The sequence below is a fragment of the Asticcacaulis excentricus genome, assembly GCF_003966695.1.
GTDB classification, from domain to species: Bacteria; Pseudomonadota; Alphaproteobacteria; order Caulobacterales; family Caulobacteraceae; genus Asticcacaulis; species Asticcacaulis excentricus_A.
In genome coordinates, this window is record NZ_AP018827.1 from 852,758 (window position 1) to 910,160 (window position 57,403).

The following is a 57,403-nucleotide window of genomic DNA, read 5'->3' on the forward strand; positions in this document are numbered from 1 at the left end:
GGCGATGGCGATATGGCCATCGGCCTGGTTGACGATACCATAGACGGTCGCCAGCCCCAGACCCGTCCCCTCGCCCAGCGGCTTGGTGGTGAAAAACGGCTCGAACACCTTGGTCATGATCTCTGGGGGGATGCCGGGGCCATTGTCCGACACCTCGATCAGGGCCGCGCCCTGCGCCGGCGCCTCGGCCCAGCCCTGCGCTACGGCCTCGGCCTGAGTGAGCGCCGCCGACCGGATTTTGACGCGCCCGCCACCGGAGGCGTGCACCGCATCGCGCGCATTGACGACCAGGTTCATCACCGCCATCTCCATCTGGCCCTTGTCGGCGTGGATGTCGGGCAGGTCACGGCCATATTCGGTTTCGAGCTTCACATCCTCACGCATCAGACGGCGCAGCAGCACCTCGGATTCGGAGATCAGTTCGCCCAGATTCAGCGTGACGCGCTTGACCGTCTGCTTGCGCGAAAAGGCCAGCAGCTTGCGCACCAGATCCTCGGCGCGCGTCGAAATCTGCCGGATTTCGTTCAGCCCGCCATAGGAGGGGTCGCCCAGTGGGTGGTTGTGCAGCAGGTCTTCGACGCGCAGCTTGAGCCCGGTCAAAAGGTTATTGAGATCGTGCGCCACGCCGCCGGCGAACTGCCCGATGGCCTGCATCTTCTGCACCTGCGCCAGAGACTGCTCCAGTTGCTTCTGCTCGCTGATGTCGAACAGATAGAGCATGAAGCCGCCCGGCGTGTGGGCCAGACGCACCTGAAGCGGCAAGTCTTTGTTCGACAGCAGCTTGACCTCAAAAGCGGTCTTTTTGGCATCGAGCTTGGCCTGCGCCTCTTCGCGCGAGGCGGCGTCGATCAGGTCACCCCACACCTTGCCGGTCAAATCCGCCACCGAGCCGCCCATCAGGCGCGTAAACACCGGATTGACGCGGGTAATTTTCGCCGTCAGCAGGGTGTCGCCTTCCAGCAAGGCCTGACCAAAAGGCGCATCCGACCCGTCAAACGCCGGAGCGACAGAGGGTTGCACCACAATGGCTTCCGCCTCTTCCGCTGTGTCTATGCCCTCGGCAACCGGCAGTTCATGATTGAGCAGAAGCCCGGTCCCCAGCACGCCTTGCGAGGCCGCACGCACCAGCACGCGCTCATCACCCAGACGCGACAACAGCATTTCAAAATCAAAGCTGCCCAGTCGCACCAGCGCGCGGCTATGGCCCTGCGCACGGGCTTCGCGCATGGCGACGAACAGCGCCGCGCTGCCGTCTCCGGCGGGCAGGCGCTTCTCATTGCCGCCCGCGTCGCGCCAGGCGGGGTTGGTGGCGCTCAGACGTCCGTCAAAACTGGCGATCGCCGCCGGTTCGGCCAGCGCCTCGACCAGAGCCGTAACGCCCGGTCCCTGAGCGTCCGCTTCGTCGTCGTGCCCGAAGGCGAACAGCGCCACCGACACCACCGCCCCCATCACGATGACGAGGATGGTCAAAACGACGCCTACCGGCAATTCCCCCGCGATGAACCAGAAGGCGGCACAGGCGCAGACCACGATGATCCCCACCACCGTCAGGGCCAGAGGCGACGCAAAGTCGCGCAACCGCTCCAGCAGGTTTTTGGGCACAGCAGCGGGCGTATGAGCCGATGTTTGGGCGGGCGACGAAGACAAGGCGAAAACCTCTCACCAAAACGAATCGCTGGAGTTTAACCTAATTTGCGAATCCTGCCCGGATTTCGCTCCGGAGCGATGTGCGGAAAAGTGTGAGCGGTTTTTCGAAAAAACATCGCGACAAAACAAAAATTTAGAGCGAAATGGCGACTCCACTCAAAGTCATTTCACTCTAAAACCCCCGTCGCTTGCGCACCATGACGAAGGAGATGATCTTGGCCACGGCCTGAAAATGCGTTTCGGGGATGATCTCATCGACGTCAATGGCGGCATAAAGCGCGCGCGCCAGCGGCGGGTCTTCGACAATAGCGATGTCGTGTTCGCCCGCCACCTCGCGGATTTTCAAGGCCAGTGTATCCACCCCCTTGGCCACGCACAGCGGCGCGGGCGTTTCCTCATCATAGCGTAGGGCCACGGCGTAGTGGGTCGGGTTGGTGATCACCACCGTCGCCTTGGGGACATTGGCCATCATGCGCTGGCGCGACTTTTCCATGCGGATCTGCTTCAGACGGCCCTTGACGTGCGGGTCGCCTTCGGTCTGCTTGTATTCGTCCTTGACCTCGGTCTTGGTCATCTTCATGCGCTGAGAGAAGCGGAACTTCTGGATGAAGTAATCGGCCCCACCTTCCAGCGCCATGAACAGGCACACCGCCACCGCCAGTGAGAAAAACACCTCCTTGGCATAGGGCAGGACCATCAGCGGCGACGCACCAGCCAGCCCCGCCACATCGACCGCCCGCCCCTTGAGGATCATCCAGGTAATCACGCCCACGGCGATCAGCTTGATCACCGTCTTGGCGAACTGGATCAGGGCATCAACACCAAACAGGCGCTTGAAGCCCGCCATGGGGTTGAGCTTGGAAAAGTCGGGCTTGAGCTTTTCGGTGCTGAACATAAGGCCGGTCTGGGCCAGACTGCCTATGGCCCCGGCGGCACCGGCCACCAGCAGGATCAGGGCGATGATCGGCAGGACCTGCCCCATCAGGTGGTTGGCGATGGTCAGACCGCCATCCCCCATCAGCGAGTCGCGCAACAGGTGTGGCGCAGCGACGAATACGCGCAACGTCTCGGTCAGCGACAGGGCTATCTTGTCGCCATAGAGCATGACCAAGGCGCACGCCGCGATCAGCGACAGGGCCTGAGGGACGTCGGCGGATTTGGCAACGTCGCCTTTCTTTCGCGCCTCTTCGAGTTTTCGGGCCGAGGCCTCTTCTGTCTTGTCTTCGCCTTCGTCTGCCACCTAAGCACCTCTTACAAATAGGCGCAGGAATTCCTCATAGTGCTGAAGGAAGACCAGACCGGTGCCGCCCAGACTGAGGGCGAAGATGGCCAGCCCCAGCAGAACGCTGACCGGGGTGACCGCGAAGAAGATGGGAAAGGCCGGCATGATGCGGCCGATAAAACCGGCGGCGACATTGATAATCAGGCCGAAGACCAGGATAGGCGTCGTCATCTGGATGGCCAGCATGAAGGTATCGCCCACCGTGCGGATCATCAGTTGCGTCGCGTCACCCACCATGACCGGGCGCATCGGCGGAAACACCCAGTAGGAGTCCCGCATTCCGGCGATGAACAGGTGGTGCAGATTGGTGGCATAGATCAGCACCAGCCCCAGCATGGCCAGAAAGGTGCCGATCGAGGTTGAGGGCTGGGCCTGCGCCGGATTGGCGGTTTGGGCAAAGGACAGGGTGGTTTGCAGCGACACCACCTCGCCCGCAATGGCCAGTGCCCCCAAAAAAGTGCGCATCAACATCCCCAGCATCAGGCCAATCACCGCCTCATGGAGGATAAGCCCGGCCATGGCCCCCAGCTTGGGTGGCAAGGCGGGCATTTGCGACTGCACCACCGGCACCAGCATCAGGGTGAAGACAAAGGCAAAGGACAGACGCATACGCGGCGGCACGGCCTGATCCCCCAGCCCCGGAATGAGGACCGCCACCGACCCCACGCGCACAAAGATCAGCATGGCGGTAAACACCACCTGCGACGTACCGAAGAAGGAGGTGACTTCGGTCGGGAAATCCGGAGCGGGCGTAACGGGGATCATAACCGCCACCTATGACGCGATTCTTGCCGCTCAGACAGCGCGTCAGATGCCCGCGATCTTGGTAGCGATTTCCTTCATGAAGCCGGACAACAGCGCCCCCATCAGCGGCAGGACGAGCAGCAGGGTCACGAAGACCGCGATGATCTTGGGGGCGTAGATCAGGGTCTGTTCCTGAATCTGGGTCAGGGCCTGAAACAGGCCGATCACCACACCGACGATGAGACCGACGATCAGAACCGGGGCACAGAGCTGAATGGTCAGCCAGATGGCGTCGCGTCCGACGCTGAGAACTTCCGTACCGGTCATGAAAATCGCCCTACACTTAAAGCCACGGACCCCACCGACCCGCTGGGCACATTTTGCCGGGAGTGTGGTTAATTTTTCATTAAGCGTGGCACGGCCATTCCTTTCCAGATTGCCATAAGCAAACAAACTGCTATCTTGCGATGTATTCGGAGACTTTCGGGGGATATCTATGCGTTTTCAGCTTTTGCTTTGCTGCGCGTTCAGCTCGTTTCTGGCCTCATGTAATGCCCCAACCACCTCGGAAGAAGACCCTGTCGCCGAAGCGCCTGCGGCTGAAGCCAGCGCCCCGCCCGCGCCAGCCTTGTATTTCTGGTACACCAAAGACAGTATCACTATAGAAAACAAGGACACGCGCCCTATCGAACTGCAGCGCCTTGTCGTTAACAGGGTTGAAAACGATAGCGATTGCGACATCAAAATATTCAAAAAAATTCCGCCACAGGCTAAGGAAAAAGTCAGCGTTCCCAGTTGCGGAAACTTTACGCATGTTCAGGCGATCACAAATTTGGGGAATGTCGAAGAATCTCCCGACTATCTAATCGCTAACACCACGCTAACGGTCGGAACACGTTTGAATTACAGCAATGACAAATACGAACAGATCATCACCTTTTTTAACAATGGTCCCGATCGGGTTACACTGAACAAGATCGTACTGAACGAACAACAAAACGATCCGAAATGTGCAATAAAAATATTCAAAACAATCGAAGCAAATTCTTACGAAACCGTGGTTGCTGATGATTGCGGCAAAATATCTAAAGCATCTGTTGAAACGGACATCGGCAGCTTCAACAGCGTTTTCAACAATTGATCAGATCGGCATTCTCAGGATTTCCTGATAGGCGCTGATGACCTGATCGCGGATAGCGATGACGCTTTCCAGCGACGCCTCAGCGGTGGCCACAGCGGTCACCGCGTCGATCAACTCAGCCTTGCCCTGCGAATGCGCGATCATCTGCGACTCGGCGTTCTGGGTCGATTTCATCGTCTGTTCCATGGCCCCGTTCAGGACCTTGGAAAAAGCCGCCCCCACATCGTGCGTGCGCGAACCCTCTTCGTGCAGGCCGGAGACCTGTTTCTGAACGGCCCCGTAGGCCTTGGCGACAAGCATGGGGTTCATTTATCGAGCCTCTAACGCTTCAGGATATCGAGCGTCTTCTGCTCCATAGAGCGAGTCGTCTCGATGACATTGAGATTCGCCTCATAGGCCCGCTGCGCGTCGCGCATATCCATGCTCTGAATCAGACTTTTGACATTGGGCCGTTTGACATAGCCATTGGCGTCGGCGGCCGGGTGGCTGGGGTCGTACTCCTCCTCAAACGGCGTCTCATCGGGCCGCACAGCCGCCAGCTTGACGCCCATGGCGCCGTCTATCTTGGTCGCTTCAAACACCGGAATCTGGTTGCGATAAGGGTCACCGCCGGGGGTCTTGGCCAGCGAGTCGGCATTGGCGATGTTTTCCGCGATAATGCGCATGCGCGCCTGCTGCGCCCTGAGCGCGCTGGCGGCGACCGAAAGGGTCGGATGGGTGTCAGTCGTCTTGTTAATCGGCATTGTGTGCGCCCTCTAACCTATCTACCCGGTGCCTTACCTGCCATGCGGATCAGGCCCAGCGACTTCTGGTAAAAGCCCAGAGCCGCCTCATACTGCATCCGGCTTTCGGCCATTTTGAGCATTTGTTCTTCCAGCACGACCGAATTGCCGTCCATGGTGGTTTCGGAATCCGGCGAAACCACCGCCTTGGGCGCAAAGCTTCCGCCGCCTTCGACATTCATGTGCCCGGCATTGGTCACGCTGAGGCCCAGTCCGGTCTGTTCCTGCTGCCCTTTGAGGACGGAGGCAAAATCGAGAGCCTTGAGGTCGCGCGGCTTGAAACCCGGCGTCGAGGCATTGGCCACGTTCTGCGCCACCAGCTTCTGGCGCTGACCCAGCCAGGTCATCTTCTCTTTCAGCGCCCCAAGGAGGCCGATATTTTCCGTGCTCATGCGCGATGCCTTACCTGTCCGCTGCGACTCAGCCTATGCAGAGCGGCAGGCAAAATATGCCCCCTTGTTGGTTAACGAGGCTTTAAGGCCTTGTGCCGCATATCGGGGCGGTGGTCGCGTATGGAGGGGTTGGCCCGATGGATGTCTTTTTAAGTCTGTTGCGGGCGGCCTTTGCGCTGGCCATCGTTCTGGGGCTGGTGCTGGGCCTCGCCTATGCCCTGCGGCGCTATGCACCGCAACTGCTGGCGCGCTTTCAGGGAGAGCGTGGGGAGCGCCGCCTGAGCGTTGTCGAAACCCTCGTCCTCGATCCGGCGCGGCGTCTCGTGCTGGTGCGCGTCGATGATGAGGAGCGCCTGCTGCTGCTGGGCGAAGGGCAGGAACTGATCGAGCCGCGCCAACTGCCCGCGCCCAAGCCGAAACCTGCCCCTGCGCCCACCGTCAATCGGCCGGTGCTGTGATGCGGATGCCCGACCTTTTTCGTCAGTTCGGCAAGCCAATGCGCAAACGCGACTATGCCGTGACCCTGCTGGGCGGCATTCTCGGTTTCGCCCTAATGATCTTCCCCGGCGACGTGCTGGCGCAGTCGGTCAATCTTGATCTGGGGCAAGGCGGCACGCTGACGGCGCGCGTCGTGCAGATGCTGGGGCTTTTGACCGTCCTGTCGCTGGCGCCGTCCATCGTCATCATGACCACCTCCTTCATCCGCATCGTGGTGGTGCTGTCCCTGCTCAGAACGGCGCTGGGCCTGCAACAGAGTCCGCCCAATGCGGTGCTGATCTCGCTGGCCATGTTCCTGTCGGCGGTGGTGATGGCCCCCACCTATCAGGCGGCCTATGACGCCGGCATCCGCCCGCTGATGGATCAGGAGATGGAGATGCCGCAGGCCTTCGACGCGGCCTCCGAACCGGTCAAGACCTTTATGCTGTCTCAGGTCGATGCGGGCGATCTCAACCTGTTTATCCGCCTGTCCAAGGTCGAAAAGCCCAAGGACAATATGGACCTGCCGATCACGGTCATCACGCCGGCCTTTATGATTTCGGAACTGAAGACGGCGTTTATGATCGGCTTCTTCCTCTTCTTGCCGTTTCTGGTGATCGACCTCGTCGTCGCCTCGGTGCTGATGAGCATGGGGATGATGATGCTGCCGCCGGTGGTGGTGTCGTTGCCGTTCAAGCTGATCTTCTTCGTGCTGGTTGATGGCTGGCGGCTGGTGTGCGGTTCATTGGTCGAGAGCTTTACCAAGGCCGGGGGCGCGGGGGGATAGATGAGACTCATCGACGATAAATTCGAGCGACTGGGTCAGGACACCCTTTTCTATCGGCACGGTCGGCATCGACCGGCCTATCGCCTGAAGGACGAGGCGCAAGCCATCGCCATTCGCAAAGCCTTGCTGAGCGGCTATGCCCTCATGCTCATGCAAATCGTGAGCGTGCCGATACTGGTCTTTATGATCTGGATGCTCGACTCCCAAAATCCGCCCTGGTGGATATTACTGACGACCTTGCCGGGATTTGGCTTTACCTTCTCGATGATCCGTAACCGCCTCAATGACCTCCTCAAGGATACGCCCCGGCTGGACACATCTATTGTTGATTGAATGGAGCCAAACTTTTACGGGCGACACGTGCAGCCGTGCAAGTCTTGCACCCAAGTTCTACGCCAGACAGCGGGTTGGAAAGTCATTGCCTGTCTGAGCGGGGCGAACCGTGATAACTTTGTTACGGCCATTTCATTTAAAGTCGTTATAAATGAGGGTAACCGGATCGCGGCGATTGAACGCTGCGGGACTGTTTTTTGCGTTTCGATTAAATTTTTTCGGGAGAATTTCAATGGTTTCAAATGCTCAAACGCGCCGCCAGAGTGTTGTGTGGCTGATGGCCGCGCTTTCGGCCTTCGTTGTCTACATGCTGGCCAGCACCGTGGCTCTGGCTCAGGGCAAGCAGAATTTCACGCTGATCAATCATACCGGCTACACGATTTCCGAAGTTTATGTGTCGCCCAGCAAATCGGATAGCTGGGACGAGGATGTGATGGAAGAGGATGTGCTGCCCAACAATGCCAGGGTGGACATCGCCTTCAGCCGCAAGGAAAAGGCCTGCCTGTGGGACCTCAAGGTCGTCTATGATGATGGTGAGTCGGCGGAATGGGAAAACTTCAACCTGTGCGAAGTCTCAAGCATCGCCATCAGCTATAGCCGCAAGACCGGCGAAACCTGGGCCACCTACGAATAAGCTCCCACAAGGTATCTTCGACAGGCGTCGGTCTCATCGGCCGACGCCTGTCAGATATCGCCTGCCGCCGCTCTCAAGCGCCGCGCGTCAGTCCCTCGACCAGTTGCCGTTTGAAGCCGGGTAAATCTGTCCACTGCGTCGCCACGCGCACGGGACGGCCTTTGGCGGGGTCGATCAGCGTCATCCCGTCATCCGACACGCTGAGCGGCAGGGTCTCCATAACCAGTTTCGACTCGTCAAAGGCCATTTCAACCGCCACAGCATCGAATTGCACCGAGCTTTGCTTCGTCAGGTCGAAATCCTTGGCCATCCATGGCGCGTTGGGCAGCCACACCTTGCTGTTTGCGATACAGGCCACGGCGAAGGGATCACGGCTCTGCCACAACTTTTGCCAGTCGGCGCCATCCAGCGTCACCAGACCGCAGGTATCGAGCGGCGTAATCGCACAACTGAGCCAGTCGGCTTCGAAGATGGTGCGCAGCGCCGCCGGATCGACCTTGACGTTATATTCGGCATCGGCCGGCGCAACGCCCTTATAGCCGATACGCACCGAGCCGAACATGCCGATAAAGCGCGCCTTTTGCGCCAGCTTCGGTTCGCGCCGCAAGGCTTCGGCCAGTTCCGTGGCCGGGCCGACGCTGATGATCGTCACCGGATCGGGTGAGGCCATCACTGTGTCGATCATGGCCTGAGCCGCATCCGTGCGCACCACGCCGCGATAGGAAGCGAGCCGGTAATCTCCGACCCATCCGGCCTGCGCGCCGGTGTCTTCGCCCTTCGGACGGCCCATGGCAATGGCCACGTCACTGCGCCCGGCCAGGGTGAGCAGTTTGGCCGTCAGGCGGGCCTTGTACTGCGGGCTACCTGCATCGGTGGCCACCAGCTTGAGCGCCAGTTCCGGCCGCCGCAGCAGGTAGAGGAGCGCGAAGGTATCGTCCACATCGCCGCCAATGTCAGTGTGAAAAATCACCGACACAGGCTTGCGCGTCCTGGCGGCCACAGGCCCCGCCACCGACAGCGCCACAGACGATAACAGCAGGGTGCGACGGTCGAACATGCAAGGCTCCTTTACGGCAAGCCTATCGTCCGACCGCCCTCACATCAAGGTCAGAACACTTCGACCGAGCGCGTGCCCTTGTCGCTTAGGGCACTGTAGGCCGCTGCCGAGGCGCCGTAGATCAGGGCATAGAAGCCGCCCATCAGCAGACTGCTGACGAGGGTTTGTGCGAAAAAGACAGGCGTCATCAGAGCCGCGACGGAACTCATGTCCGGACGGCTCATCTGGGTGATGGCCTGCGTCCAGCCACCGCTGGTCCCGACCACCAGCGCAAAGACAAGACTATAGACGATGATCATAATGACGATCATCACCAATCCCAGCAGAAGGTAACCGCCCAGCAGTTTCCAGCCCTGCCCCTGGGTCAGCTTGAAGCTGCCGAAAATATTGATCTTCTTTTCGGCAAAAGACTGCACCATAACCAGCGACCAGCGGCTGACGATATATAGAAAGGTGACAATGCCGCCAACGACCAGAACAAAAATCAGAATTCCGGCCAGAATTTCGCTGAACTGGCCCACCATGGAGACAATCCCGATCAGTATGGCCAGCGCAATGCCGAACACGATGTAGAACAGAACGAACGCCAGCGCCCACAAAATGCCGACCAGTATCTGCCGAAACTCATCGCCCCCCAGTTTCAAAAAGGCAAAACCACCGGTACCCGGCCGCAACTGGCTGCGGAAGACGGCGCACTGGATGATAGCGGAAGAGATCAGCCCCAGAACACCGGCAATGAGATAGACCGGCACAAGCGCCCCAAGATGGCCGAACACCTGCATCGGGTCGGCATCGGGCGCAGTCTGATAGTTTTGCAGCGCCGTCAGGGCCGGCCCCGCCACCGCCACTATAAGCAGCGACGACACCACACTGACCACCAGATAGACCAGACCCCAGACCAGCACGGCCAGCGGGCTCTTCTTAATGATTTCAATACCCGCAAAGGCAAAATCAATCGACAGTTTCATAATACCCCCTCCCTTTCAGAGGTTTCAAACCTAACGCAAATGGAGAGGGACGCAAGGCCCCTCTCCAGATCATTAGGGTTTCCGACGGAAACATAATGATCTGGATTATGTTTCGACCCTCGCCGGGCGGCGGCTCCGCCACCTTGGCCGCCGCCTCAATGGCGGCTTGAGCGGAATGATCAGAGATCATTCCGCTCTGAGGACACTTAATCCGCCTTTTTCAGGTCGATGAACGGCGTGGCCGAGCCCGTCACCTGAGGCAGTTTGCCGTCCCACTTTTCGATGGCGCGCAGTTGCACCACGCCGGGGCTGGCGGCGATCGACTGGGCGATCAGGCGGTTGGCCTCGGCCTGACCACGGGCCTCTTCGATCTTCGCGTCGGCCTGCGCCTTGGCCACGGCGACCTGCGCCTGAGCCGCTGCGGCGTCGGCGTCGGCCTTGGTCTTGGCCTGAATCGAGTCGAGGATCACCTGCGGGTAGCGGATGGTGCCGATCCAGTCGAGCTGACTGATATTGACGCCCTGCGGCTCCCACTTGCGATTGACGCGGGCCAGCGCCTTCTGGATCACCTGTTGACGGCCACCGCGATACAGGAACTCGACGCTGACCAGCTCGGTTTCCGCCGCGATGGCGGAGCGCACATCATTGCGGATCGGGCCTTCGAACATCTGATCGAAGGTCAGGCGGTAGCGCTTGTAAAGCTCAGGCGCCTTGCCCGCGTCGATACGCATGACCAGTTGCACGTCCGCCGTCATGGGCAGGGCGTTGTTGTCCGAGAAGTTGATCTCCTCGTTTTCCGGGCCGCGCTCATCCTGTTCGCGCGTATAGGTATAGGTGCGCTGGATGGCCGGGAATTCGACGATACGCTCGCCGATCAGGTTGAGGTGCCAGCCCGACGGCAAAGCGGTCTTGTCCACGCCGGCATTGGGGCCCAGCGTGCGGATCTTCACGCCAACATTGCCGGGCTGGATCGTCTGCCCACACGAGGCCAGACCAAACAGCGCCAGAAGCGCCACGGCGCCCAGCGGCGCATAGACCTTCCAGCGGCCAGAGAGCTTGGGAGCGGTATTGAGACTGTTGAGATTCATGGGTGTCTTCGGCCCGCCGTCATCCGGCGCGGTCCGTCCTTTCCAAAAGTGAGAGGGGGTTCAGAGACAAAAGGATACGCGCCCTGAAAAACGGGTGGCATCGTCTGGGTTTCGGGGGCTTGATCGCAAGTAAAGCAAATATGGGCTGGGCCGAGATTTCGACTAGCAGACGGAGGCTTAAGATTAGTCAAATCGAGCCGTTCCATCTTCATTCAGGGGCCGCGCATCTGTTCAGGGCGGCTATGCTTTTTCGTTTGGCGATCGTAAACCTTTGCGTTCGTTAAACTCCGTTACACCGGAGAATGCAGATATATTACATGGCCACAGCTTCGCCACAAAGCGAATCCGGACAATGATAACGCGGATGTGATCAGGGGAGGCGCGGGTCACACTTTCGCCGCCATTCTCATTCTGGATACAGGGCAAAACGCACCCATCGGACCTTTGGGGACCCTCATGATCAAAACCGTTTCCACGCTGCGCCTGACGGTGGCGGCATTCCTGATGCTGGGTCTGGCCGCCTGCGGTCAGTCCGGGTCGAAGGGCACGATCAAGGTGGATGAACTGAGCGAAGGCAAGGCCGACGCGCCGGTAACGGTGGTCGAATACGCCTCTGTGGCCTGCCCCATCTGCGCGCAGGTCAATGAAAAGATGATGCCCGCCTTCAAAAGCAAATATGTTGAAACGGGCAAGGTGCGCTACGTCTATCGCCCCATGATGACCGGCAATGCGGCGGTCGCGGCCGCCGGGCACATGCTGGCCAACTGCGTGTCGCGCGACAAGGCCCTGACGGTGATCGACTCGATCATGCGGGCTCAGCCGGAAATGGATCAGGGCGGCGCTCCGGAACAATACGCCAATGCCCGCCCGGTCCTGCTGCGCATCGCGCAATCGGCCGGCCTGAGCGAGGCCGATTTCAACCGCTGCGTCACCGATCCGGCAGGGCTGAACACGCTCAATGAGCTGAACCAGCAGGCGCTGAAAGACGGCGTCACCGGCACGCCGACCTTCCTTATCAATGGCAAGACGGTGCAACTCAGCCGCTATGAGATCGACGAGCTGTCGGCGCACATCGACCCGCTGCTGAAGAAGTAGGCTTAGGCGGTCTTCGGGGCGGGTGTCGCCGGGGCCGCAGGTGCCGGTTGCGCGGGCTGCGTGCGGAACTTCTGCTTCATGGCCGCAACCCAGGCGGTGAAGCTATCGGTCTGGGCGGCTGCGGTGGCAAAGTCCGAGGCGCGCAGCGGCCCGTTATCCAGCCCAGCCAGCGCCACGCGCACGGCGTCGCCATTCTGGGCTGTATCGGCGTATTTGCCGAAGCGTTGCGACAGGCGATCCAGCGATTTCTGGTCACTGGCCAGACTATAGGCCACCCCGGCGCGGATCAGATTGGCCTCTTCGCCGATGGCCAGCGCCCCGTCCTTTTTCCAGCGGTCCCCCAGACGCCGCTCCAGCAGCGCCCCGGCCTTGGCCCAGTCCTTTTGCCGCCACAGTATGTCAGCACGTACGTCCAGCGCTTCGGGCGACATATCGTTGCCCAGCACTTCCAGCGCGTGATCGGGGCGGTTCAGTTCGTTCAGCGCCCGTGCCTCCAGCACCCGTCGCTCGGTGAGGACGGGCTTGGGCAGCAGGGTGTTGCGCGTCTTCCACAGGGCCTGAAGCGCCTTTTCCGGCTGACGATTCATCAGATGAATGGCCGCGAGGTCCGCCGCCATCTGAGAGCGAGCAACGCCCTGAAGACGATTATCTATCTGATATTGCAGCAGATCGGCGGCCTGAGACAAAAGATCGACCTCGACCAGACGCTTGACCATGCGGCGCACCATGGCGTCGCCATCGCCACCGACCGGCGTCAGGTCCTTGAAATCGAAATAGAGGCCCAGCGCCTCGACCGGTTGCAGCCCATCGGCCATGCCGTCGAGGAACAGGCTGCGGAAGGCCGTGCTGAGTTTCTCATTAATTTCAACCGCATCGGGCCGGTTAAAGAAGGAGGCCCCGGCCCCACGCAGCACCTCCAACGCTTGACGATAGCGCCCTTGCGTAAGGTAGATATCGGCCATGGTGCGGATGGTTTCCAGTTCCGTCTCGTCACCGCGCCAGCGGAAGCGAAGGGAACTGAGCAGTTGCAGCGTTTCCTCAGGCTTGCCCTCGCCCAGTTCCAGCTTAAGCCGCGCCGCGCGCAACTGCGCCGGGGCATTGATGCGATCCGAGGTCGATTTGGCGATGGCGGCATAGACGCGGTAGGCGCGTGCCTTGTCACCCTGTGCCTCAATGATTTCGGCCTGCACCAGTTGCGCCTCAAGCCGGTCGAGCGGCGGCACGTCCTGACCGGCGGCATAGACGATCAGCTCCCACGCCGCCCTGGTGTCTTTCAGCGCCAGCGCGGCGCGGGCATTGGCCGTGGCGAAGCGCGTGCGCCATTCCGGCGGAAAGCCCTCCATGGCCGACACGCCCTCGGCAAAGGCCTTGCGCGCGTCTTCGTAATGGCGGCCGCGTTCGGCGATATAGCCGCGCCACAGATTGGCCGCCGGATCGTTTTGCAAGGCCGTCGAATCGAGATCGACCTGCGCATCGGACAGGCGGCCCGCCATCACCTTGGCCACCACCTTGAGGCCGCGCACCTGCGGATCGCCAAGGCTGCGCGGATTGTTCTTGGTCAGGAGGTCAAGCACGCCCTGCGCTTCGAAATTCATCCCCTGCCCGATCAGGAAACGCGCCAGATCAAGGCGCGCCGCATAGGGCCCTTCGGCCCCGGCCCCCTGCTCCTCGGCGGCGGCCTCCTGAAGGCGGTTATAGGTCTTGAGGAAGCCCTCTTCCGGCATCTGGCTCCACGACGGGTCCGGCAGGGTCGGGAACAAAGCCGGCTTGAAACCCGCGCGATCGGGCTTTTGCACCCCTTCGCCGTTGGACGACAGCAACAGGCCGCCGGGGCGCGTCACCGCCACGCGGTCGCCTTCGACCGTGACCATAATGTCGGGCGTCATGCGCTCAACCATCACGCCCTGCGCCGTGGCGGCAATCGAGGCCTGAAGCGTCGAACGGTCGTCGCGCACGGCCTTGGCCGGACCGGGGGCCGGAATGACCGCCATGCGGTCACCGACCATCGGATCGCGAATCCACGCCACGCGCTTGGCCCCGGCCAGATTGAGCGTCAGTGTGGGTGAGCCCGTCGTGTCATCCCGCTTGACCGCCACTTCGCTGGCTTCGCCGCTCAGGGCTCGCCCACCGACGCGCACGCGCCAGGTTGCGCCCTCCGTATCGACCGACAAACCCGTCGCCGACGGGGCGACCAGCCGCAGGGCGGTAAAGCCGTCATTCTTGACCCAGTTGGCCTCGGTAACGACACTACCGTCTTTCAGGCCCGCCGGAAGACGGAAATCGACCTCGCGATCAAAGACCATCCACACGGCCTCGCCGCGACGGAAGACGGCGGCTCCGGTGACTTCCGGGAAGGGAAAATCGAGTTGCACGCCGTCCTGCACGCGCACCTGCTTGAGCGCGACAACGGGAGCGGCCGCCTTGACCTTGGTTTCGGTCACCGGGGCGGGCAGCAATTCACCCGCCTTGCGGTCTTCGGCCGCGACGGTTTTCAGGACCTCCGCCGCTTCGCCGTGATCGTCCTTGCTGTCGATCTGCACAAAGACCGCGCCGTCCGAGCGCCCGAATCGCGCCTTGGCCCCCTCATCGAGGGTCAGGACGATCTCGCTGGCGCGCGCATCGCGGCGCAGGTCCACGGCCTTGACGCCGGTGGGCGGATTGACGCGGAAGTCGCCGATGTCGGGCGTTTTGGCCCCCGGCAAGCGGATGACCACCTGTCCCTTGTCGCTGCGCACCGAGGCGCGCGACCCGACGGAGCCATAGAGTTCGACGCGGCTGACACCGCCGTTGCGCCCGACACGCAGGTCGATTTCGCTTTTGGAAGCCAGTGCGGCGGCCACCTGATCGGCCAGAGGCGCGGAGACGGCCAGACCGGCGGCCCCGAACCCGGTCAGGGCGACAGCCGCGGCGGCAAAACGGATATTGCGTACGGTAAACCCGGCAGACGCGGCCTCGCGCGACGGGTAACGCATCTGCGTTTCCGCGTTCAGCGCGGCTTTTAGCCGTGACAGGTCGTGAGGTGGGCGCGTCATGACGCTCGAATCCTTGCCCTGATTGGGCTTAAGGCAGGGTTAACGCCGAGGTAACGAAGGTTGATTTTTGGAGTCAATGATCCGTCAGTTTGTCGGGTAACCGATGGTAAATCGCTGCGCGGAGCGCAAAAAACATATGGGGACACGCTGCATAAGGTTAACGGTCGCACCGAAACGTCCCAAAACCCCCACCACCACATCTCACCTGATTTCGCTACGCTCATCAGGCTCGTGTGGTCCCCCTCCCCAACAGGTTGGGGAGGTATAATATATGGGTGCAGGGGCCGTGCCCCTGCCCGCCGGAGGCAAGTAAAGCCCGCCGGAGGCAAGAGGGTGCCTTTTACTTCTTCGCAGGGGCCGGCGTGGCCGGAGCGGCACCGGCGGCATTGACCTTATCCAGACGGTTTTGCAGGTCATCCGCCTTTTTCATGCGCTGGGCCAGCTTTTCGGTCAGGTCGCGCGCCTTGTCGGGCTGCATCTGAGCCAGCATGGCCGCCAGGTTGCGCTCCTTCATCTTCGACGCGATGGGCAGGCGCACATCGTCCTTGAGCGTTTCCATGACCTTGGCGGCGTCCTTGGGCTTCATGGATTCATAGACCTTGACCATGCGCAGCACATCTTCGTCGCCGGTCTTGTTGGCCTGATCGAGCAGGGCCTGCACCTGGGTCTTGAGGTCGCCCAGTTGCTTGATTCGGCCATCGAGCTTGCTTTCAGCGGCGGCGATCAGTTGCTCCTGCGTCGCCATCTGCTTTTCGCGGGCGTCCAGTTCGGCGCGACGCTGCGCCAGCGCCTGAATGACCTTCAGTTCCGAGGGCGACATGCCGGCCTGCTTGGCGAGGTCATCAACCGAGGTGGCGCAGACCGGGGCGGCCTTGGCAGCGGCGGGCTGAGCGGCATCGAGCACCGACAGGGCCTTGTCATCGCCGGAGACCGAACCGGCGGCGGATTCGGCCGCATCGGTGGCCGTGTCATCCGCTGAGGTCGCCTTTTCAGTCTTGGGCTTGGCCTCCCCCTTCTTGGCGCCACCGTCGGCTTTCGGGGCCTCGGCCCAGGCGGTGGCGCTTTTGAGGAAGGCGGGCATGGCCTCGATGGAACCGACCGCACGGACGGCGATAACGCCGCCGACAGCAACGGCGATCAGCGGCAGGAGGCGAAGATGATTGGCCATTATCTACTTACTCAGGCTTTTGCTTTATCGCGCATTTGAATCCGAAAACCGCTTCACCTTTTGGCTTCGCCGAACTCCGTTTCGGAATGCGCTCGTGTCAACGCAGCCGCCGGAACAGGGGGCGCGCGGGTTTGGGGGCCGCCTCTGCGGCTTGGGGAGCGGGCCTGTCCGGCTCAGCCGCCTGACCCGCGTCAAACAGTTCGTCATCAAGCGCCGACGGCAGCCGCGAACGCGACAGCCGCAAAGAGTCGGGACGAACATTCGGAGCCACAGAAGGGTTGGGCGGCGCGCTTCTGCGGCCTTCGGTACGCAGCGGCGGCGTCTCCGCTGAGGCGCGGCGGGCCGGACGCTGGGGTTCACGGTCCTCAGGATCGGCGAACGCTCTCAACATTTCGTTAATCGCTTCCAGCCCGATGGCGCTAACGGCGGCCTGTTCATCGAGCGGCGGACGCGGCGCGGACGGCGTTTCGGGGCGCTGACCGCGCGACAGGCGGTCATTCATGTCGCGCAGACGCCCCGAAAGCGGCAGGTTGAGGTCTTCATCGGCCTCATCCTCGTCTTCAAAGGCCGGACGTCCGCGGCCGGCATAGGTCTGACGCCCTTCGGCCCCACGCGCCCCGGCCCAACTGTCGCGCTGAGCGCTACGCGCTACCGACAGAGAGGGCCCCGGCTCAGGTTCGACGATGCGCGTCACCGGGGTGACATTCCCCTCTTCGAGGTCACGGCGGGCGCGTTCGGCGCGGTTAATCTGGCTTTCCAGTTTCGACAACAGGTCACGCGCCGCCAGAATGCGCCCGTGCAGCAGTTCCTGCGACTCGTCGGCATTGGCGTGCAGTTCGCGCAAGGAGGCGTGCGCCTTGATGGCCGCCTGATCCAGCTCAGCCACTGCCTTGATGAAGCTCTCCTGCCCGTTACGCAGCGCCTTCAGGCGCGCATTGAGGCGCATGCCGTACCACAGGGCCACCAGCAGCAGGCCCATAAGGACCATATCCATGATCAGTCCGGCGGCGGCGGGCATGGGGGCGGACTACTTCTTCCTGATCTGCGTCAATCGGCGCTTGGTTGAGGCCGCCAGCGGGTGATCGACGCGGACAGCGATATTGTGGCCTTTGCGTCCCATCTTGCCATTGGTCAGCGGAATCGTGCCGCACCGCAGTTCAATGGGAGAATCAGCCGTTGCATTGAGCACGATGGTCTCACCGACCTTCAAGTTCAAGACCTCAGACAGCGGCATCTGCTGTTCGTCGAGTACGGCGCGCACTTCCATCTGAGTCGTCCACAGTTCCGTGGCCAGGTGGCTTTCCCAGATGTTATCGCGGCCGAACTTTTCGCCCATGAACTGCTGAAGCAGCATCTTGCGGATGGGTTCCAGCGTCGCATAGGGCAAGAGAAGCTCCACGCGCCCGCCGCGGTCTTCCATGTCGATGCGCAGCTTGACCAGAATGGCCGCATTGGCCGGGCGCGCAATGGCGGCAAAGCGCGGATTGGTTTCCAGACGGTCGAGATTGAAATTGACCGGCGTCAGCGGCTCAAACGCCATCTTGGCGTCGTGCAGGATGACCTCGACCATGCGCTGCACCAGCACGCGCTCGATCGTCGTGTAGGGGCGGCCTTCGATGCGCAGCGCCGCCGTGCCGCGCCGCCCGCCCAGAAGCACGTCCACAATGGAATAGATCAGGTTGGAATCGACGGTCAAAAGCCCGTAATTGTCCAGTTCCTCGGCACGAAACACCGCCAGAATGGCCGGCAGCGGGATGGAGTTCAGATAATCGCCGAAACGGATGGACGAGATATTATCGAGCGACACTTCGACGTTGTCAGACGTAAAGTTACGCAAGCTCGTCGTCATCAGGCGCACCAGCCGATCGAAGACGATTTCCAGCATCGGCAGGCGTTCATAGGACACCATGGCCGAATTGATGATGGCCCGGATGCCGGACCGCTCATTATAATCGTCGTCGCTGAGGTCAAAACCCAGCAGGCTGTCGATTTCGTCCTGATTGAGGATGCGCTCGGCCCCGGTGGGCGAGGCCATGCGCGAGTCCATGCCTCCGCCGCCGACCATGGCTTCCCATTCGGCCGCCAGATCGCCCGCCCCCCCGTCGCCCCCGCCGCCGGTCGCCGCTTCGGCCTCGGCGGCCAGTTCGGCCTCCCATTGGGCCATTAAGGCTTCCTGATCGACTTCCGCCATTTACGCCTGCTTCCCGACTCTTACCCGAAACCTGCTGTTACCCTGATTCAGGTAATCAGCATCTCCTCAATCAGCACCGCATTGACCTTATGCGGGGCCAGTACCAGATTGACGCGACGCAGAATCTCCAGACGCAACTGATAACTGCCCTGAGAGCCGGTCACGTCCTCCGGGCGCAACTCGCGCAGGAAGCCCTGCAACACGTCATCAATACGCGGCAGGCTCTGGTTGAGCAGTTCGACCGTTTCGTGATCCGCCACTTCAAAGGTCAGTTTCAGCTTGAGATAGGTCGCCTTGCCATTGGTCGTCTGGATATTGGCCAGCGTGTCCGGCAGGGTGAAGTAGGTGATGCCGTCCGGCCCTTCGGCGATCACCGGCTGGGTCTTGGGATCGACCTTTTCGCCGCCACCGCCGTGGCCGCCCTTCTCTTCCTTCTTCTTGCCGTGGCCGTCGTCTTTTTTCTTTTCTTCGCCATGGCCGCCCTTGGCCTCTTCGCCGTGCGCACCGGCTTCGGCGGCGGGCTTGGGCTTCAGGAACAGGAAATAGGCCGCGGCCCCGCCCCCACCGAGCAGCACCACCGCGCCGCCGGCAATGGCGATCAGCATGATCGGCAAGCCTTTTTTCTTTGGGGCTTCGCCCTCTTCGCCTTCGGCACCGTCAACCGGCGGCGCCTCTTCCTTCTTGGGTTTCTCTTTCTTGGCCATTACCCGCCCGACACCATGAGTCCATACAGGCTTTAAGCGTCTCAAAACATGGTTAACGAAGCGTTTGGAAAAACGGTTAGCGCGTTAACTTTTTCACGAGAGAGGGGAATTTGAGCCAACTCCCATGCGAAAAGTCGTTAGTTTGGATGAGATGGCAGGAGGCTAGCGCCGCCCGTATATGAATACGGGCAAGCGACGCCGACGCCCCAGATCGCCAAACTCACGACTTTTCTAAAGTTGGCGGCGCGTTTGGATAAAGTAGGTCACGCCCGTCCAGATCGAGGCCAGAGCGGCGAACCACAGGGCCAGATAGGCGATGGTGAAGAAGGGGTCGTACCAAAGCGGCAGCAGCTTTTCCAAACCGAAGGCGGCCCAGCTTTCGGTGATCAGCAACGCGCCCAGCGACGTCATCTGAATGGCCGTCTTCCACTTCGACAGCAGGGTCACCGGCAGGGACAGGCTGCGCCCGGCTGTGGCTTCGCGCAAGGACGAGACGGCAAATTCACGGAAGAGGATGATGGCGCCGGGCAGGACAAAGATGGGGTCGCCCGTGTGCATGGCGAACAGGCCCAGAAGCGTGCCGCAGACCAGAATCTTGTCGGCAATGGGGTCAAGGATCGAGCCCCAGACCGAAACGGCGTTCAGCCGACGCGCCAGATAACCATCGAGGTAGTCGGTCGCCGCCGCCACCACAAACAGATAAAAAGCCCAGCGTTGCAACCCGAAGATCATGTCCGGCATCACCGACACCATCGGAATGGCATCCGCCGACACCGCCATCAGCACAAACATGGCGATCCCGAGCACCAGCCGGGTGGCCGTCAGTATGTTGGGGATGGGGTTGACCTGTTCGTTCGTCATCACACGTACCTTGGTTTTTACCGGCCTTGGGTTTTTACCGGCGCACTGTTTGGCACTTCTGACGCCAAATCTCAAAGGAAAAAGCCCGTGGGACGAAACCGTCGTCGGCCTTTTCCCTCCTGCGCCGCACCTCAGGCCCGGATCTGACGCACGAAGCCGTCCACCTTGTCGCTCAGTTCGCGGGCGCGGCCCTGCAAGGCAACGCTCGCCCCGGCGACCTTTTGCGCCGTCAGGCCGGTGTTTTCCGCCGAGTCGGTGACATTTTGCATATTGTCGGCGATTTCACGCGCCCCGGCCGCCGTGGCGTGGATGGTGTGCGAAATTTCCGCCGTCACCTGCGACTGCTGACCCACGGCCTCGGCAATGACGCCGGTGCCCGCTTCAATCTCGGCAATGGTGCGCAGGATGTCGTTCATCGCCTCAACCGACAACTGGGTTTCGGACTGAATGGCGCCGACCAGCGCCGAAATATCACCCAGCGCTTTCGACACCTGATTGGACAGGGCCTTGACCTCAGAGGCGACGACCGCAAAGCCGCGGCCCGCCTCACCGGCGCGCGCTGCCTCGATGGTGGCGTTGAGCGACAGGAGGTTGATCTGACCGGCAATGGTGTTGATCAGCCCGACGACATCGCCGATACGCCCCGACGATTCGCTCAACCGTTGAATCACCGACTTGGCCGTGTCGCCCTTGTCCGAGGCCACGCGCACCACGGCGGCGGCGTGTTCAGCCTGTTCGCGGATGGCGGCGATGGAGGCCGTCAGTTCTTCGGCCGCGGCGGCCACCTGAGCCGAGTTGGAGGCGGCGTTCTGCGAAATGCCCGAAACGCGATGGGTGCGCGTCTTGGTGTCCTGCGCGATATGGGTCACGTTATCGGCCTCTCCTTTCAGCAGGGCCGTGGCCAAGATCACCTCACTGACCACCGTCGTCACCGAGGCTTCCAGTTCATCAGCCAGCGCATTCAGCGTGCGGCGGCGCAGGTGCGCGGCGCGTTCGGCTTCGTGTGCTTCGGCTTCCTGACGCTGGCGCTCCATATCGCTGATGCGCTGCGCCTGCTCGGCGGCAGCCTGCCGCGAGCGGGCCATGACCTGACGCGCCCGATAGACGCCCAAACCGACCCCGACCGCGCACAGGGCGGCCAGAGCCAGACCGATCAGCAGGGCCAGACGGATACGATTGAGGCTGGCCTGATATTCTTTCAGCGTGATGTCCACCCCGACCATACCGGCAAACTGCCCCGATGCATCGGTAAAGGGCGCGTAGCCGGACAGGAAGGTGCCCCATTTGTCGGTGACCGGTTCGCTTTCGGTCGCGCCCTTGCGGTCGCGGAAGGACTGCACCAGCAGGGGCGAGGCGTCTTTATATTCTTCCATCACCGCCGAGGGCTCACCGTTGCTGCCGGTGGGCTGCACGTCCATGACGAAATAGACCTTACCCTCGCGCTCGACCATAGCGTAGATGAAGGCCAGACGCTTGTCGGCATCGACCAGCTTCTGAAACGGTGCGGCGACCTTCTGATAGTCGGCGCCCGCCTTGTCTGTCCCGGAGGTGAAGGTCGAAAGGGTTGCCGTATCCAGCAAGGCGGCGGCCTGATGCGAAAGACCGTTGAGGTTGTCGCGAATCTCGGTCTTCATGCCGTGCTGCGCCGTCATGTACACCGCCAGCGACGCCACCAGCGCCACACCGAAGACCAATGCGCCCGCCAGCACGCCGTCGCGCAGGGGGTTGATACCCTGAACCGTCATCTTCCACCTCGTTTTGATAAAACGCTGGATTCGGTTTTATGGCCGCAATGGTTAATTTGGGTTAATTTTGCGCCGCACACAAAAATTTCATCATCATACCAACGGCCGAAGAGGCTGACCGCCTCCGGCCGTTGAAAACTCGAGACTGTCTCATATGTGTCAATGACTAAGACAGTCTCGAAAGGCATACCCAGAGGCATTTTCAATGCCCCTTGGGCATCAATCCAATGTCACCCGATAACGTTTCAGCGCAATAAAGCTGGCGACCGTGATGAAGACCAACAGCGGCCAGATATTGTGCCACACGGCGGCGGCATCGGCGCCTTTGAGCATAATGCCCCGCACGGCGCGCAGGAAATGCGTCAACGGGAAGACCGAGCCGATCCACTGCGCCCAGTCGGGCATACCGCGAAAGGGGAACATAAAGCCCGACAACAGGATCGACGGCAGGAAGAAGAAGAAGGTCATCTGCATGGCCTGCATCTGGGTGCGGGCAATGGTTGAGAAGGTGAACCCTACGGCCAGATTGGCGATGATAAACAGGCCGACACAGGCCAGAAGCAGCCAAGGCGAGCCCAGAAACGGCACGCCAAATACGAAGGTCGAAGCCAGCAAGACTATACCGGTCTGGATCAACCCCACCCCGACATAGGGGGTGATCTTGCCCACCATCACCTCCCACGGACGCGCCGGCATGGCCAGAAGATTCTCCAGCGTGCCGCGTTCGCGTTCGCGCGTCATGGCCATGGAGGTGATCATGATCATGGTCATGGTCAGGATGACACCCAGAAGCCCCGGCACGATATTGTACTGGGTGATGCCCTCGGGGTTGTAGCGGCGGTGGACCACCACATCGACCAGAGGCGTTTGCCCTTGCAGACTGGACCAGCCGCGCCCTAATCCATGATTGATGGCCCTTCGCACAATCTCGTTCATCTGCCCCACCGCCCCGGACGCCGCCGAGGGGTCAGAGGCGTCCGCGGACAGCAGCAGTTGCGGCCGGTCACCGCGCAGCAGGTCGCGCGTAAAGCCCGATGGCACCTCGACAACAAAGGCCACTTCGCCATTTTGCAGCAGGCGATCGGCCTCCGCAGGGTCGAACACCTGCTGTTTGATGTCGAAATAGGTCGATTGCTGCATGGCGGCGACGATGGACCGCACGGCAGGGCTGGTTTCCTCCAGATAGACGGCGGTCGGCAGGTGGCGCGGATCGGAATTGATGGCAAAACCGAACAGGGTCAACTGGATGATCGGCACCATGATCATCATGCCGAAGGTCATGCGGTCGCGCCGCATCTGGATAAATTCCTTGGCCAGTATGGCGAGGATGCGTTTCAGCGGGGCGATCATGATTTATCCTCCGCCCCGTCCGCTTTTTCCGTGAGGAAAAACGGACAAAACATGGAATAGGAAGGCGGAGCGGCAAACGCAGAGTCTTTTTTCATGATTTGTCCACCGCCTGACTCATTAAATGGATAAACACATCTTCAAGGCTGGGGCGTTCGCGTCGCCACTGCGTGCCCGCCCCGCCTTCGCTGGCGATCAGGGCGTCGAGTTTGGCGGGATCGCTGTCGGACACGTGCAGGGCCGAACCGAAATAGGCCACGTGTTCGGCCCCGTCGCGGCCGCGCAGACGGTCGGCCAGCGCCCGCACGCCGGGCCCTTCGGCCACCCAGGTGTGCAGACCGCTCTCGTCGATGATGCGGCTGACCGGCCCCTGCGTCATCAACTGGCCATAGGCAATATAGACGATCTCGTCGCAACGCTCGGCTTCATCCATATAGTGGGTTGAAACCAGCACAGTCAGGCCTTCGGCGGCCAGCCGGTGAATCTGGTCCCAGAAGTCGCGGCGCGCCTGTGGATCAACGCCGGCCGTCGGCTCATCCAGCAGCAGCATGGCGGGGTTGTGCAGGGTGCAGGCGGCCAGCGCCAGCCTCTGCTTCCAGCCGCCCGAAAGCGTCCCGGCCAGTTGTTTCTGACGGCTACTCAGGCCCAGGGTTTCCAACGTCTGATCAACGACTTGTTTTATATTCCTAAGCTCATAAAGCCGCGCCACGAACTCCAGATTTTCGCGGATCGACAGGTCTTCCCAGAATGAGAATTTCTGCGTCATGTAACCGACCTGCCGCTTGATCTGACGGCTGTCGGCGATAAGGTCGTAACCGAGGCAGGTGCCCTGCCCCGCATCTGGTTTAAGAAGTCCGCATAACATACGGATAGTTGTTGTTTTTCCGGAACCATTCGGCCCCAGAAAGCCCCAGACCTGCCCCTTCGGCATTCGGATGGCGACCTTATCGACCGCCACGCGATCGCCGAAGCGCTTGGTCAGGCCGTGCACATCAATGGCAAGGTCGGTCATCCTTTATCCTCGCCTGTTTACGGAGTAACCCGTTCGATAGACCGGAGGCTGGGCCGCCCCCCACCGTCTTTGCCGCCCTTCGGGCGTCAAATCCACCTCCCCCAGCACGCTGGGGGCGTATGAAATTACTCCGCTCATAGCGCCACATCCACCGGCTGACCGGCCTTGAGCGCGTCGGGTTTTTGTGGCGTCGCCTCGATCAGAAAGACCAGCTTCTTGCGCTCGCGCACCGAATAGATGACCGGTGGTGTGAACTCGGCCTCCGGCGACACATAGCGCACCTTCGCCGCCTGCGCCTGACAACCGTCGCAGGACACCCGGACCGTCTGCCCGACCTTGATTTTGGGCAGATCGCCTTGGGGCACGTAAAAGCGCACAAATTCGCGCCCCTTGGGATAGACGCTCAACACCGGCGTGCCGGCCGCGACAAATTCCCCCGCCTCGTGCAGTCGCCGCTCCACCTGCCCGCTGAGGCGCGCCTTCACTGCCCGTTCGTCCAGCACCCATTGCGCCTGTGCGGCCTCGGCCCCGGCGGCCTGCGCCTGTGCCCGCGCGGCGGCCAGTTGATCCGTGCGCGCCGCCTGACGCCGTGCCTCGATAGTGCGCTCAATGGCGGCGACATTGGCCTCAGCCGCCTGCCGCGTCGCCCGAAGCTGATCGAGTTTGGCCTGCGACACGTAGCCCTGCGGCGCCAGCCTGGTGTAGCGCGCCTCTTCGGAACGGGCGAGGTCGAGCGAAGCGCGCGCCTGATCGCGTTCTTTCAACAGGGGCGCGATATCCACCTCGCGCGCCCCCTTGCTGAGATCGCTCGCGGTCGCTTCGGCGGCTCGCCTCTGGCTCTCGGCGCCGTTTAAGGCCTGCTGCTGCTGCGTCGCATCGAGCGTAAACAGGGGCTGGCCTGCGCTGAGCACCGCCCCGTCATCGACATAGACCTGCGTCAGCCAGCCGGACTGTGGTGCGGCGACCGCTACCGACTGCGCCTCGACATAACCCGTATAGTGCCCGGCCTCGTCGCGCGTGCAGGCGCTCAGGCATAGCGGCAGACACAAAAGCGCGTAGCGACGACTCATGGCCTCACTCCTCTCAGAAACGTCTCGACATGGGCCTTCAGATAGGGGCGCGCCTTCACCGCCGGGGCGCTGATCTCACCGAAGGTGAAGTACCACAGGGCCGCCTTAACCATCGGGGCGATAAACAGGTGAGCATAGAGTTTCGCGTCCCCCGCCCCCAATTCGCCGCGGCTTATGGCGCGTCGGAACAGGTCTTCGAGCGCCCCCAGAACCGGCGTGATCACCTCTTCATGATAAAAGCGCGCCAGTTCGGGAAAGCGCGAGGCTTCGCGCACCAGCAGCTTGGGATAAAGCGGCACGGTGCCCGCGTCGATCTTGCCGCCGATAAAGTGCGCCACCCGTTTCAACAGCCAGCCCACCGGGCCGTTATAATGGTTGAGCACAAACAGGATGCGTCCGACGCGCGGCAACACGTCGCGCCGCAACAGGGCTTCGAACAGCGCTTCCTTGGTGGGGAAATAGAGATAGACCGTGCCCTTGGACACGCCCGCCGCCGCCGCCACATCGTCCATGCGCGTATCGGCAAAGCCGTGGCGGCTGAACAGGTCGTGCGCCGCCCGCAACAGGGCGTCGCGGCGCACATCGGGCGACAGGCGCACTCTTTTTTTGGGCAAAAGGTCGGGCATGGGCTTTACTGACTGACTGGTCAGTACTCAATATCACGGCGTTCGCGTTTCGACAACCGCGACAGATTGGCATGTAATGCAAACCTGACATTTTTTTCTCATGTCAGGTTGACATTACATTTTTGCGATGTAAGTTAAACCTTACATCCGGCCCGATGTCCTTTCATTTTTCACCAAGGACGACACCCATGAACCTGAAAACACCCGCCGCCGAATACGCGATTCAAATGACCCTCTGGATGGCGCTCTATGCTGGCCTGCTGATCGGCGCGATCCTGTATATCAAGGCCAACCACCCGACGGGTCCGCTGCTGTACGCACTGGCCGTCCTGCCCGCCCTGCCCATCGGCGGGACCATCGTTACCTTCCTGCGCTTTATCGAGCGTTCGGATGAGTTTATCCGCGCCATGATGGTCCGCCGCGTCCTGATCGCCATGGGCCTGACCCTGTTCCTCAGCACCGTTATCGGCTTTATCGAGAACTTCACCGAAACCCAGTTGATCGAGCGCTATCTGGTCTATCCGATGTTCTGGGCTTGCTTCGGGCTGGCGTCGCCCTTCATCCGGGGTAGCAAATGAAGAACCGCCTGAAAGACCTGCGCACCGAGGCCGGTCTGACCCAGGCCGATCTGGCCGCCCGCCTCAATGTCTCGCGGCAGGCCGTTATCGCCATCGAGTCCGACAAACACGACCCGTCGCTCGATCTGGCCTATCGTATCGCCGCCATTTTCGACCTTGCCGTCGAAGCGATTTTTGAAAATCCGCATCGCCTGAACTCAGGCGAATAAATCTCAGATTTACAAAGGAAAACACCATGTTAAAACGCAGCCCCTGCGCGCGTTCACGCCCTACCCTTGTCTTCTGGCTGACCATCGCTTTTGCTATCTTAATCGCCTGCGCGTCGGGCGTGAAGGCCGCCACGCCCTTCCCCGATGCCCCCACCGCGCGCTTTTCGGTTGAGGTGGTGGGCACAGGCCCCGACCTGATCCTTATTCCCGGCCTCAACTGCTCCCGCGAGGTGTGGGAGGCCACGGCCGAACGCCTCAAAGGTCGCTATCGCCTGCACCTGCTGCACATCGCAGGCTTTGCCGGTGAGCCCGCCGGCGGCAATGCCCAGGGCCCGGTCATCACCCCGTCCGTTGAGGCGCTGAATGCCTATATCGTGCAAAACAAGCTGAAAGACCCCATTGTGGTGGGTCATTCGCTGGGCGGGCTGATGGGGCTCAAGCTGGCCACCCGCCACCCGCAGGCCCTGTCGAAGCTAGTCGTCGTCGATGCCCTGCCCTTCATCGGCGTGCTGTTCAACCCGGTCGCCACGGTCGATACGATCGCCCCGCAGGCCGCTCAGTTGCGCGACGCCCAGCTTAAGGTCGATGACGCCACCTATAAGGCGCAGCAGGACGCTGCCCGTGCCGCTCTGGCGGCGGCCACCACGGATGCCGAACGCCACCAGCGCCGCATCGCCCTGTGGACGGCGCTGAGCGACCGCCGCGTCTCGGCTCAGGCCTTCTATGACGATATGACCATGGACCTGCGCCCTGAGCTTTCGAAGATCACCGCCGCGGTGACGGTCCTTGTGCCGCACCACGCCTCCCTGCCCTACACGGCGGAACAGACCTCCGGTTTCTATACCCTGCAATATAACGGTACGGCGAACCTCACTATTGTCGGCATCAAGGACAGCCGCCACTTCATCATGTACGACCAGCCGCAGGCCTTTGCCGAAGCACTGGATGCCGCATTGCGATAATCGACAAGGCCGGGTCGCTGAAAAGTGATCCCGGCCTGTTCACCAAGGAGACTGCGACGAAAGACCACATAAAGCCTAAGGGCAAACGGGCGTAAGAGCAGAACGTACCGCTTCAGGACGCTGCTCATGCCCGACACCTCATTTCCAACTCCGTCGTTCGCTCAAAAATCATGGCCAGAGAAATCGTGGCAAGAGCACGATGTGATGCGCTTTATGGGGCGTGAGGCCCCGCGCTACACCTCTTATCCCTCGGCGCATCATTTCGGGGCCCTGACGCCGGAGACCTATAAGGGCTGGCTGTCGTCCCTGCGTCCGGATCAGCCTATTGCCCTTTATCTGCACATCCCCTTCTGCGAGCAGATGTGCCATTTCTGCGGCTGCAATACGCGCGCGACGCTGAAATACGCGCCGGTCGAGGCCTATGTCGGGGCTCTGGTCGCCGAAATTCAGATGGTCGGTGCGCATCTGGGATTCCGCCCGGCGGTGCACAGCGTGCACTTCGGCGGTGGCTCGCCCTCCATGCTCAAACCCGCCGATATGGGGCGCCTTTTTGAGGCTATACATGAGGCGTTCGACCTGCGGCCGGACGCCGAAATCGCCATAGAACTTGACCCGCGCCGCGTTACGCTCAGCAAGATCAAGGCCTATGCCGCCTTTGGCTTCAACCGCGTGTCTCTCGGCATTCAGGACACCGATCCCGTTGTGCAAGCCGCCATCAACCGCATCCAGCCGCTGGAGCAGGTCAAGACGGTGATGGGCCACCTGCGCGACAATGGCCTCAATCGCATCGGCATTGATCTGGTCTATGGCCTGCCGGGCCAGACTTTGAACAGCCTAGATACCACCCTCGCCCACGTGTCCGAACTGGACCCCGACCGCATCTCGGCCTTTTCCTACGCCCATGTACCGTGGGTGAAGAAGCACCAGACCCTGATCGACGAAGCCCGTCTGCCCGGCACCGAAGAGAAGGTGGCCATGTTCCTGCGCCTGTCGGACTATCTGACGTCGCACGGCTACCGCGCCATCGGCATCGACCACTTCGCCAAGCCCGACGACGAGATGTCGCGCGCGTTTGAGGCGCGGACGCTGCGCCGCAATTTTATGGGCTATTCGACCCTGCCCAATGACTATTTGCTGGGGCTGGGGGCTTCGTCCATCGGGGAACTTGACGGCGGCATCATGCAGAATATCCCGCAATCGACCACGTATCAAAACCGCCTTGTGGCCGGCGACTGGACCACGGTGCGCGGCTGGGCCTATCAGGGCGATGACACGCTGCGCAAGGCGGTGATCAGCGACCTCATGTGTTATTTCGAAGCCGATATCCCGGCCATACTGGAACGCCACAGCTATGCGGCGGATTATCTCGATGCTGACATAGCCGGGCTGTCCGACTTTGTGGCGGCGGGTCTGGTGAGCGTCGAAGACCGCCGTGTGCGCTTCCATTCGCCGCTGAAGATGCTGGCGCGCAATGTCGCCTGCGCCTTCGATACCTATGCGCGGCAATCCGAAGCGCCGAACCGTTACTCCAAGGTCGCCTGAGGTTTACTGAAAAGAGCGCGCGGGTCGAACCCGACCACCAGCGCCGTACCCCACAGGACAAGCGCCCCGCCGATCAGCGTGCTCAGGCCCACCGCCTCGTGCAGGAACAGCCAGCCCCACAGCGTGCCAAAGACCGGGATCAGGAAGGTGACGGTCAGGGCGGGGGCCGCGCCTATGTCATTGATCAGACGGAAATAGATCATGTAGGCGATGCCGCTGCACACGACGCCCAGAGCGATAACGGCCGCGACCATCAGCGGCGTCAGGTGTGCGATCTGGTCCGCCTGAGGCGTAAAGAAGGGCAGAGCCGGCGCGATCAGCACAACCGAGGCCCACATGCCGCCGTGGGCATTGGACAACGGATCGGGTGTGCGCGGCGCGTGACGCGCATAGACCGAGGCAATGGCGTAGCACAGCGCGGCCAGCATCCCTGCGCTGATGGCCAGCAGGCTTTGCGCGTTAAGATGCGCGGCATCAAGCCCGACCAGCACGCTCACCCCGGCAACGCCAAGCGCCAGACCGGCCATCACCTTCACAGGCGGCCATGCGCGTGACATCACGGCCGACAGGATCACGCCGAACAGGGGCGCCTGCGCATTGAGAATGGACAGCATAGACGCTGGCAGGGTCTTGGCGGCAAAGGCGAACAATAAAAAGGGCACGGCCGAATTGAACAGGCCGAGGATCAGGAAGTATTTGTAAAACCCCTTGATCTGTAGCGTCTGGCGTGTCGCTACGCCCACACCGGTCAGAAACACCGCCGCCAGCAGGACGCGGATCGCGATCAGCCATACCGGCCCCAGCGCCCCGACGCTCAGGCGCATGAACAGGAACGAACCGCCCCAGATGGCGGCCAGAGACAACAGACGGATCAGGCTGGCAACAGACATAAATACCTCAAATTCCCCCACTTCGCAGGGGAGGATGTATGCAACGCATCGAACAAGCGTCCCGTCTCTTGCGGCGAAAACGATTCTACGTCCAGTGGCGAGGGTGCCATTCACCGCATCTATCCTGCCAGTTCCCGTCAGCAGCGCGAAACGTTTGAAAAATTCTCTTTATCTAAAATTCAAAGACTATCTATTTCATTTATTCCCACGCAACCGCCATAGTCACCCCATACCTCCCCGGAAACCAAAGATTCAGGAAAGACAAGACGATGAGCGAGAGCAAGTGCCCCGTAATGCACGGTAAAATCATGACCACCAGCGCGGGCGCGCCGGTGGCGGACAATCAGAACAGCCTGAGCGCCGGACCGCGCGGGCCGCTTCTGATGCAGGACTATCAGCTCATCGAAAAGCTGGCGCATCAGAACCGTGAGCGCATCCCGGAGCGCGTCGTCCATGCCAAGGGCTGGGGCGCGTTCGGCACCTTCACCGTCACGCACGACATCTCAAAATACACGCGCGCCAAGGTCTTCGCCCTGGGGGCCACCACGCCTCTGCTGGCGCGCTTTTCAACCGTGGCCGGAGAACTGGGCGCCGCTGATGCCGAGCGCGATGTGCGCGGCTTTGCCCTCAAATTCTACACCTCAGAGGGCAACTGGGACCTCGTCGGCAACAATACGCCGGTCTTCTTCATCCGCGACCCGCTGAAATTCCCCGACTTCATCCATACGCAGAAGCGCCACCCGCGCACCAACCTGCGCTCCCCGACCGCCGCCTGGGACTTCTGGTCCCTGTCGCCCGAAGCCCTGCATCAGGTGACCATCCTGATGTCTGATCGCGGCATCCCCACCGATCCCATGCACATGGACGGCTTTGGCTCTCACACCTACAGCTTCCTCAACGCGGATGGCGAGCGCTTCTGGGTCAAGTTCCACTTCAAGACCCGTCAGGGCCACGCCCACTACACCAATGCCCAGGCCGCCGATGTGATAGGGCAATCGCGCGAAACCTACCAGGAGGCTTTGTTCGGGGCCATCGAGGCGCATCAGTACCCGAAGTGGGACGTCAAGGTGCAGATCATGCCGGAGCTGGAGGCTGACACCACGCCCTACAACCCGTTTGACCTGACCAAGGTGTGGCCGCACAGCGATTATCCGCTGATCGACGTCGGTGTGATCGAGCTGAACCGTAATGCGTCCAACTATTTCGCTGAAATCGAGCAGGCGGCCTTTTCGCCATCGAACATCGTGCCCGGCATCGGTTTCTCGCCGGACAAGGTGTTGCAGGCGCGGCTGTTTGCCTATGCCGACGCCCACCGCTACCGTCTGGGGACGCACTATGAGGCCCTGCCGGTCAATGCGCCGAAATGCCCGGTGAACCATTATCACCGCGACGGTTCGATGCGCTTTTTCGACAATTTCCAGTCGAACCCGGACGCCTATTACGAGCCCAACAGCTTTGGCGGCCCCAGCGAAGCCCCGCAATACCGGGAACCGCCTTTGCGCCTCTCAGGCGACGCTGACCGCTACGACCACCGCGAGGGCAATGACGACTACAGCCAGCCGCGCGCCCTGTTCAACCTGTTCGACGACGCTCAGAAAGCGCGGCTGTTCTCGAATATCGCCGCCTCCATGGCCGGCGTGCCCGACGTCATCATCGAACGCGCCCTCACCCACTTCGAACGCATCCACCCGGACTACGCCGAAGGTGTCCGGGCGGCGCTGAAAAGCAACAGATAAACAGCGCCGAGAGCCCCGTCAGTTCACCTGACGGGGCTGTTTTTTATGCACGCCGCCTGACGGTCAGGGCCAGAGCCAGCAACAGGCCGATGCCGATGACTGCCGTAAAGGCCATCAGCGGCTCGTCCTGACGCTGCACATTGGCGGCGGCGATCCAGCCCAGCGCCCAGACCAGCGGCACGGCGTAGATGCGCGAGCGCGTCAGGCGCAGCATAATGCCTGCAAAAGCAATCAGGCCCAGCAGAAAGCCCAGTGACACCATGACCTGTCGCGGATCGGGCTGAAGACCGGCGGCCACCAGTGCCGAGGTGAAGTTGACCACCGTCGCGGCCGAAATCCAGCCGGTCACCAGAGCCAGCGGGGCCACGACAAAGCCCGTTTCGCTCTTGCTGAGGCTCAGCCGTCTCAGGCGCATCAGCCCGGTGAGGCCTGCGGTGAGCGACACGGTGATGATGGCAAAGCTCACCCAGTCGATGCCATGGATGGGCACCCAGATCGACCACACCGTATTCAGCAACCAGATCACCGCCGTATGCGGCCACGCGACCCGCAACGCTTCATTTTCGGCGTGACGGATGGCCCACACCGCGCCGACCAGCGCCCACAGATAGATGACGCCCCAGATGGCGAAGGCCGGCCCCAGCGGCACCAGAGGGTGCGAGGTCAGGGCCGACTGTTCGGCGACACTGCGGCCGATGCCCAGCCACTCCGGCACCTGACCGCTGAAAATCTGCGCCAGACCGAGCAGCAACAGCAGCCAACCGGCCGCCGGCGCACGACCGGTACGCACGGAGTCTATAGAGGTGATGGTGCGGGCCATGTGACTCTCCCTTGCTTGAACGCTTTTTATACGCTCGTCAGAGGGATTACGTTCACGCCCTTGCTATCACGAAAGGGAGATCAGGCCTTTTTGACGAACTCGGTGCGCAGGACAAGGCCGCGTACCTTCTCGTGGTTGCACTCAATCTCGTCTTCGTCATAGGTCAGGCGGATATTCTTGATCAGCGTGCCGCGCTTGAGCGTCACACCGCCCGACCCCTTGACCTTAAGGTCCTTGATCAGGGTGACGTTGTCGCCATCCGCCAGACGCGCGCCATTGGCGTCCTTTACGATCAGTTCTTCATCGGACATGGCGAGGCTCCTTGCTAGCTTCCGTCGCGCCCTGCCTAACCGATCACCCTCATTTCCACAATACAGGTATGGAAATTAATCCCGGCAATAGCCTTCGCCGTTGGAAACGGAGACGCAATCCAGCTTGTCCGCCAGATATTTGACGCCGGTTTTGGCCCCGGTCGTATGGCGGATGAGCTGGGTTTCGCCGTTACGCTCGATCTGCATGGCATTGCCATTGACCGTTCCGGTAAATACGCCCGGTGTGTTCGTACCGCTCAGCGTCACTTCGTAATCGTGTTGACGCGCCACGACCTCAAGCGAGGCGCCTTCCGGCCCGGTCCAGCGCCCGACATAGCCGGCGGCAACATCGGCGGCTTTCGACGCGCTGGTCGAGGCGGCGCTGGAGGCCGAGGCCTCCGCTTCGGTGGGGGTAGAGGTGTCGGTCTTGGGCGAACAGGCGATCAGTGACAGCGAGGCCAAAACCGGGAACAAACTTAAAACAGGGCGCATCATCATCGTACCATTATGCACATCAGGGGCTTCGTGCTAAGAAACCTGACGGGGATGATAATACAGATAAACTTCTGGTGTGATGCCGCTCTTACGCTCCATTTATAAAACCGCCATAGTCGGGGCAGGCACCACGGGTCTGGCTCTCGCCGGGTTTCTGAAGGCCGATGGCCATGCGGTCGATGTGTTCGAACGCTTCGAAACGCCGCGTCCACTGGGGGCGGGCCTTCTGCTGCAACCGTCCGGGCTGGCGGTTCTGGCGCGTCTGGGGCTGGATGAAAAGCTCATCGCTCTGAGCGCGCCCGTGCACAACCTCTATGGGGAGACCCAGCGCGGGACGGTGATCTTCGATCTGGACTACCGCAGTCTGGCGCCCCATCTGTTCGGTCTGGGCACCCATCGCGCCAGCCTGTTTCAGGTTCTCTACGATCACGTCGTTTCGCTCGGCGTTCCCATCCATACCGGATGCGATGCCGTGGAGACGCGCACCCACGCCGATGGCAAGCTGTCGCTGAGTCTGGCGGATGGCCGCGACGCCGGGCCGTTTGATCTGATTATCGACGCCAGTGGACGCCATTCGAAACTCGCCCGGCAGCACGGCGCTATTGCCCACGACACGCCCTATCCTTACGCCGCCCTGTGGGGCGTGGTTCACGATCTGGAGGGCTTCAGCAAAGACCACCTCCTGCAACGTTATGACGCCGCGCGGGTCATGATCGGTACCCTGCCTCTGGGGCAAACCCCAACCGACCCACAGCCGCACATGGCTTTCTTCTGGAGCCTGCCCGCCCGCGATCATGTGAGGGTGCGCGCCGACGGACTGGCGGCATGGCAGGAACGTGTCACTCATTATTGGCCCCAGATGGCGCCTTTTGTGGCGCAGTTCACGGACTTCGATCAACTGACCTTTGCCGAATACGGCCACCGGGTGATGAAGCGCTGGCACGACGGGCGTCTGGTCTTTACCGGCGACGCTGCCCATCCGATCAGCCCGCAACTGGGGCAAGGGGCCAATCTCGGCCTGTGCGACGCCCTGATCCTGAGCGAGGCCCTGTCACGTAGCGCAACCCCTGAGGATGCCATTGCGGCCTATAGCCGGGCACGCAAGGCGCATCTAACCTTTTATCAGATCGCCAGCCGCTGGATGACACCCTTCTTTCAGTCCGATCAGACCCTGGCCCCTTGGGTGCGCGACCGCACCTTCGGGCTGATGTGTCGGATGCCGTGGATGAAGCAGGAGATGCTGCGAACCTTGTCCGGCATAAAGACGGGACTCTTCAGTCACCTCGATCCCGGTGACTGGCACGCTCGCTATCGCCTCAGACCGGGCGCACCGCACTAAAATCAATGATTGATATGGCTTAATTGAACAGCAACAACCCCGCTATCGCCGCGTTCATCAGATTGGCCAGAGTGGCGGCGAGAAGCGCCCTTGGCCCCAGCTTGACGATCATATCGCGCTGATTGGGGGCCAGACCGCCGATCACCGCCAGTTGGATGGCGATGGACGACAGATTGGCGAAGCCGCACAGGGCAAAGCTCATTATGGCGGTTGAACGCGGCGACAACTGCCCGCCCTCTTCCATCAGGTGCAGATAGGCGACAAATTCGTTCATGATCAGCTTTTCGCCGAACAGGCCGCCGGCCGCCACGGCCTCGTTCCACGGAATATTGATCAGGAACATGACCGGCGCGAAAACAAAGCCCAGAATTCCCTGAAGCGTCAGGTCCGGATAGCCGAACAGACCGCCTATACCGCCCAGAATGCCATTGAGCAGCGCGATCAGGGCCACAAAGGCCAGCACCATGCCGCCCACCGAAATGGCGATCTTCAGGCCGTCCTGCACGCCGTCGGAAATGGCGGCCAGCAGGCTCTTGGGGTGGTGGTCGGCGTCTTCCATGATCGGTTCGGGCGAATGGATCACCGCCCCTTTAGGATCGGGAATGATGATCTTGGCCATCAGCAGCCCGCCGGGCGCCGACATGAAGCTGGCGGCGAGTAGGTAGTCGATCTTGATGCCGATTTGCGCATAGGCGGCCAGAATGGTGCCCGCCACGCCGGCCATGCCCGAGGCCATGATGGCAAACAGTTGCGCCTTGGTCAGGCCCGCCAGATAGGGCCGCACGACCAGCGGCGATTCGCTTTGCCCGACCAGCACATTGGCCGCCGCCGCCAGCGCCTCAACGCGGCTGATGCCGATGATAAAGCCCAGGCCCCCGCCGATCACCTTGATGATCAACTGCATGATTTTCAGGTAATAAAGCACCGAGGCCAGCGCCGCGAAGAAAACGATCACCGGCAGCACATTGATGGCGAAGCCCGCCCCGCCCGGCACGTTGACCAGCCCGCCGAACAACATGTCAATGGCGCCCTTGGAATAGCCCATCAGGGCTTCGACGCCGTGCGCGATGGCCTGCACCCCCGCCTTGCCCCAACTGGTGTGCAGGACCAGTACGCCGATCAGCACCTGAAGCGCAAAGGCACACGCCACCATGCGTAGCCGGATGGCTTTGCGATCGGCCGACACCAGAAACGCGATCAACAGCAGGGTGACAATGCCGCCTATACCGATCAGCCAGTGGTTACTGGTCAAACCGGAGGGCAGGCCAGAAGACAGGCCAGTAACAGACGGAACGGAGGCGGAGGCAGAAGCGGCCATGCGGGTACTCAGGCAAAAACGAAGGGGTGAGCCTAAGCACCGCCGCGGGCCGGGGTCAATGCGCACGCACTCAATAGGCGTATTTCGCCGCCAGTTCGAGGCGGTCCAGTCGCCCGCTCTGCCCATTCAGCAGTTCGCGTTTACCGCTGCGCAGTTCGATACCGAGATCGAGCCCCCTGACCGGCGTGAAAAACAGGTTGGCGGCCAGACTTTGCGCCGATTTTGACGCCAGAGCCGGGCTGCCTGCCGGATAGTCGGCGTTCAAAAACGACGCGGCGAAGGTCGAACGCAGGCGCGGCGTCCAGCCCAGCTTCACCGCCACAAACCCTGAGGTGACACCGACCGCCTCCATCTTCGATCCGGGCGTCCCGGCATAGACGACATCGGGCGCGAAGTTGAGCCCGACATAGCGCCCGATACCCTCCCCGCCGGTCAGCATAAAGCGCAGATCATGACGCGCCTTCGTCCCGAACGGCACCCTGCCCGACAGGCTAAGACCGTAGCCCGACGCCGTGGCCCCCACCGCGCCATTATCGACGGCCAGTTGCCGCGCCAGAACGGCCAACGCGAAATCGCCATAAGGCCTTTTGAGGCTGAGGCGCGCTGTCACATCGGGCAGGCGGTCGTCGTCGTTTTCGATCAGGGTCGCCGCGGTGGGCGTAATCGACGCCGTTTCCGGGTTTTCCAGCGCCACGGCCAGGCTGTAACCCGCCCCCAGCGGCAGCGTATAGCGCACCTGCGGCTGACGCACGAAGACCGTGCCTTCGGTGGGGCCGACAAAATCCGTGCTTTCCGGCAGGGCGGCGACGTTCTGGAACGTCGTCCAGTCCTGCCCGAACAGCCAGCGGCCATAGGTGATATAGGCGCGTCGCAGCGCCAGATTATAGCCATTGGTGGTGCGTTCGCTGCCACCGCCGGGCGTGGTCTGGAAATCGGCCTCGACATAGCCGCTTAAGCCCGAACCGCTGTCCATCGACACCGTCAGGCGCGTCTGTTTGGCGATAAAATCGGCGTCGCTGTGTTCGCGCGTCCCCCCCACGGGGATGTACGCCGGCAGGTAGAAGTCGCGCCCCAGCGATCCGGTGGCCAGATCGCCGGAATCGTAGCGGCTGAACAAGGCATTGGTCTTGAGAAAACCGCCGAAACGTAAGGCGGGCCCGGTAGCTTGGACGAGTTGGGTCTGGGCGGATTGGGGCGGGGCGGACGGTGGGGCCTTTTCGGCTTTCAACCCGGCCAGTTCGGCGCGCAGGCGGCTCAGTTCGCCCTCCATCGCCGCCAGCCTCTGTTCAAGCGCCGCCTCAGACGGCACGGTCTGTTGCGCGCTGACGGGGCCAGCCGCCAGCGCCAGCCCGACCGCAGAGGTCAGGCCGATCAGGGTATATCGCATGTGAACCTCCCCGCTTTTTGTTGCCCTTTTTTGCTATTCCGGGTGGGCAGCGGTGAGACAGAGGATCAGGCCGAAGAGGCGGTAATTGAAGGACGACCTTGGTCGAGACGGCCCCCGACCTTGGTCGTTCAGACCTTGGTCGAATGAAGGTGCGGAATGAGACCCATAGCCGCACTTGGGTCTGGACATGTCAGCGCCAAGGGTACAGATTGAGCGCGCCAGCATTTTCAATAATAAAAAGAATGCGGCCGGAGGTTTCGTCTTGAGTATGCCCCTTCCCGTTTCGGCCCCCTCCATTCTGGTCGCCGATGATCACCCGCTCTTTCGTCAGGCCCTGATACTGGCGGCGCGCAAGGTCCGCCCGGACGCCCATATCCTCGAAGCCGGTACGCTGGATGCCGCGCTGGAGGCGGTGCGTCAGGCCACCAACCTCAAACTGGTCCTGCTTGATCTGCGTATGCCCGGTGCCGAGGGCTTTTCCGGCGTCGCCCTGCTACACGCCGAGGTGCCGCACGTGCCCGTGCTGGTCGTTTCGGCCGCCGACGCCGAAAAGGCGGCGCGCGAAGCCCGGCGCTTCGGGGCCGTGGGGTTTATCGGCAAGGATCAGCCCCTGCCGCGTATGCAGGAGGCCATCAGCGACGCTCTGGAAGGTCGCGTCAGCGACACCCCGCCCGCCGATCCGGAGGTCGATACGGTGGCGGCCAAGGTCGCCGACCTGACCCCCACGCAGTTGCGCGTGCTGCTGGGCGTGCTGGCGGGGCGGCTCAACAAACAGATCGCCTACGACCTCAGCATTTCGGAGGCCACGGTGAAGGCACATATGACCGCCATCATGCGCAAGCTGGATGTGCAGAACCGTACTCAGGCCGTTCTGGCCGCCCGCGCTCTGGGCATCGGGATAGAGGGTTAAACCCCCAGCCACTGCCGCAGGGTTTTGGGCTCAGCGGGTTTGGCGAAGACCGGCACGCCCACCGCCTCAGCGGCCGCCTCGGTCGCCGGGTCGCGGTCGGCGGTAATCAGGGCGACACGCAGGTCTGGATTACGCCCCCGCAAACGCCGGATCAGCGACAGGCCGTCCTGACCCTCACTCAGATTATAGTCGATCAGGGCGCAGTCGGCGGTTTCGGCCTGACTGAGAGCCGCCTGCGTGTCATCCACCGCCTGCACGGCACACCCCCACTGCGTCAGCAGCGCCGACATGGCTTCGCGCACCGCCGGCTCATCGTCGACGATCAGCACGCGCCGCGCCGGGGCGTTAGTTGCCACCGGTACCGCTGTCGTGGCCTCAACGGCCTCCACGCGCGGCAGGGTCACGGCAAAGCGGCTGCCGCGCCCCAAGCGCGAACGCACCTCGACACGCAGCCCCAGAAGCCGCGCCGTGCGCTCGACAATGGCCAGCCCCAGCCCGACCCCAGCCTCACCCGATACGCCCAGCCGCTCAAATTCACGGAAGATACGGTCCTGATCGGCCTCGGCAATGCCGACGCCGGTATCATAGACCTCGATCCGCACACGGTCTGTGCGCGGCCGCAGCACCAGCAGCACGCCACCGGTTTTTGTGTAGCGCACGGCATTGGACAGGAAGTTTTGCAGGATGGAGCGCAGCAGGGTGCGGTCGCTCTCCACCCACACCGAGGGCGCGATCAGGCGTAAACTCAGCCCCTTTTCCGCCGCCAGCGGCGTGAAGATCAGGCTCAGATCCCGGGCCAGAACCGACAGGTCGAAGCGCACCGGGCGCGGCGTGACGCCCCCGGCATCGAGCTTGGAGATATCGAGCAGGGATTTCAGCAGGGCATCCGCCGCCTCGATCGAGCGTTCGACATTATCAACCAGCGCCCGCGCCTCGCCTTGCGTCTCCTCCGCCAGAGCCGCTGTAAACAGGCGCGCGGCGTGCAGCGGTTGCAGCAGATCATGGCTGGCCGCCGCCAGAAAGCGCGTCTTTTCTTCGGTCGCCCGCGCCAGAGCCGAATTGACCAGCCGCAGCTCCGCCGTCCGGCGTTCCACGCGGCTTTCCAGCTCGGCGCGCGCCGTTTCCAACGCTGACAGGGCGTCGGCCTCGCCCGTCACATCGGTAAAGCACATAACATAGCCGCCGCCTGGCATGGGGCCGCCGACCGTGCGGATCACCCGCCCGTCATTGCGCCGCCGTTGAAAAGCGTGGTGCGTGCCGCGCCGCATGTGGTCCAGCCGGCGCGCGACGTGGCTTTCGACCTCGCCCGGCCCGCACTCGCCGCGTTCGGCATTGAAGCGGATCAGCTCGGCCACCGGCGTGCCGACGCGCACAAGCTCAGGCGGGTATTGAAACAGCTCCAGATAGCGCGTGTTCCACGCCACCAGCCGCAGGTTCTGATCGACCACGCTGACGCCGGGGTCGATGTTTTCCAGCGTCGCCGCCAGAAGGCCGCGCGAAAATTGCAGGCTCTGGCCCGACCGGTCGAGCAGGCGCGCCACCTCATCCACGCTGATCGCCGTGCCGGACAGGGCGGACGACACGATGGCGTGGGCCGAAGGCGCGCCGACCACCCCGGCGATCAACCGCTCGGCCCGGCGCACGGCGGCGCGGTCGATGGGGGCGTGGTCCTGTATACGGCCAAAGGCTTCGGCGACCGCTTCGGGCCCGGCAAAGCGCGCCGTCAGCGTGGTCAACTGCCCCAGACTGTGCACCGCGCCTTGCCGCACCGTCGGCGTCAGGCGCAGGCCAAAGCCCGGACGGGTGCGCCCAAAGGCCGAGGCCAGCGCCCAGGCGGCGGCATTGGCCCCCAGCGACGCCACCACCCCGTGCACCAGCGGATTGAGGTCCGGCCACAAGGCCTTTATGCCGAACAGGCCCTGCGGATCGAACAGCGTCAGGGCCGCCCCTTCAAGCCAGTGCGTCGAAGCTATGGTCGGCCAGAACAGGGTGTAGGTCCACACGATCAGACCGGCCAGCAGCCCGGCCTGAATGGCGGCGGCATCGCGCGCCTTGCCATTGACGGCCAGAAGCAGGGCCGGAGTAAACTGTGCGATGGCGGCAAAGGCAATCTGCCCGATGACCGCCAGTTGCTGCCCCGGCGGCACCCACAGGGCATAGGTCAGGGCCGCGCCCATCACCGCCGCAATCGAAGCGCGGCGCACCCACAGCATCAGCTTGCCGAAATCCGCCGCTGCCGAGGCGCTGCGGTGACGCAGCAGGAAGGGCGCGATCAGGTCGTTGGAAATCATGGTCGAAAGGGCGATGGTTTCGACCAGAACCATGCCCGTCGCCGCCGCAAAGCCGCCGATAAAGGCCAGCAGGGTCAGACCATTCAGCCCCGCCGCATAGGGCAGGTTGAGCACGAACAGATCATGCGGCACATCCGGGCTCAGAAGCGTCAGTCCGGCCAGCGTAATGGGCGGCACCACCACAAGCGTCGCCAGCAGATAGCCCACGAACGGCCAGCGCGCCCTTTGTGCGTCCTCCGGTCGGTCGGCCCCGATGACCGCCGTGTAGAACTGACGCGGCAGGCACACCACGGCGGCCATCGACAGCAGCGTCATGACTCCAAAGTCGAGATTGAGCTGAGACGGGGCAAAGCGGGCGGAAAAATGCGCCCAGCCGTCGCTGCGCAAATCGGGCGGCGCGCTCATAAAGGCCAGAACGGCAAACCCGGCCACGGCAACCAGCGCCACCAGCTTGACCAGAGATTCGGTGGCAATGACGTAGAAGATGCCCTCATTGCGGCTGGAGGCCACGTAGTGGCGCGTGCCGAACAGCATGGCAAACAGCGCCAGGGCCAGCGCCGTCAGGGTCATGGGCCATAGCCGCTCACCGCCCGCCACCGCCGCAAAGCTGGTCCCCACCGAGCGCAATTGTAACGCCACATAAGGAATGGTGCCAAACAGAGCCAGCAGCGTCACCAGCGCCGCCACGCCGCGACTCTTGCCGAACCGCGCGCCGATGAAGTCGGAGATCGAGGTCGCCCCTTCGGCGCGCACAGCGGCAATCAGGCGCGTCAGAAACCCGGACGCCAGAAGCCACAACAGGATCGGCCCCAGATAGATGGGCACGAAGCTCCACCCCTCCCCGGCCGCCGATCCGACCGCGCCAAAGAAGGTCCAACTGGTGCAATAGACACCGAGAGACAGGGCATAGGCCGGCAGCCTCAGCGGCGAACGCCCGCCCTCACGCCGCGCCCGCCCTTCGGCCCAGGCGCCGATGGCAAACAACCCGGCTACATAGGCTGCCGCTGCGATGAGGAGAATATAGCCGTTCACGACCCTGCACCCTATGGCCCTTGTCCGTCGATAACACCCTTTAAACGAACAAAAAACCCCCGGTCCTGCGACCGGGGGTCAAATCTGGCTCTCTTAAAAGAGCTTACCAGTTGCGCTGGATCGACAACACGAAGGTGCGGCCCATCTGATCGTACTGGCTGGTCAGAGCCGCGTTACCGAGGCGAGCCGCACCGTAGCCAGAGATCGCCGGCGGTTGCTCGTTGGTAACGTTGCGGACCGTCCCGACCACCGACCAGTTGTCAAACTTCTTCCGCAGTGACAGCGTATGCATGGCATAGAACTCGGCGTTCATCTTGTAGTACACCGGGGTCGGCGAAGCATAGTAGGTCGCTTGCGAGTTGTAGTCGTAATAGTCGAAGTCCGAAGACTTACCCACCAAATTGACGTTCCAGTTCAGCGTGTAATCGCCACGGTTGAAGCGGAAGTTAAGATTGCCAACATACTCAGGGGTCCCGACGAAACCGAGCTGGTTTTGAGTCGGCGAACCGTTGAGCAGGGTGTAAGTCCACTTCCGGATGAAAGAGTTTTCACTTTCAACACGGAAGTCGAACCAATCGAACTTGTGATCGTAGCTCATGGTCAGGTCGAAACCACGCATGAACTGTTCGGCCACGTTCAGATAGTTGTTCTGAACCGTGAGGATCCCGTAACGGGTAAGCGAAGTCGGGTTTAGATCGCGGGTAAACAGCGAGCAGAAGGGCGACGACAGGTTCGGCGAACGGTAGCATTCGTAAAGAATGTTAGCGGCCCCAAACGTAGAAACCTGATTCTCGATCTTCGTTTCGAAGAAATCAACGGCCACGTTGAGCTTGGCGAACTTAGGTGTCCAGACCAGACCAACGGTGCGGTTGAGCGAGGTTTCAGCCTTCAGCAGGCCCTTGCCACCACCGGAGAAGATGGTTGCCGAGCTTATGCCCAAAGCATTGTAGTTGGTCGGAATGCCCTGAGCCGCACAGTTGGCAACGATCGTGGCGTTCGGGTTATTGACCGCCGCAAGGTTGTAGCACGGGTCAATCGCCGACTGACCCAGGAAGCCCGACTGGTTGGCCAGGTACAGTTCATACAGGGCCGGTGCGCGGAACGAGTCCCCCTGCGACATACGCAGACGCCATTCCTTGCTGATCGCCCAGTTCAGAGCGGCCTTGTAGGTGCTGTTCGAACCGTAAGAGTCGTAGTCCGAATAACGGGTCGAGAGGTTGATATCCAGTTTTTCAGCAAACGGCAGGCCCTTCAGAACCGGAATATCCAGTTCGAGGAAGGCTTCCTTCACCGTGTCCTTGCCGACGGTTTGACCCGAAGTCGTCGAACCCCAGTAGTTGGAGGCCTTGGCCTGAGTACCCGGATTGTCGTTCAGTGATTCCTGACGGTACACAAAGCCGACCGAAGCCGCCAGCGTACCGGCCGGCAGGTCAATCAGATCACCGGAGAAATCCGCTTCGGCATAGCTTTGGATGTAGCTGGTCTTACCTTGCTCATACCCAAAGATAAAAGCCGATTCCTCAGGCGTGAAGATGCCCGATTCAACCGTCGAAGGACGGAAGTAGTTGACGCCACCCGTCGGACAGGCCGTTGCTGACTTGAGGATGGTCAGGTCACACGCAACGGCACCCGTGGTCGCCAGAACGCGGTCATTGTAGATGAAGTCCGCGCCATAGATAGCCTTAGAACGCGACGTCTGGGCATAAACATCCCAGGTCCAGTTCTTGAAGATGCCGTAGGACGGAAGGATGCCCTTGATACCGGCCAGAGCACGCAGATAGCGAACTTCCTGGTCGCGGTTCGAATCCACCGTGATGATGGTACGGGCAAAACCTGGCGCGTAACCGTTGGGGTTACCCACGCGGAACGGGTTGTTCGGGTTGTTGAAGTGAACCGTCGGGAACAACTGACGGAAATTGCGCTGCGAAGATTCACGCACATTGTACATGAATTCGCCGTACACTTCGGTGTTGTCGGTCAGGTCATAGCCACCAAAGAAGTTGAGCGACTTCCGCGTAACCGGCGAATAGATGTCGCGGTCCTTGTAACGCTCAAGATAGGTGACCTGATCCGCACGCGAAGCGCGCGTCTTGGTCGCATCCACGTTCGTCGAACCCGCTGGGCAGGGCTTGGACGGATCCACGCAATAGGTCGCGCCAACACGATGGAAGTTGGTGATGTCATCACCAAAACCGCCGCCGTTCACAGCCCCTTGCTGGTACACATAGTTGCGACCGGTCGAGAGGTTGTCAAAACGGTTGGTCAGGAGTTGCGTACACTTGTATTTGCCCGTCTTCGGATCAATCAGGTCCGCACGGCTGCCGTCAGCGTAGAACATATAGTCTTCGGGGCAAGACCAGTCGCGGTCGCCCAGCTTCAGGGCCTTCTGCTGATAATATTCAGCCGTGAAGATACCGTGGAAACGGTCCTTAACAACGCCTTGAGAGACGGAGAGGTTGTACTCTTCGCCGCCGCTTTCTTCCGGCTGCGAGATAACAACGCGGGCCGCACCACCATCCATGTTCTTCTTGGTGATGATGTTGATAACGCCCGCAACCGCGTCCGAACCATAGATGGACGAAGCACCGTCCTTCAGAATTTCGGTGCGATCAACGACCGCATTCGGGATGGTGTTCAGGTCAGCCGGCCCAACGGTGCCGCCAACGCCAGCCGGGCCCACACGGTGACCGTTCAGCAGAACCAAGGTACGGTTAGCGCCCAGACCACGCAGCGAAACCGTGTTGGTGCCAGGACCACCGGTCGTGACGTAACCGGTATAGTTGTTGTTGATCTGAGCCGCGTTGTTTGCGGTGGTCGAACCCTGAATGATCTTGGTGGTATCGGTCTGCCCCACCATCGTCGAACGCTCAGACGTAATGATCTGCACCGGCGAAGCCGCAGTGAACTCATTACGACGGATGCGCGAGCCAGTAACCACAACTTCTTGAACGGCGGAAGCATCTTCCTTGGCGGCTTCCTGCTTGGCAGCCTCCTCAGCCGTCGGTGTCGTCTGGGCCTGCGCCGTCGCTGCCAGAGCCGCAAGGCTCATAAACATCGTTGACGCGAGCATCAATTTTTCTCGTCTCAAGGTACCCTCCATAAAACAACTCATAAGCGCACTGCCGCCCCCTTTTGCTGGCGATGCACTGCCGAATTTCGCAAAGAAAATTTCAACCGAAATCATTTGCGCGAAAGTTTTATATTAAACTAATTTTCAAAAACAAAAGCGAAATAGGGCAGAAATGTGCTCATGAACAAAACCTGTCGCAAATTTATCACTTATTCGTCACCATATCGAAACAAAGCACGTCGTTATCTGTAGTGATTACAGGCGCCGCAAGAGCCCTCTAAATACCTTCAGCTTTATGGGCTTTAAACAGAGGGAGATACATTTCCCTTTCTTTTTAGCGACTTAATTCGAAACTTCGTATCAAAAACTTATCTACCGCCAAGATGTTTATGATCTTGTCTAAAGTTCGGCGGTTGGCATATGGTGATTGCTGGTGAAACCAGCGGTGGGATATCTGCCGCTTCAGACTTTCGACCTAACCCCGCTCTGCGCAGGAACACACTATGGCTTTCTATTTATCCTTGCATTCGTCTCATAGAGCACTGGCTGCTGCTTTTTTTCTGTCGTCCGCCGTGGCAGTTCCGGTCGCCGTTCTGCCGACCGACGCAGACGCTGAGGCGGCCCCTCCCTCTGCCGAAGATTTCGGGCGCCTGCCCGCCCTTAGCAGCCTGACCCTGTCCCCAGACGGCAAACACATCGCGGCCGTGTCATCTCAGGATGGCAAGACATCTTACATCACGGTGTGGGAAACATCTGATATGTCAAAGCCGATCGGGATCGGTTCTGATCCGCGTGTCCGGTTTATGGGCGTCAACTTCGTCAAGGACGAACGCCTGTCCGTGACGGTCCGGCAAATTTTCGATTACGGCTCTCTGAAGACTTTTCTGTTCAAGAACGAGTTCACCGATCTTACCGGTTCCAAATGGTTTAAAGGCACCCCTGAACGCAAGGCGCAGAGCGAGGCCGAAGAAATAAACCGAGCAACGAGCAGTGCCCAAGTGGTATCCACCCTCCCGAATGATCCGGAAAACGTTCTGGTGGCTGGTGACCAGGGGGCAATTTACAAATCGAACCTGAAAACAGGGAAAATCACTCTGTATGAGCGTCTGGGCGAAAGAGACGGAAGCCTTTTTTATGACTTCAACGGCGTTCTGCGCGCAAAGTCGTTAATCAAGTTCGAAAACGGCAACAGCTTTGCGGTGCAGATGGTAAAAGACCCGGACACCAACGAGTGGAAGGAAATATTTCGGGCTTATTTCAAGGAACGTGAAATACCCTCTATTGTGGGCCTGACCAAAGACCCGAACATCATCATGGTTCGGGCGCGCAGAGGGCAGGATCACACAGCCATCTACCACTACGATATTCGCTCGAACACGTTTAAGGATGTTGTCTTTGCACATCCGAGCTTTGATGTGGGTGGCGTACTGCTGGACCACCGAACCGGCGAAATCATCGCCTTTAGTTACATGGCCGACCGTCCGAGCCTCTACTATGTAGATGAAAAGCTTGATGCTACCATGAAGGGTATAGAACAGGCCTTGGGTCTCAAGACCGAGGTTATCACCTGGAAAGATCTGGCCACATCAAAGGAGTCAAAGCTTCGTCTCCCGGATGGAGCCAGCCTGTCGCTGGTCGATTACAGCTCAGATTTCAAAACACTGATCGTCAGAAAGTCGGGCCCATCGACCCCCGACGAATACTACCTTTACATCGACGGTAAGGGCCTGCAGGGCATCGGATCGTCGCGCCCGTGGCTGGATACGTCGCTGCTTGGAGAAGGCCATCTGGAGCAATTTACGGCCCGTGACGGACGCCCCATACCGGCTCTGGTCTATAAGCCAAAGGTCGAAAAATACGGTAAAGGCCCCTATCCGACCCTGATTATTCCGCATGGCGGTCCGTGGGCCCGCGATTATCTTGACTGGAGCGTCATTACCCCATGGGCACAGTATTTCGTGGCGCGCGGATATGCCGTGGCCATGCCGCAATACCGTGGTTCAGATGGCTGGGGCTGGGCTCAGTGGACGGCGGGCGACAACAAGTGGGGCGAAGAAATGTCTGACGACATGGATGACGTCGCGCTTGGCATGGTCAAACAAGGCGTAGCGGACCGCAATCGCCTCGCCATGCATGGTTACTCCTTCGGTGGGTATTCCGCCATGGCGGCGATCGTTCGACCGAATCCTATCTACCAATGCGCCATTTCCGGTGCCGGCCCCTCTTCACCCAAGTCCATGCAACGCGAAACCCAGGATTCACGCTTCACGCGTGAATTCCAGCGTCCGTTCGTCGATGGTCTGGATGCAAAGGCCAATGTGGCCAATGCCAGCATTCCTATCCTGATCTATCACGGCGACCGTGACACGAACGTTCTTCCCGGGGAGTCCAAGGTTTTCTATGAAGCTTTGATCAGTGCCAAGAAAAAAGCCGAATATGTGCTTTTCAAGGATATGGGTCACGAGGCCAACAAATGGGGCCCGGAGCACGAAATCAAGCTTCTGAACATGGTTGATAATTATTTGAAAACAGACTGTAAGGCTGGCGGGCTGTAAAACGTCCTCAGTCAAAAAGCCGAAGCACGAAGGTGCTTCGGCTTTTTCATTTTTTATCTATCCTCAGATCGCATCAGTCCGCCGCGTGGACCTGTCCGTTGGCCATCGCCTTTCGGCTCAGCCAGATCAGCGGGATCAGACACACGATGATGATGGACGAGATGCGGAAGATATCGACCGTGGCCAGCAGATAGGCCTGCTGACTGACTTGCCGCGTGATGGCGGCGACGGCCTGCGCCTGAGACAGGCCCATCTGCATCATCTGATACACGACCTGATCGACGCCTCCGGCCCCGCCGGAATTGCCGCCGCCCGAACCGCCCGCCATCGCTCCGGCAATGTTGTTCAGGGCGTGGGTTTCGTAATTGTCCCACAAGGTGGTGGTCAGCGAGGCCGCGAACGAGCCCGCCGTGATGCGGGCAAAGTTCGACAGGCCCGACGCAGCCGGCATCTGATGCGGCGCAACATCACGGAACGATACGGTGATCATCGAGGTGAAAAAAGTGCTCATCGCGGCCCCCATCACGAACATGGGCAGGATCAGGTGGCCGAAGTCGATATCCGGCGAATAGAGCGAGCGCATATAGAAGGACAGGGCAAACAGCAGCAGCGAGATCGTCGCCATGATGCGTGCGTCGATGCGGTTGGAAATCTTGGCCACAAACGGCGTCAGGAAGACGGCCACCACCCCCGACGGCGCGGCCGCCAGACCGGCCCAGGTCGCTACATAGCCCATATTGGTTTGCAGCCACAGCGGCATCAGCAGATTGTTGCCGAAGAAGACCGCATAGGCCGCGCACAGCGCGATAACGCCAAACGCGAAGTTGCGGCTTTTAAACAGCGACAGATCGACCACCGGGTTCTTTTCGTTCAGTTCCCAGATCAGCCAGGCCACAAACCCGATGAGGGCCAGCAGCGACAGGATGACGATATGGGCCGAATTGAACCAGTCGGCATCCTTACCGGTATCGAGCACCAGTTGCAGCGTCCCGACCCAGAAGACCAGCAGCGAGAAGGACACCATGTTCAGCTTGCGCGCTACGGTCGGGGTTTCGCGGTTGTGCATGAAGCGCCAGCAGATCCACGTACAGGCGATCCCCACCGGCACATTGATCAGGAATATCCATTCCCAGGCAAAATTATCCGAAATCCAGCCGCCCAGAATGGGCCCCAGCACCGGTGCGACCAGCGTGGTCATCGACCACACCCCCAGTGCCGTTGAGCGTTTATCGGGGGGGAAGATCATGATCAGCAGGGCCTGAGAGCCCGGAATCATCGGGCCTGACACCGCCCCTTGCAGGATGCGGAACAGGATCAGCGACGGCAGGTTCCACGCGATACCGCACAGGAACGAGGCCAGCGTAAACAGGGCCACCGAGACGACAAAGGTGCGCACCACGCCAAAGCGCATCATCAGCCAGCCGGTCAGCGGCACCGAGATGCCGTTGGCGACGGCGAAGGAGGTGATGACCCACGTCCCCTGATCGGAGGCAACGCCGAGATTACCGGCGATGGTCGGCAGGGCGACATTGGCGATAGTGGAGTCGAGCACCTGCATGAAGGTGCCGAGCGCCAGCGCCACGGCGGCGAGAGCCAGTGACACGCCGGTCAGCGGCGCGGGTCCGGCAGAGGAAGAAGATGAGGCCATAAGGCACTCCATTAAGTTCAACTCCCCCTGAAATCAGGGGGATACCGGCCTAGCCGGAAGGCGGTTATGTACGACAGGCCTTACTTCGATACGTCGATCTTGGCCTTCATCGACAAGCCGACGCGCAGCGGGTGTTCCTTAAGGTCCTTTTCGTCGATCTGGATGCGCACCGGCAGACGCTGCACGACCTTGATCCAGTTGCCCGAAGCGTTCTGCGCCGGGATCAGCGAAAAGGCCGAGCCCGTACCACCGGAAACGCCGACGACCTTGCCCTTGTACTTTATGCCTTCGCCGTACAGATCGGAGGTCAGTTCAACCTCCTGACCCGGCTGCACTTTCTTGAGCTGCACTTCCTTGAAGTTGGCATCGACATAGGCCTGCGAAATCGGCACCACCGACATCAGCGGCGAGCCCATCTGCACCTGCTGGCCGACCTGCACCGACTTGCGGGTAACGACACCGGCGACGGGCGCGCGCACAACGGTGCGTTCCAGCGCCAGTTCCGCCGAGGCGAGACGCGCGCGCGCCGCCATGATTTCCGGGTTTTCACCCGGCTTGACACCCGCGATCAGCGTCGCATTGCTCTGACGGTTGCCTTCGGCCGAAGCCAGCGCAGCCTGCGCCTGAATGCGGGCGGCGCGGGCGGCATTGAGGTTGGCGATGGCGGCCGCATAGGCGCTTTCGGTCGCCACGACCTCTTCCTGAGACACGGCCCCGCTGGTGGCGAGGTTCTTGCGACGCTCGAACTCGAACCGCGTGCGGTTGACCTCAGCCTCGGCGGCCTTGATCCCGGCGTCGGCGCGCACGATGTCGGCCTCGCGGGCACCCATCTGACCGCCCAGCGCCTTGTCGTTGGCGTAGTAGCCCATCACGCGGCGTTCGGCGGTGGCCAGAGCCGCGCGCGCAGACTCAACGGCGATCTTGGCATCGGCATCGTCGATGACCAGCAGCACGTCGCCGGCCTTCACCATCTGGGTTTCCTTGACGAGGATGCGGGCGACCGGTCCGCCGACCAGCGCGTTGACCTGCGCCGTTTCAGCCCCGACATAGGCGTTGTCGGTCGAAACATAGTGCGAGGCGACCAGCATGTAATAGGCGCCGTAGCCCAGAACGCCCACGGCCACCACAGCGGCCAGACCGGTCAGGAGCTGACGACGGCGATCATTGGATTTGGCAGGGGACGTCTGAGCCGGCGCAACGGGCGGGGTGTTTTCAGTATCGGACATGGTGCGTCACTTTTTCTTCAGCGTGGAATTCAGTAGGAACCGCCAAGCGCCTTGACCATAGCGACTTCGAGGGTCAGGGCGCGGCTTTGCAGGGCCGTATTGGCGGTCCGCTGCGACAGGAGATTTTGTTCGATAACCAGCAGGCTGGCGTAATCGCTGAGGCCTGCCTCGTAGCGCAGACGAGCCATGCGATAGGCCTCCTCGCTGGCGGCGAGGGCTTCGTTGGAGAGGCTCAGTCGCTCGCTCAGCGCCGTCTGGCTGGCACCGGTATCGGCGACCTCTTGCATGGCGTTGATGACGGACTGGTGATAGCTGGCCAGAGCGACCGATTGATCGGCTTCGGTGCCGCGCAGATTGGCGCGCAGCTTCCCCCCCTCAAACAGGGGCAGGCTGATCACCGGGCCGGCATTGATGGCGTCCATGCCCGACCCGGACAGGTCGTTGAGGAACACCTTGCCCGCAAAGGCCATCAGGTTGACATTGGGATAGAAGGACGCCTTGGCGCGCTCAGTGCCGTGTACGGCCTGTTCGGCCCGCGCCCGCGCAGCGGCCACGTCCGGACGGCGGGCAACCAGCTCCAGATCAATGCGCGTTGGGGCCTTGAAATCGTGCGTATCGGGCAGGACGGGTCTCGGCAGGGTTTCGCCAAAGGCCGGGGCCTGACCGGCCAGCGCCGCGATCAGGTGACGCTGAATCAGGATGCGCTCATTCAGAGCCGCCACCTCGCCCTTGCTGTTGGCGACATTGGCGCGGGCCTGTTCCAGCTCGGCGCGCGGGCGCAGACCACCCTCGACCTTTTGCGCGACCAGGGACTGGGTGTCTGTACGAATGGCCAGATTGCGCTCGGCGACATCGAGGTCTTTGTACATATGACCCAACTCGAACCAGGCATTGACCAGAGAGGTCGAAAGGACCAGCACGGCCTGCTGACCGTCGGCGCGCGCGGCCTCGGCAACCGACACCGCGGCCTTCACCCCGGCGCGGTTCTTGCCCCAGAAATCCAGTTCCCAGCCGAAATTGATGCCCCCGAGGGTCAGGGCATCAATGGCGGGATCCTTACCCCCCATCTGCAAGGACGCCCCCAGGGCCGTCGCCGTAGGATAGAGCGTCGCCTTTTGCGTATCTTCCAGAGCGCGCGCCTTCAGAAGACGACCGGCGGCAGCGGTCAGACTGGGGGAGTCGCGCAAGGCCGTTTGGACCAGATCGGTAAGTTGCGCGTCCTTATAGCCTTCCCACCAGCGGCCGATCAGCATGTCCTGAGGCACAGCACTGGCGGTCGGGATAGGGGAAACGGGCTCAGTCTTGGGCAGCGCGGCGCAGGCGGTAAGCGCCAGGGCCGAAACGCCCATAAGCAAACCCATTGCGGGTCGTTTAAATACAAACATCAGGTACGCCCTCAGTTTATCGAACCGTACGGTACGGTCATTTATCTGTTGCGCCTATACGCCGCGCTCGCTATATTGTCAATAAAACCGTACGGTACGGTCAGTAATTTTTTGCGCGCCGCAGCAAGCTGATGTATCGACGACACATATTCAAAACGTGGTCCGTCGCAACGTCTGCAAATGATTGCACGCCACACTGAGGCTAAGATGCAAGAGTTAAAATCTCGTCCCGACAAGGACGCCCGTCGTGAAGCTATACTGGATGTGGCCAGCCGGATTTTCCTCGAAGAAGGGTTTGATGCGGCGTCCATGTCGGCCATCGCCGCGAAGCTGGGCGGCTCGAAGGGCACGCTTTATAACTACTTCAAAAGCAAGGAAGAACTGTTCGAAGCCTTCGTGGATCGCCATTGCGCCATCCATGCGCGGCTAATTGACTCGTTTGAGGTCGAGGGCGGCGGCTATCGCGAAGCCCTGCGCCGCTGGGCCCGTCAGTATCTGCGCATCGTGACCGCCGACTCAACCATGCGCAATTACCGCGTCATCATGGCGGTGTCCGAACGCTGGCCTGACATAGGCCGGGCCTTTTACGAAAACGGCCCGCTGCGTGGTGCCCGTAATGCCGCCAACTTTCTGGCCGAGGCGGCCCAGGCCGGCGAATTCGTCATCGACGATACCTTACGCGCGGCGCATCAGTTCATCGCCCTGTGCCAGAGCCGTTATCAAAAGGCGCGCTTCCTCAACTACCTCCCCGAACCGGACGAGGCCGAAATCGAAGCCGAGGTCGATGCCGCCGTTGCCGCCTTCTATGCGGCTTATGGACGACGAGGCTAACACCTAGTGTCATGAATCTGAAATTCACATGCGATTGATATCACCCTATGGCGAATTTCAGATTCAACAGGACACTAGTGTACTGACACATTCATAGGATGTGGATCGGCGTCCACCCCGGGACGTCTTCATCCCGTTTTAACCGCCTGATTTGCAACGGTAAACTCTGGAATGCCCGGGTACCGATCGGCGCCGATCGGAACCCGGGCATTGCAAATATCTCATCGAAATCAAATAATTATTGAAATTGCTGTGATCCCACTTTTGACGCCGAACTACACACATCGAGGTTTTCCAACTGCCTCGCCCGTCTGACGGACGTCGCCAGGGCGATACCGCCCCGAAGGGTCCTCGGTCCCGGGAATGGCACGCCGATGCCATTGTACAATCCGCCGTCTTCAGCTTCGCGCAGGAAATGTCTTTGCCGACGGGTGAGCTCGGTTTGGTGTTCGATGTCATTCCAGCGGAAGGGACGAACGGAACCCACGGCCCATTTGACGACCGGGTCGATACGCGCCAGACCGTTATGGGCATAGTAGTCCTGCCAGACCGCGGGATAGGTGCTGATCAGCCCGAAGCCCTGGGCGGACGCGTCGAGATCCAGATCGCGCAGGACCGAGAAGTTCACCCGATCATAACCGATGTGGGCCATGGCATCGATGAACAGGTCGAACAGCCGGTCGACGGATCGGACCCTGCTCGTGTCTTCTATAAATTGCTCAAGAGAATACTGACCGTTTGCATAAAGCATGACCGACTCCGTAACCATTGGATGTCCAACGCATTTGTCCGGAGTGGCTTTTTCGGTCTCCCACGCCCCGCGCCCTACCGGCGGTACTGGCGCAACAATACGCGCATTAGTTGAAAATGAGAAGCAGATTCAAAATAAACGCGGGGATTGCAAGGCGGATGCGGCATTCACGCTACAGGTTTGAGTGTCCTTACCACTTCAGTCAGCCTATAGGGACGCAGACCTTATGCCGCTCGCAGCCCCAGCCAGGTCCGGACACCCGGTAAGTGTCTCAGGATCAGGAATTCAAGCGTACCAACGACGATCAGACTGATCCCTAAAACCGGCAGGAATATTCCTAAGGCCACGATCAGTATCAGGAGGCCAATGCCCGCTGGCGTGGTCGCTGCCGGCTCCGGCGCACCAAGCTTCCCCGCCGGACGACGCTTCAGCCACATGACGACGCTACTGACGCACAGAGTGATCAGAGACAGGGCGGTAAAGACGCCCAGTGCCTGGTTTAGCCAGCCGAAAAGATGCCCTTCATGCGCGGCGATCATATACCCAACGACCTGATCAATGGGATGTTTCTGGGCAAAGGTTTCGCGGCTCAAAACCTGACCGGACTGGGGATCAAGCTTCAGAGTCACCCTGAGCGGCCGGTTCTGCGTGTTGGATTGGGCGGTCCAGTCTTTGACCTTCTTCGACGGCGCATTGATTGTCACGGGCGCCGGCAGGTCCAGCGCCTGTACTGTGGCGTACATGCGGTCGACTGACACCACAGGCGTGCCGTTGGTGTGACCTTTGTGACCGGCATGCTGACCTTGGCCCGTCTCATGATCGGCATGCTCTGAAACACCGGTTTCCGCGCGCTCCGTCTTGCGGTCAGCGGCGCGGCCCGAACTCCAGTCCTGTTTGACAGCCGCTGTGTGGGTAACGACGCGCACCTGCTTGAAGGCGTCACCCCAAACGGAGGTCCACGGAAGCCCTGACAGTAACAGGAACAGGGCAAAAAATGAGACATAGATACCCGTCACAGCGTGAAGGTCGCGCCAGAACAGGCGCTTGCCCATGCCTGTCCGTGGATAAAGCACGCCCGCCGGCCCTGAGGCCTGACGCGGCCACCACAGATAGAGCCCGGTGAGGATCATGACGATGGCCCAGCAGGCAGCCAGTTCCACGATGATCTCGCCGACCTTTCCGGACAGAAGCTCCCCGTGAATGTTTTTCACCTGCGCCATAAAGCGCTGTTCCTCAGGAACGGATTTGAGGATCGCGAGCGTTTGGGGGTGAACGTACAGTCTCAGCTTTTCGCCGTTCTCCGTAAACACAACGCGCGTGGCATCCTGAGGGTTCTGGCGCACCTCAACAGATGACAGTTTGGCCCCCGGATGGGCCGCACTGGCCGCTGACACCTGCTCGGTGATGGATTTCACCGGCCCGGTAAAGGACAGAGCATCGTATGGCCGGTCTATGGCGCTCTCGATCTGGGGTTTAAACAGATAGAGAGAACCGGTGATCGACAATATGATGATGAACGGGATGCAGAACAGGCCCGCGTAGAAGTGCCAGCGCCAGACGGCCCGCACCATGGCCTGGCGGCGCTTGGCGCGGTTCAGAGACTCCTCAACGGACGTGGACATGGACAGCCTCTACTGACGATACTTAAGTTCGATGAGAACGGTGCGCTGCGGCAGCGGGTGCGAGACGTAGGCCTGATAGTTGGCGACATTGTCAATGCCCACACTGACCTGCGTCCGCGGCGTTACCGCATAGTTCACCTTCAGATCGTAGGTGTTGTATTCGCTCTGGAAGCCAAAGGCGCGGCCGCGCGACAACCCGAAGAGGTCAGAGTTCGGCCGAGAGGCATAGCGCCAGCCCATCGTGCCTTTCAGCTTCTCGGTGAAGGCATAGGTCAGGCTGCCGTTCGAGCGCCAGCGCGGGATGCGCGGGAACTGCACGCCCTCGGCTGCCCGGTTGGCGGGGTTTTCAACCGTCTTGGCGTCCATCCATGACACGCTGCCGTTCAGGTCGAGGCCCGTGATGAGGAAGTCTTTGGCCTCATAGATGGCTTCCACACCATACTGCTTCATGCGCGCGATGTTCTTATAATTGGAGACCGTGTTGCCGTACTGATTGATGCCCTGGAAGGAGAAGATGGCGTCATCAATGTCCTGACCGAAGGCCGACAGGGTCAGGTTCGAGCGCGCGAACTTACGGCGGGCAATCAGGCTGATGTCCTTCGATTTTTCGGCTTTGAGATTGGGGTCGAAGCTATCAGGCAGAATAATCTGGGCGACCGGATCAAACGTGCCCTGATAGAGCTCGCCCACGGTTGGGAAGCGCGTGGCGGTGCCAAGGCTCAATTGCAGGCTCAGCGTATCCGAGACTCGGGTTTGCAGCGACAGTTTCGGATCCACCGAGGTCTGGCTGCGCGTGTCGTAGCGGGTGATAACCTTCTGGTTGGCGCTATTCAGGCCGCCGAGACCGCCATCAAAGGCGCGCCAGCGGTCGGCTCTGACACCCAGCGTCAATTCGGTGCGGTCGCTCAGGCTGATCTCGTCTTCAACGAAGACGCCGAACCCGGAGGTCTTGCCGAAGGTGCCGGAATTATAGGTGGCATTGGCGGCGGTGCGCCAGTTCGTGACCGAATAGATGGTCTGACCAGCCTTATAAAGGTTCTGGTTGACACCGAAGGTGATGTCATGGGCGCCAAAGGCCTGACGCATGGAGGCATCAAAGGCCCACCAGCCCGGTGTGTCCTGAAGTGTCTGCCGACCCGCGCCCGACGACAGCCCGGTCTGGAAATCATTCGAGGCCCGGCCGTCGCTTTCGGCGATCCAGAAGCGCGACAAATTAGCCCGCACGTCCCATCCGCCCCAGGGGCCGCTGACACGGCCACCGGCCAGGTACTCGGTGCGCTCAGAGGTCGAATGGGTAATGCCGGTAGCGTTGTAGTACACCCCGTTGAACTTCACGCGGCCCTGATAGACAGGCAGTCCGGTAGAGGTTGCCGTCAACCAGGTGCGCGCGTCGGTCAGGTTCTGGGATGACTTCCACAAGACGAGCAGACCATCGGCTTTCCAGCCCGCGCCCAGATCATAGCTGGCGCGCAGCCGCGCCTGATCCTGCACGACATCGACGGGCGACTGCGCCCCATACACCGGCGTGGCCAGACGCGGATCGACATAGGCCCCGGTGACATCGGTATAGGTCGCCTGCACCGAGGCCGAGGTCGGTTGCGTGGCAACGCGCGAGAGCAGGTTATAGGTCATCGACTGACCGGTATTTTCAAAGTGGCGATAAGAGGCGCGAAGGCCCAGACGGCTGCCCTGCGGCTTCCAGTTGAGGCCGCCTTCAAAGCTGTAGCCCTCAAACGTCTCATCAAAGCCGTACTCTTTGAACGGCATGATCATCTTCTGGACGGTGGCGTACCCGCCATTGGCCTTGGGCTCATCGGTCGTGATCGAGACCACGCCCCCCATCGAATTGCCGTTATAGCGCGCCGAATAGGGTCCGTAGACGATATCGAACTGCCGGATTTCCGACGGGCCGACCACGTTCCATTTCGGCGGGAAATCAAACCGGTTACCGAGGAAGTTGGACACGAGGAAGCCATCGACGAGAACGATGGTGCGCGCGCTTTGCACGGTATTGGCACCGCGCATAGCCACCACCGCATTGTCATCACCGGCAAAGCGCTTGCGGACAAAAAAATTGGGCGTGTACTTCATCAGGTCTTCGACGTTGAGCGCGTTGACCTTTTCAAACTCTTCCCGGCCCAAAGAGACGGACAGGCCTCTGGGCTTGACGGTGATCGGCGTGTTTTTCTGTCCGACAACGATGATGTTCTCAACCTTGTCTTCGGCGGGTGCTTCGGATGTCTCGGCCGCGTGAGCGCTCAAAGGAAGCACAGATGCCCCCGCCAGAAGCGTGGCCAGAAGTGCATTTTTTT

At 61.1% G+C, this 57,403-nt stretch carries 50 protein-coding genes (2 of these 50 cut by a window edge); 15 read left to right on the forward strand and 35 right to left on the reverse strand.

Features of this window, described 5'->3' with window-relative positions; genetic code table 11:
- The 4 genes from cckA to fliQ form a co-directional block, all read right to left on the reverse strand.
- Positions 1-1,647, reverse strand: partial view of a cell cycle histidine kinase CckA gene (gene cckA / locus EM6_RS03900; protein WP_126420414.1) — the 5' portion only. Its footprint begins 507 nt before the window's first position; 1,647 of the gene's 2,154 nt are visible here — the first part of the coding sequence; it begins with the start codon at positions 1,645-1,647; its stop codon lies beyond the left edge, outside the window.
- Positions 1,648-1,819: 172 nt separating this feature from the next.
- Positions 1,820-2,887 (reverse strand): flagellar biosynthesis protein FlhB, encoded by a 1,068-nt coding sequence (gene flhB, locus EM6_RS03905; RefSeq protein WP_126420415.1) that lies wholly within the window; start codon positions 2,885-2,887, stop codon positions 1,820-1,822.
- Positions 2,888-3,694: a flagellar biosynthetic protein FliR gene (gene fliR / locus EM6_RS03910; protein ID WP_126420416.1), complete on the reverse strand. Its 807-nt coding sequence runs from the start codon at positions 3,692-3,694 to the stop codon at positions 2,888-2,890.
- Between the two features lie 42 nt (positions 3,695-3,736).
- Positions 3,737-4,000, reverse strand: coding sequence for a flagellar biosynthesis protein FliQ (gene fliQ, locus EM6_RS03915; protein ID WP_107870319.1), 264 nt, complete (start codon positions 3,998-4,000; stop codon positions 3,737-3,739).
- Between the two features lie 169 nt (positions 4,001-4,169).
- Here fliQ and EM6_RS03920 point away from each other — a divergent pair, with 169 nt between their 5' ends.
- Positions 4,170-4,814, forward strand: coding sequence for a hypothetical protein (locus tag EM6_RS03920; RefSeq protein WP_126420417.1), 645 nt, complete (start codon positions 4,170-4,172; stop codon positions 4,812-4,814).
- On the opposite strand, the gene EM6_RS03925 is transcribed toward EM6_RS03920, so the two are convergent.
- Genes EM6_RS03925 through flgB form a run of 3 tightly spaced genes read right to left on the reverse strand, consistent with a single transcriptional unit; the run spans position 4,815 to position 5,988 of the window.
- The gene (locus tag EM6_RS03925) at positions 4,815-5,123 is read right to left on the reverse strand and encodes a flagellar hook-basal body complex protein FliE (protein ID WP_126420418.1); all 309 of its coding nucleotides are present in this window, start codon (positions 5,121-5,123) and stop codon (positions 4,815-4,817) included.
- 11 nt (positions 5,124-5,134) lie between these two features.
- Positions 5,135-5,557: a flagellar basal body rod protein FlgC gene (flgC, locus tag EM6_RS03930; RefSeq protein ID WP_126420419.1), complete on the reverse strand. Its 423-nt coding sequence runs from the start codon at positions 5,555-5,557 to the stop codon at positions 5,135-5,137.
- Positions 5,558-5,574: 17 nt separating this feature from the next.
- On the reverse strand, positions 5,575-5,988 hold the full coding sequence (gene flgB / locus EM6_RS03935) for a flagellar basal body rod protein FlgB (RefSeq protein WP_126420420.1): 414 nt from the start codon (positions 5,986-5,988) through the stop codon (positions 5,575-5,577).
- 137 nt (positions 5,989-6,125) lie between these two features.
- Here flgB and EM6_RS03940 point away from each other — a divergent pair, with 137 nt between their 5' ends.
- The 4 genes from EM6_RS03940 (at position 6,126) to EM6_RS03955 (ending at position 8,219) form a co-directional block, all read left to right on the forward strand.
- Positions 6,126-6,446: a flagellar biosynthetic protein FliO gene (locus EM6_RS03940; protein WP_126420421.1), complete on the forward strand. Its 321-nt coding sequence runs from the start codon at positions 6,126-6,128 to the stop codon at positions 6,444-6,446.
- Positions 6,447-6,484: 38 nt separating this feature from the next.
- Complete coding sequence (gene fliP, locus EM6_RS03945; protein WP_420000737.1) at positions 6,485-7,252, forward strand: flagellar type III secretion system pore protein FliP; 768 nt, start codon at positions 6,485-6,487, stop codon at positions 7,250-7,252.
- Positions 7,253-7,585: a hypothetical protein gene (locus EM6_RS03950; RefSeq protein WP_126420423.1), complete on the forward strand. Its 333-nt coding sequence runs from the start codon at positions 7,253-7,255 to the stop codon at positions 7,583-7,585.
- 232 nt (positions 7,586-7,817) lie between these two features.
- A complete protein-coding gene (locus EM6_RS03955; RefSeq protein WP_126420424.1) occupies positions 7,818-8,219 on the forward strand; it encodes an argininosuccinate lyase in 402 nt (133 codons plus the stop codon).
- Between the two features lie 73 nt (positions 8,220-8,292).
- Here EM6_RS03955 and EM6_RS03960 read toward each other — a convergent pair whose 3' ends face one another.
- From EM6_RS03960 to EM6_RS03970, 3 genes are all read right to left on the reverse strand, one after another.
- Positions 8,293-9,276 (reverse strand): nucleoside hydrolase, encoded by a 984-nt coding sequence (locus EM6_RS03960; protein WP_126420425.1) that lies wholly within the window; start codon positions 9,274-9,276, stop codon positions 8,293-8,295.
- A gap of 50 nt (positions 9,277-9,326) precedes the next feature.
- Positions 9,327-10,244 carry a DUF7544 domain-containing protein gene (locus tag EM6_RS03965; protein WP_126420426.1) on the reverse strand — a complete coding sequence of 306 codons (918 nt, stop codon included), beginning with the start codon at positions 10,242-10,244 and terminating at the stop codon, positions 9,327-9,329.
- Between the two features lie 206 nt (positions 10,245-10,450).
- Positions 10,451-11,332, reverse strand: coding sequence for an SPFH domain-containing protein (locus tag EM6_RS03970; protein ID WP_126420427.1), 882 nt, complete (start codon positions 11,330-11,332; stop codon positions 10,451-10,453).
- Positions 11,333-11,788: 456 nt separating this feature from the next.
- On the opposite strand from EM6_RS03970, the gene EM6_RS03975 reads away from it, so the two are divergent.
- Positions 11,789-12,427, forward strand: a complete 639-nt coding sequence (locus tag EM6_RS03975; RefSeq protein ID WP_126420428.1) for a DsbA family protein — start codon at positions 11,789-11,791, stop codon at positions 12,425-12,427.
- A 2-nt stretch (positions 12,428-12,429) separates the two neighbouring features.
- On the opposite strand, the gene EM6_RS03980 is transcribed toward EM6_RS03975, so the two are convergent.
- From EM6_RS03980 to EM6_RS04030, 11 genes are all read right to left on the reverse strand, one after another.
- The gene (locus EM6_RS03980) at positions 12,430-15,459 is read right to left on the reverse strand and encodes a tetratricopeptide repeat protein (RefSeq protein WP_126420429.1); all 3,030 of its coding nucleotides are present in this window, start codon (positions 15,457-15,459) and stop codon (positions 12,430-12,432) included.
- A 340-nt stretch (positions 15,460-15,799) separates the two neighbouring features.
- Complete coding sequence (locus tag EM6_RS03985; protein ID WP_126420430.1) at positions 15,800-16,627, reverse strand: MotE family protein; 828 nt, start codon at positions 16,625-16,627, stop codon at positions 15,800-15,802.
- Between the two features lie 97 nt (positions 16,628-16,724).
- Positions 16,725-17,645 carry a DUF6468 domain-containing protein gene (locus EM6_RS03990; RefSeq protein ID WP_126420431.1) on the reverse strand — a complete coding sequence of 307 codons (921 nt, stop codon included), beginning with the start codon at positions 17,643-17,645 and terminating at the stop codon, positions 16,725-16,727.
- A 9-nt stretch (positions 17,646-17,654) separates the two neighbouring features.
- Complete coding sequence (fliM, locus tag EM6_RS03995) at positions 17,655-18,818, reverse strand: flagellar motor switch protein FliM (protein WP_126420432.1); 1,164 nt, start codon at positions 18,816-18,818, stop codon at positions 17,655-17,657.
- Between the two features lie 47 nt (positions 18,819-18,865).
- The gene (locus EM6_RS04000; RefSeq protein ID WP_126420433.1) at positions 18,866-19,522 is read right to left on the reverse strand and encodes a flagellar basal body-associated FliL family protein; all 657 of its coding nucleotides are present in this window, start codon (positions 19,520-19,522) and stop codon (positions 18,866-18,868) included.
- Positions 19,523-19,753: 231 nt separating this feature from the next.
- Positions 19,754-20,383: a CDP-diacylglycerol--glycerol-3-phosphate 3-phosphatidyltransferase gene (pgsA, locus tag EM6_RS04005; RefSeq protein ID WP_126420434.1), complete on the reverse strand. Its 630-nt coding sequence runs from the start codon at positions 20,381-20,383 to the stop codon at positions 19,754-19,756.
- A 131-nt stretch (positions 20,384-20,514) separates the two neighbouring features.
- Entirely contained in the window at positions 20,515-22,128 is a 1,614-nt protein-coding gene (locus EM6_RS04010; protein ID WP_126420435.1) for a methyl-accepting chemotaxis protein, read from the reverse strand.
- Between the two features lie 219 nt (positions 22,129-22,347).
- Complete coding sequence (locus EM6_RS04015) at positions 22,348-23,478, reverse strand: ABC transporter permease (protein WP_126420436.1); 1,131 nt, start codon at positions 23,476-23,478, stop codon at positions 22,348-22,350.
- 91 nt (positions 23,479-23,569) lie between these two features.
- Positions 23,570-24,487: an ABC transporter ATP-binding protein gene (locus EM6_RS04020; RefSeq protein WP_126420437.1), complete on the reverse strand. Its 918-nt coding sequence runs from the start codon at positions 24,485-24,487 to the stop codon at positions 23,570-23,572.
- Positions 24,488-24,621: 134 nt separating this feature from the next.
- On the reverse strand, positions 24,622-25,557 hold the full coding sequence (locus EM6_RS04025) for an HlyD family secretion protein (RefSeq protein WP_126420438.1): 936 nt from the start codon (positions 25,555-25,557) through the stop codon (positions 24,622-24,624).
- Positions 25,554-26,183 carry a TetR/AcrR family transcriptional regulator gene (locus tag EM6_RS04030; protein WP_126420439.1) on the reverse strand — a complete coding sequence of 210 codons (630 nt, stop codon included), beginning with the start codon at positions 26,181-26,183 and terminating at the stop codon, positions 25,554-25,556. Before EM6_RS04030 ends, EM6_RS04025 begins: the two co-directional genes overlap by 4 nt.
- 188 nt (positions 26,184-26,371) lie before the next feature.
- On the opposite strand from EM6_RS04030, the gene EM6_RS04035 reads away from it, so the two are divergent.
- From EM6_RS04035 to hemN, 4 genes are all read left to right on the forward strand, one after another.
- Positions 26,372-26,761 carry a hypothetical protein gene (locus EM6_RS04035; protein WP_013478945.1) on the forward strand — a complete coding sequence of 130 codons (390 nt, stop codon included), beginning with the start codon at positions 26,372-26,374 and terminating at the stop codon, positions 26,759-26,761.
- On the forward strand, positions 26,758-26,970 hold the full coding sequence (locus EM6_RS04040) for a helix-turn-helix transcriptional regulator (protein ID WP_013478946.1): 213 nt from the start codon (positions 26,758-26,760) through the stop codon (positions 26,968-26,970). Before EM6_RS04035 ends, EM6_RS04040 begins: the two co-directional genes overlap by 4 nt.
- A 26-nt stretch (positions 26,971-26,996) precedes the next feature.
- Positions 26,997-27,932: an alpha/beta fold hydrolase gene (locus EM6_RS04045; protein WP_126420440.1), complete on the forward strand. Its 936-nt coding sequence runs from the start codon at positions 26,997-26,999 to the stop codon at positions 27,930-27,932.
- A gap of 204 nt (positions 27,933-28,136) precedes the next feature.
- Positions 28,137-29,474 (forward strand): oxygen-independent coproporphyrinogen III oxidase, encoded by a 1,338-nt coding sequence (gene hemN / locus EM6_RS04050; RefSeq protein ID WP_232037111.1) that lies wholly within the window; start codon positions 28,137-28,139, stop codon positions 29,472-29,474.
- Here the strand turns inward: hemN and EM6_RS04055 are convergent.
- Entirely contained in the window at positions 29,456-30,364 is a 909-nt protein-coding gene (locus EM6_RS04055; protein ID WP_126420442.1) for a DMT family transporter, read from the reverse strand. The genes hemN and EM6_RS04055 overlap by 19 nt on opposite strands.
- 269 nt (positions 30,365-30,633) lie before the next feature.
- Here EM6_RS04055 and EM6_RS04060 point away from each other — a divergent pair, with 269 nt between their 5' ends.
- Positions 30,634-32,100 carry a catalase gene (locus EM6_RS04060; protein ID WP_172961120.1) on the forward strand — a complete coding sequence of 489 codons (1,467 nt, stop codon included), beginning with the start codon at positions 30,634-30,636 and terminating at the stop codon, positions 32,098-32,100.
- 43 nt (positions 32,101-32,143) lie between these two features.
- On the opposite strand, the gene EM6_RS04065 is transcribed toward EM6_RS04060, so the two are convergent.
- The 3 genes from EM6_RS04065 to EM6_RS04075 form a co-directional block, all read right to left on the reverse strand.
- Positions 32,144-32,920: a hypothetical protein gene (locus tag EM6_RS04065; RefSeq protein ID WP_126420444.1), complete on the reverse strand. Its 777-nt coding sequence runs from the start codon at positions 32,918-32,920 to the stop codon at positions 32,144-32,146.
- An 80-nt stretch (positions 32,921-33,000) separates the two neighbouring features.
- Positions 33,001-33,231: an alkylphosphonate utilization protein gene (locus EM6_RS04070; protein ID WP_013478955.1), complete on the reverse strand. Its 231-nt coding sequence runs from the start codon at positions 33,229-33,231 to the stop codon at positions 33,001-33,003.
- Between the two features lie 75 nt (positions 33,232-33,306).
- Positions 33,307-33,726 carry a hypothetical protein gene (locus tag EM6_RS04075; RefSeq protein WP_172961121.1) on the reverse strand — a complete coding sequence of 140 codons (420 nt, stop codon included), beginning with the start codon at positions 33,724-33,726 and terminating at the stop codon, positions 33,307-33,309.
- Positions 33,727-33,805: 79 nt separating this feature from the next.
- On the opposite strand from EM6_RS04075, the gene EM6_RS04080 reads away from it, so the two are divergent.
- On the forward strand, positions 33,806-35,065 hold the full coding sequence (locus tag EM6_RS04080; RefSeq protein WP_126420446.1) for an FAD-dependent oxidoreductase: 1,260 nt from the start codon (positions 33,806-33,808) through the stop codon (positions 35,063-35,065).
- Between the two features lie 19 nt (positions 35,066-35,084).
- On the opposite strand, the gene EM6_RS04085 is transcribed toward EM6_RS04080, so the two are convergent.
- Together EM6_RS04085 and EM6_RS04090 are read right to left on the reverse strand one after the other, a co-directional pair.
- Positions 35,085-36,383: a NupC/NupG family nucleoside CNT transporter gene (locus tag EM6_RS04085; RefSeq protein WP_197723587.1), complete on the reverse strand. Its 1,299-nt coding sequence runs from the start codon at positions 36,381-36,383 to the stop codon at positions 35,085-35,087.
- A 70-nt stretch (positions 36,384-36,453) separates the two neighbouring features.
- Positions 36,454-37,770 carry a DcaP family trimeric outer membrane transporter gene (locus EM6_RS04090; RefSeq protein WP_126420447.1) on the reverse strand — a complete coding sequence of 439 codons (1,317 nt, stop codon included), beginning with the start codon at positions 37,768-37,770 and terminating at the stop codon, positions 36,454-36,456.
- Positions 37,771-38,038: 268 nt separating this feature from the next.
- Here EM6_RS04090 and EM6_RS04095 point away from each other — a divergent pair, with 268 nt between their 5' ends.
- Positions 38,039-38,680 (forward strand): response regulator transcription factor, encoded by a 642-nt coding sequence (locus EM6_RS04095; protein WP_126422869.1) that lies wholly within the window; start codon positions 38,039-38,041, stop codon positions 38,678-38,680.
- Here the strand turns inward: EM6_RS04095 and EM6_RS04100 are convergent.
- Both EM6_RS04100 and EM6_RS04105 read right to left on the reverse strand, forming a co-directional pair.
- Positions 38,677-42,003, reverse strand: coding sequence for a PAS domain-containing hybrid sensor histidine kinase/response regulator (locus tag EM6_RS04100; RefSeq protein ID WP_126420448.1), 3,327 nt, complete (start codon positions 42,001-42,003; stop codon positions 38,677-38,679). The genes EM6_RS04095 and EM6_RS04100 overlap by 4 nt on opposite strands.
- A gap of 103 nt (positions 42,004-42,106) precedes the next feature.
- Positions 42,107-45,073, reverse strand: a complete 2,967-nt coding sequence (locus EM6_RS04105; protein ID WP_172961122.1) for a TonB-dependent receptor plug domain-containing protein — start codon at positions 45,071-45,073, stop codon at positions 42,107-42,109.
- A gap of 503 nt (positions 45,074-45,576) precedes the next feature.
- On the opposite strand from EM6_RS04105, the gene EM6_RS04110 reads away from it, so the two are divergent.
- Positions 45,577-47,628, forward strand: coding sequence for an alpha/beta hydrolase family protein (locus tag EM6_RS04110; protein ID WP_126420450.1), 2,052 nt, complete (start codon positions 45,577-45,579; stop codon positions 47,626-47,628).
- Positions 47,629-47,701: 73 nt separating this feature from the next.
- Here the strand turns inward: EM6_RS04110 and EM6_RS04115 are convergent, their stop codons facing one another.
- The 3 genes from EM6_RS04115 to EM6_RS04125 all read right to left on the reverse strand — a co-directional run bounded on the left by EM6_RS04115 (position 47,702) and on the right by EM6_RS04125 (position 51,851).
- Positions 47,702-49,276, reverse strand: a complete 1,575-nt coding sequence (locus tag EM6_RS04115) for a DHA2 family efflux MFS transporter permease subunit (protein ID WP_126420451.1) — start codon at positions 49,274-49,276, stop codon at positions 47,702-47,704.
- An 80-nt stretch (positions 49,277-49,356) separates the two neighbouring features.
- Positions 49,357-50,502, reverse strand: coding sequence for an HlyD family efflux transporter periplasmic adaptor subunit (locus EM6_RS04120; RefSeq protein WP_126420452.1), 1,146 nt, complete (start codon positions 50,500-50,502; stop codon positions 49,357-49,359).
- Positions 50,503-50,531: 29 nt separating this feature from the next.
- Entirely contained in the window at positions 50,532-51,851 is a 1,320-nt protein-coding gene (locus EM6_RS04125) for an efflux transporter outer membrane subunit (protein ID WP_172961123.1), read from the reverse strand.
- Positions 51,852-52,094: 243 nt separating this feature from the next.
- Here EM6_RS04125 and EM6_RS04130 point away from each other — a divergent pair, with 243 nt between their 5' ends.
- Positions 52,095-52,718, forward strand: coding sequence for a TetR/AcrR family transcriptional regulator (locus EM6_RS04130; protein WP_126420454.1), 624 nt, complete (start codon positions 52,095-52,097; stop codon positions 52,716-52,718).
- Between the two features lie 238 nt (positions 52,719-52,956).
- Here EM6_RS04130 and EM6_RS04135 read toward each other — a convergent pair whose 3' ends face one another.
- The 3 genes from EM6_RS04135 to EM6_RS04145 form a co-directional block, all read right to left on the reverse strand.
- Entirely contained in the window at positions 52,957-53,469 is a 513-nt protein-coding gene (locus EM6_RS04135; RefSeq protein ID WP_172961124.1) for an autoinducer binding domain-containing protein, read from the reverse strand.
- A gap of 224 nt (positions 53,470-53,693) precedes the next feature.
- Positions 53,694-55,091 (reverse strand): PepSY-associated TM helix domain-containing protein, encoded by a 1,398-nt coding sequence (locus EM6_RS04140; protein ID WP_126420456.1) that lies wholly within the window; start codon positions 55,089-55,091, stop codon positions 53,694-53,696.
- 9 nt (positions 55,092-55,100) lie between these two features.
- A protein-coding gene (locus EM6_RS04145; protein WP_232037088.1) for a TonB-dependent receptor crosses the window boundary here: on the reverse strand, positions 55,101-57,403 show its 3' portion. The gene runs 13 nt beyond the window's last position; only the last 2,303 of its 2,316 coding nucleotides appear in the window; the start codon falls outside the window, past its right edge; it ends in the stop codon at positions 55,101-55,103.

What these genes read in the sequence shown, in the direction of transcription:
- EM6_RS03920 (WP_126420417.1), top strand. Translation starts at nt 4,170, where the DNA reads ATGCGTTTTCAGCTTTTGCTTTGCTGCGCGTTCAGCTCGTTTCTGGCC.
- EM6_RS04010 (WP_126420435.1), bottom strand. Translation starts at nt 22,128, where the DNA reads ATGACGGTTCAGGGTATCAACCCCCTGCGCGACGGCGTGCTGGCGGGC.
- EM6_RS03965 (WP_126420426.1), bottom strand. Translation starts at nt 10,244, where the DNA reads ATGAAACTGTCGATTGATTTTGCCTTTGCGGGTATTGAAATCATTAAG.
- EM6_RS04115 (WP_126420451.1), bottom strand. Translation starts at nt 49,276, where the DNA reads ATGGCCTCATCTTCTTCCTCTGCCGGACCCGCGCCGCTGACCGGCGTG.
- EM6_RS03985 (WP_126420430.1), bottom strand. Translation starts at nt 16,627, where the DNA reads ATGGCCAATCATCTTCGCCTCCTGCCGCTGATCGCCGTTGCTGTCGGC.
- EM6_RS03970 (WP_126420427.1), bottom strand. Translation starts at nt 11,332, where the DNA reads ATGAATCTCAACAGTCTCAATACCGCTCCCAAGCTCTCTGGCCGCTGG.
- EM6_RS04105 (WP_172961122.1), bottom strand. Translation starts at nt 45,073, where the DNA reads ATGCTCGCGTCAACGATGTTTATGAGCCTTGCGGCTCTGGCAGCGACG.
- EM6_RS04055 (WP_126420442.1), bottom strand. Translation starts at nt 30,364, where the DNA reads ATGTCTGTTGCCAGCCTGATCCGTCTGTTGTCTCTGGCCGCCATCTGG.
- EM6_RS03925 (WP_126420418.1), bottom strand. Translation starts at nt 5,123, where the DNA reads ATGAACCCCATGCTTGTCGCCAAGGCCTACGGGGCCGTTCAGAAACAG.
- EM6_RS04015 (WP_126420436.1), bottom strand. Translation starts at nt 23,478, where the DNA reads ATGATCGCCCCGCTGAAACGCATCCTCGCCATACTGGCCAAGGAATTT.
- pgsA (WP_126420434.1), bottom strand. Translation starts at nt 20,383, where the DNA reads ATGACGAACGAACAGGTCAACCCCATCCCCAACATACTGACGGCCACC.
- EM6_RS04065 (WP_126420444.1), bottom strand. Translation starts at nt 32,920, where the DNA reads ATGGCCCGCACCATCACCTCTATAGACTCCGTGCGTACCGGTCGTGCG.
- EM6_RS04035 (WP_013478945.1), top strand. Translation starts at nt 26,372, where the DNA reads ATGAACCTGAAAACACCCGCCGCCGAATACGCGATTCAAATGACCCTC.
- EM6_RS04045 (WP_126420440.1), top strand. Translation starts at nt 26,997, where the DNA reads ATGTTAAAACGCAGCCCCTGCGCGCGTTCACGCCCTACCCTTGTCTTC.
- EM6_RS04130 (WP_126420454.1), top strand. Translation starts at nt 52,095, where the DNA reads ATGCAAGAGTTAAAATCTCGTCCCGACAAGGACGCCCGTCGTGAAGCT.
- EM6_RS04000 (WP_126420433.1), bottom strand. Translation starts at nt 19,522, where the DNA reads ATGGCCAAGAAAGAGAAACCCAAGAAGGAAGAGGCGCCGCCGGTTGAC.
- EM6_RS04040 (WP_013478946.1), top strand. Translation starts at nt 26,758, where the DNA reads ATGAAGAACCGCCTGAAAGACCTGCGCACCGAGGCCGGTCTGACCCAG.
- EM6_RS04085 (WP_197723587.1), bottom strand. Translation starts at nt 36,383, where the DNA reads ATGGCCGCTTCTGCCTCCGCCTCCGTTCCGTCTGTTACTGGCCTGTCT.
- EM6_RS03960 (WP_126420425.1), bottom strand. Translation starts at nt 9,276, where the DNA reads ATGTTCGACCGTCGCACCCTGCTGTTATCGTCTGTGGCGCTGTCGGTG.
- EM6_RS04030 (WP_126420439.1), bottom strand. Translation starts at nt 26,183, where the DNA reads ATGCCCGACCTTTTGCCCAAAAAAAGAGTGCGCCTGTCGCCCGATGTG.
- EM6_RS03990 (WP_126420431.1), bottom strand. Translation starts at nt 17,645, where the DNA reads ATGCCCGCCGCCGCCGGACTGATCATGGATATGGTCCTTATGGGCCTG.
- EM6_RS04025 (WP_126420438.1), bottom strand. Translation starts at nt 25,557, where the DNA reads ATGAGTCGTCGCTACGCGCTTTTGTGTCTGCCGCTATGCCTGAGCGCC.
- EM6_RS04125 (WP_172961123.1), bottom strand. Translation starts at nt 51,851, where the DNA reads ATGGGCGTTTCGGCCCTGGCGCTTACCGCCTGCGCCGCGCTGCCCAAG.
- flgB (WP_126420420.1), bottom strand. Translation starts at nt 5,988, where the DNA reads ATGAGCACGGAAAATATCGGCCTCCTTGGGGCGCTGAAAGAGAAGATG.
- fliR (WP_126420416.1), bottom strand. Translation starts at nt 3,694, where the DNA reads ATGATCCCCGTTACGCCCGCTCCGGATTTCCCGACCGAAGTCACCTCC.
- EM6_RS04110 (WP_126420450.1), top strand. Translation starts at nt 45,577, where the DNA reads ATGGCTTTCTATTTATCCTTGCATTCGTCTCATAGAGCACTGGCTGCT.
- EM6_RS04070 (WP_013478955.1), bottom strand. Translation starts at nt 33,231, where the DNA reads ATGTCCGATGAAGAACTGATCGTAAAGGACGCCAATGGCGCGCGTCTG.
- fliM (WP_126420432.1), bottom strand. Translation starts at nt 18,818, where the DNA reads ATGGCGGAAGTCGATCAGGAAGCCTTAATGGCCCAATGGGAGGCCGAA.
- EM6_RS04120 (WP_126420452.1), bottom strand. Translation starts at nt 50,502, where the DNA reads ATGTCCGATACTGAAAACACCCCGCCCGTTGCGCCGGCTCAGACGTCC.
- EM6_RS04135 (WP_172961124.1), bottom strand. Translation starts at nt 53,469, where the DNA reads ATGCTTTATGCAAACGGTCAGTATTCTCTTGAGCAATTTATAGAAGAC.
- EM6_RS03940 (WP_126420421.1), top strand. Translation starts at nt 6,126, where the DNA reads ATGGATGTCTTTTTAAGTCTGTTGCGGGCGGCCTTTGCGCTGGCCATC.
- EM6_RS04060 (WP_172961120.1), top strand. Translation starts at nt 30,634, where the DNA reads ATGAGCGAGAGCAAGTGCCCCGTAATGCACGGTAAAATCATGACCACC.
- EM6_RS03955 (WP_126420424.1), top strand. Translation starts at nt 7,818, where the DNA reads ATGGTTTCAAATGCTCAAACGCGCCGCCAGAGTGTTGTGTGGCTGATG.
- EM6_RS04140 (WP_126420456.1), bottom strand. Translation starts at nt 55,091, where the DNA reads ATGTCCACGTCCGTTGAGGAGTCTCTGAACCGCGCCAAGCGCCGCCAG.
- EM6_RS04020 (WP_126420437.1), bottom strand. Translation starts at nt 24,487, where the DNA reads ATGACCGACCTTGCCATTGATGTGCACGGCCTGACCAAGCGCTTCGGC.
- hemN (WP_232037111.1), top strand. Translation starts at nt 28,137, where the DNA reads ATGCGCTTTATGGGGCGTGAGGCCCCGCGCTACACCTCTTATCCCTCG.
- EM6_RS03980 (WP_126420429.1), bottom strand. Translation starts at nt 15,459, where the DNA reads ATGACGCGCCCACCTCACGACCTGTCACGGCTAAAAGCCGCGCTGAAC.
- fliP (WP_420000737.1), top strand. Translation starts at nt 6,485, where the DNA reads ATGCGCAAACGCGACTATGCCGTGACCCTGCTGGGCGGCATTCTCGGT.
- flgC (WP_126420419.1), bottom strand. Translation starts at nt 5,557, where the DNA reads ATGCCGATTAACAAGACGACTGACACCCATCCGACCCTTTCGGTCGCC.
- EM6_RS04095 (WP_126422869.1), top strand. Translation starts at nt 38,039, where the DNA reads ATGCCCCTTCCCGTTTCGGCCCCCTCCATTCTGGTCGCCGATGATCAC.
- EM6_RS03950 (WP_126420423.1), top strand. Translation starts at nt 7,253, where the DNA reads ATGAGACTCATCGACGATAAATTCGAGCGACTGGGTCAGGACACCCTT.
- fliQ (WP_107870319.1), bottom strand. Translation starts at nt 4,000, where the DNA reads ATGACCGGTACGGAAGTTCTCAGCGTCGGACGCGACGCCATCTGGCTG.
- EM6_RS04075 (WP_172961121.1), bottom strand. Translation starts at nt 33,726, where the DNA reads ATGATGCGCCCTGTTTTAAGTTTGTTCCCGGTTTTGGCCTCGCTGTCA.
- EM6_RS04080 (WP_126420446.1), top strand. Translation starts at nt 33,806, where the DNA reads ATGCCGCTCTTACGCTCCATTTATAAAACCGCCATAGTCGGGGCAGGC.
- EM6_RS03975 (WP_126420428.1), top strand. Translation starts at nt 11,789, where the DNA reads ATGATCAAAACCGTTTCCACGCTGCGCCTGACGGTGGCGGCATTCCTG.
- EM6_RS04090 (WP_126420447.1), bottom strand. Translation starts at nt 37,770, where the DNA reads ATGCGATATACCCTGATCGGCCTGACCTCTGCGGTCGGGCTGGCGCTG.